Annotated in this window: 58 protein-coding genes and 1 pseudogene (1 of these 59 running past the window's edge); 38 read left to right on the top strand and 21 right to left on the bottom strand. The window is 27.5% G+C overall.

Annotation, left to right across the window (positions count from 1 at the left end; all coding sequences use genetic code 11):
• The 4 genes from AVBRAN12640_RS01680 to AVBRAN12640_RS01665 all read right to left on the bottom strand — a co-directional run.
• Window positions 1-414 carry the 5' portion of a hypothetical protein gene (locus AVBRAN12640_RS01680; RefSeq protein WP_214118799.1) on the bottom strand. It extends 15 nt beyond the left edge of the window, so 414 of the gene's 429 nt are visible here — the first part of the coding sequence; the start codon lies at window positions 412-414; its stop codon lies beyond the left edge, outside the window.
• Window positions 414-629 carry a flagellar biosynthesis anti-sigma factor FlgM gene (locus tag AVBRAN12640_RS01675; RefSeq protein WP_214118801.1) on the bottom strand — a complete coding sequence of 72 codons (216 nt, stop codon included), beginning with the start codon at window positions 627-629 and terminating at the stop codon, window positions 414-416. The genes AVBRAN12640_RS01680 and AVBRAN12640_RS01675 overlap by 1 nt, the downstream gene beginning before the upstream one ends.
• A gap of 54 nt (window positions 630-683) precedes the next feature.
• Window positions 684-944: a rod-binding protein gene (locus AVBRAN12640_RS01670; RefSeq protein WP_239803721.1), complete on the bottom strand. Its 261-nt coding sequence runs from the start codon at window positions 942-944 to the stop codon at window positions 684-686.
• 149 nt (window positions 945-1,093) lie between these two features.
• Window positions 1,094-2,128 carry a flagellar basal body P-ring protein FlgI gene (locus tag AVBRAN12640_RS01665; RefSeq protein ID WP_214118805.1) on the bottom strand — a complete coding sequence of 345 codons (1,035 nt, stop codon included), beginning with the start codon at window positions 2,126-2,128 and terminating at the stop codon, window positions 1,094-1,096.
• A 130-nt stretch (window positions 2,129-2,258) separates the two neighbouring features.
• Here AVBRAN12640_RS01665 and AVBRAN12640_RS01660 point away from each other — a divergent pair, with 130 nt between their 5' ends.
• From AVBRAN12640_RS01660 to AVBRAN12640_RS01630, 7 genes are all read left to right on the top strand, one after another.
• Window positions 2,259-2,942, top strand: a complete 684-nt coding sequence (locus tag AVBRAN12640_RS01660) for a F0F1 ATP synthase subunit A (RefSeq protein ID WP_336608589.1) — start codon at window positions 2,259-2,261, stop codon at window positions 2,940-2,942.
• Window positions 2,942-4,360 (top strand): Asp-tRNA(Asn)/Glu-tRNA(Gln) amidotransferase subunit GatB, encoded by a 1,419-nt coding sequence (gene gatB / locus AVBRAN12640_RS01655; protein WP_336608588.1) that lies wholly within the window; start codon window positions 2,942-2,944, stop codon window positions 4,358-4,360. The genes AVBRAN12640_RS01660 and gatB overlap by 1 nt, the downstream gene beginning before the upstream one ends.
• A complete protein-coding gene (locus tag AVBRAN12640_RS01650) occupies window positions 4,357-5,235 on the top strand; it encodes an NAD(P)H-dependent glycerol-3-phosphate dehydrogenase (RefSeq protein ID WP_336608587.1) in 879 nt (292 codons plus the stop codon). Before gatB ends, AVBRAN12640_RS01650 begins: the two co-directional genes overlap by 4 nt.
• Window positions 5,232-6,221 carry a glycoside hydrolase family 3 N-terminal domain-containing protein gene (locus tag AVBRAN12640_RS01645; protein ID WP_336608586.1) on the top strand — a complete coding sequence of 330 codons (990 nt, stop codon included), beginning with the start codon at window positions 5,232-5,234 and terminating at the stop codon, window positions 6,219-6,221. Before AVBRAN12640_RS01650 ends, AVBRAN12640_RS01645 begins: the two co-directional genes overlap by 4 nt.
• A complete protein-coding gene (locus AVBRAN12640_RS01640; RefSeq protein WP_336608585.1) occupies window positions 6,218-6,991 on the top strand; it encodes a TIGR02757 family protein in 774 nt (257 codons plus the stop codon). Before AVBRAN12640_RS01645 ends, AVBRAN12640_RS01640 begins: the two co-directional genes overlap by 4 nt.
• Complete coding sequence (locus AVBRAN12640_RS01635) at window positions 6,978-7,736, top strand: sulfite exporter TauE/SafE family protein (protein ID WP_214118816.1); 759 nt, start codon at window positions 6,978-6,980, stop codon at window positions 7,734-7,736. Before AVBRAN12640_RS01640 ends, AVBRAN12640_RS01635 begins: the two co-directional genes overlap by 14 nt.
• A 98-nt stretch (window positions 7,737-7,834) precedes the next feature.
• Window positions 7,835-8,587 carry a TSUP family transporter gene (locus AVBRAN12640_RS01630; RefSeq protein WP_214150532.1) on the top strand — a complete coding sequence of 251 codons (753 nt, stop codon included), beginning with the start codon at window positions 7,835-7,837 and terminating at the stop codon, window positions 8,585-8,587.
• On the opposite strand, the gene AVBRAN12640_RS01625 is transcribed toward AVBRAN12640_RS01630, so the two are convergent.
• Window positions 8,573-9,097, bottom strand: coding sequence for a GNAT family N-acetyltransferase (locus AVBRAN12640_RS01625; RefSeq protein WP_336607048.1), 525 nt, complete (start codon window positions 9,095-9,097; stop codon window positions 8,573-8,575). The two genes, AVBRAN12640_RS01630 and AVBRAN12640_RS01625, sit on opposite strands and share 15 nt — an antisense overlap.
• A 55-nt stretch (window positions 9,098-9,152) precedes the next feature.
• On the opposite strand from AVBRAN12640_RS01625, the gene AVBRAN12640_RS01620 reads away from it, so the two are divergent.
• Window positions 9,153-9,860, top strand: coding sequence for a YebC/PmpR family DNA-binding transcriptional regulator (locus AVBRAN12640_RS01620; RefSeq protein WP_214118822.1), 708 nt, complete (start codon window positions 9,153-9,155; stop codon window positions 9,858-9,860).
• A 9-nt stretch (window positions 9,861-9,869) separates the two neighbouring features.
• Window positions 9,870-10,337 (top strand): peptidylprolyl isomerase, encoded by a 468-nt coding sequence (locus tag AVBRAN12640_RS01615; protein WP_239803586.1) that lies wholly within the window; start codon window positions 9,870-9,872, stop codon window positions 10,335-10,337.
• Window positions 10,338-10,394: 57 nt separating this feature from the next.
• Here the strand turns inward: AVBRAN12640_RS01615 and AVBRAN12640_RS01610 are convergent, their stop codons facing one another.
• Complete coding sequence (locus AVBRAN12640_RS01610) at window positions 10,395-10,544, bottom strand: hypothetical protein (RefSeq protein WP_214118826.1); 150 nt, start codon at window positions 10,542-10,544, stop codon at window positions 10,395-10,397.
• A gap of 2 nt (window positions 10,545-10,546) precedes the next feature.
• Window positions 10,547-10,792, bottom strand: a complete 246-nt coding sequence (locus AVBRAN12640_RS01605) for an XRE family transcriptional regulator (protein ID WP_214118828.1) — start codon at window positions 10,790-10,792, stop codon at window positions 10,547-10,549.
• 248 nt (window positions 10,793-11,040) lie between these two features.
• Between AVBRAN12640_RS01605 and AVBRAN12640_RS01600 the strand changes: the two genes are divergently transcribed.
• The 3 genes from AVBRAN12640_RS01600 to dnaK are packed head-to-tail and all read left to right on the top strand — an operon-like array spanning window position 11,041 to window position 14,264.
• Window positions 11,041-11,826, top strand: a complete 786-nt coding sequence (locus tag AVBRAN12640_RS01600; RefSeq protein WP_214120281.1) for a hypothetical protein — start codon at window positions 11,041-11,043, stop codon at window positions 11,824-11,826.
• Entirely contained in the window at window positions 11,823-12,386 is a 564-nt protein-coding gene (locus AVBRAN12640_RS01595; protein ID WP_214118832.1) for a nucleotide exchange factor GrpE, read from the top strand. Before AVBRAN12640_RS01600 ends, AVBRAN12640_RS01595 begins: the two co-directional genes overlap by 4 nt.
• 12 nt (window positions 12,387-12,398) lie before the next feature.
• Window positions 12,399-14,264: a molecular chaperone DnaK gene (gene dnaK / locus AVBRAN12640_RS01590; protein ID WP_214118833.1), complete on the top strand. Its 1,866-nt coding sequence runs from the start codon at window positions 12,399-12,401 to the stop codon at window positions 14,262-14,264.
• Window positions 14,265-14,782: 518 nt separating this feature from the next.
• Here the strand turns inward: dnaK and AVBRAN12640_RS01585 are convergent.
• The 3 genes from AVBRAN12640_RS01585 to gltX are packed head-to-tail and all read right to left on the bottom strand — an operon-like array spanning window position 14,783 to window position 18,031.
• On the bottom strand, window positions 14,783-16,396 hold the full coding sequence (locus AVBRAN12640_RS01585; RefSeq protein WP_336608584.1) for a lytic transglycosylase domain-containing protein: 1,614 nt from the start codon (window positions 16,394-16,396) through the stop codon (window positions 14,783-14,785).
• Window positions 16,393-16,707 carry a YggT family protein gene (locus AVBRAN12640_RS01580; RefSeq protein ID WP_214118983.1) on the bottom strand — a complete coding sequence of 105 codons (315 nt, stop codon included), beginning with the start codon at window positions 16,705-16,707 and terminating at the stop codon, window positions 16,393-16,395. Before AVBRAN12640_RS01580 ends, AVBRAN12640_RS01585 begins: the two co-directional genes overlap by 4 nt.
• Window positions 16,694-18,031, bottom strand: a complete 1,338-nt coding sequence (gene gltX / locus AVBRAN12640_RS01575) for a glutamate--tRNA ligase (protein ID WP_336608583.1) — start codon at window positions 18,029-18,031, stop codon at window positions 16,694-16,696. The genes AVBRAN12640_RS01580 and gltX overlap by 14 nt, the downstream gene beginning before the upstream one ends.
• A 59-nt stretch (window positions 18,032-18,090) precedes the next feature.
• On the opposite strand from gltX, the gene AVBRAN12640_RS01570 reads away from it, so the two are divergent.
• From AVBRAN12640_RS01570 to AVBRAN12640_RS01555, 4 genes are read left to right on the top strand one after another with little or no spacing between them, the layout of a single operon-like run.
• Complete coding sequence (locus AVBRAN12640_RS01570) at window positions 18,091-18,738, top strand: Crp/Fnr family transcriptional regulator (protein WP_214118979.1); 648 nt, start codon at window positions 18,091-18,093, stop codon at window positions 18,736-18,738.
• 2 nt (window positions 18,739-18,740) lie between these two features.
• Entirely contained in the window at window positions 18,741-19,832 is a 1,092-nt protein-coding gene (locus AVBRAN12640_RS01565; RefSeq protein ID WP_336608582.1) for a metallophosphoesterase, read from the top strand.
• An 8-nt stretch (window positions 19,833-19,840) separates the two neighbouring features.
• Complete coding sequence (locus AVBRAN12640_RS01560) at window positions 19,841-20,605, top strand: phosphatidylserine decarboxylase (RefSeq protein WP_336608581.1); 765 nt, start codon at window positions 19,841-19,843, stop codon at window positions 20,603-20,605.
• The gene (locus tag AVBRAN12640_RS01555; RefSeq protein ID WP_214118975.1) at window positions 20,598-21,071 is read left to right on the top strand and encodes a YbaK/EbsC family protein; all 474 of its coding nucleotides are present in this window, start codon (window positions 20,598-20,600) and stop codon (window positions 21,069-21,071) included. Before AVBRAN12640_RS01560 ends, AVBRAN12640_RS01555 begins: the two co-directional genes overlap by 8 nt.
• Here AVBRAN12640_RS01555 and AVBRAN12640_RS01550 read toward each other — a convergent pair.
• Window positions 21,057-22,070, bottom strand: coding sequence for a hypothetical protein (locus AVBRAN12640_RS01550; protein WP_214150279.1), 1,014 nt, complete (start codon window positions 22,068-22,070; stop codon window positions 21,057-21,059). The genes AVBRAN12640_RS01555 and AVBRAN12640_RS01550 overlap by 15 nt on opposite strands.
• A gap of 166 nt (window positions 22,071-22,236) precedes the next feature.
• Between AVBRAN12640_RS01550 and AVBRAN12640_RS01545 the strand changes: the two genes are divergently transcribed.
• The 3 genes from AVBRAN12640_RS01545 to AVBRAN12640_RS01535 are packed head-to-tail and all read left to right on the top strand — an operon-like array spanning window position 22,237 to window position 23,987.
• Window positions 22,237-22,557 carry a hypothetical protein gene (locus tag AVBRAN12640_RS01545; protein ID WP_214118493.1) on the top strand — a complete coding sequence of 107 codons (321 nt, stop codon included), beginning with the start codon at window positions 22,237-22,239 and terminating at the stop codon, window positions 22,555-22,557.
• A gap of 10 nt (window positions 22,558-22,567) precedes the next feature.
• Window positions 22,568-23,716, top strand: coding sequence for a hypothetical protein (locus AVBRAN12640_RS01540; RefSeq protein WP_336607040.1), 1,149 nt, complete (start codon window positions 22,568-22,570; stop codon window positions 23,714-23,716).
• The gene (locus AVBRAN12640_RS01535) at window positions 23,697-23,987 is read left to right on the top strand and encodes a metal-sulfur cluster assembly factor (RefSeq protein ID WP_336608580.1); all 291 of its coding nucleotides are present in this window, start codon (window positions 23,697-23,699) and stop codon (window positions 23,985-23,987) included. Before AVBRAN12640_RS01540 ends, AVBRAN12640_RS01535 begins: the two co-directional genes overlap by 20 nt.
• Window positions 23,988-24,022: 35 nt before the next feature.
• Here the strand turns inward: AVBRAN12640_RS01535 and AVBRAN12640_RS01530 are convergent, their stop codons facing one another.
• Both AVBRAN12640_RS01530 and AVBRAN12640_RS01525 read right to left on the bottom strand, forming a co-directional pair.
• Window positions 24,023-24,853 carry an ATP-binding protein gene (locus AVBRAN12640_RS01530; protein WP_336608579.1) on the bottom strand — a complete coding sequence of 277 codons (831 nt, stop codon included), beginning with the start codon at window positions 24,851-24,853 and terminating at the stop codon, window positions 24,023-24,025.
• Window positions 24,854-24,915: 62 nt separating this feature from the next.
• On the bottom strand, window positions 24,916-25,779 hold the full coding sequence (locus tag AVBRAN12640_RS01525) for a helix-turn-helix domain-containing protein (protein WP_336608578.1): 864 nt from the start codon (window positions 25,777-25,779) through the stop codon (window positions 24,916-24,918).
• Window positions 25,780-26,007: 228 nt separating this feature from the next.
• On the opposite strand from AVBRAN12640_RS01525, the gene AVBRAN12640_RS01520 reads away from it, so the two are divergent.
• From AVBRAN12640_RS01520 to AVBRAN12640_RS01490, 7 genes and pseudogenes are all read left to right on the top strand, one after another.
• Window positions 26,008-26,904, top strand: a complete 897-nt coding sequence (locus AVBRAN12640_RS01520) for a dihydrodipicolinate synthase family protein (RefSeq protein WP_336608577.1) — start codon at window positions 26,008-26,010, stop codon at window positions 26,902-26,904.
• Window positions 26,901-27,158, top strand: a pseudogene (locus AVBRAN12640_RS01515) (UxaA family hydrolase); the annotation flags it as partial. The gene AVBRAN12640_RS01520 and the pseudogene AVBRAN12640_RS01515, both read left to right, overlap by 4 nt.
• A 99-nt stretch (window positions 27,159-27,257) precedes the next feature.
• Complete coding sequence (locus AVBRAN12640_RS01510) at window positions 27,258-28,418, top strand: UxaA family hydrolase (RefSeq protein WP_336607079.1); 1,161 nt, start codon at window positions 27,258-27,260, stop codon at window positions 28,416-28,418.
• A 26-nt stretch (window positions 28,419-28,444) separates the two neighbouring features.
• Window positions 28,445-29,233 carry an SDR family oxidoreductase gene (locus AVBRAN12640_RS01505; RefSeq protein WP_336608576.1) on the top strand — a complete coding sequence of 263 codons (789 nt, stop codon included), beginning with the start codon at window positions 28,445-28,447 and terminating at the stop codon, window positions 29,231-29,233.
• A gap of 9 nt (window positions 29,234-29,242) precedes the next feature.
• Complete coding sequence (gene fucP / locus AVBRAN12640_RS01500; RefSeq protein WP_336608575.1) at window positions 29,243-30,490, top strand: L-fucose:H+ symporter permease; 1,248 nt, start codon at window positions 29,243-29,245, stop codon at window positions 30,488-30,490.
• Window positions 30,487-31,221, top strand: a complete 735-nt coding sequence (locus AVBRAN12640_RS01495) for an amidohydrolase family protein (RefSeq protein WP_214120163.1) — start codon at window positions 30,487-30,489, stop codon at window positions 31,219-31,221. The genes fucP and AVBRAN12640_RS01495 overlap by 4 nt, the downstream gene beginning before the upstream one ends.
• A 1-nt stretch (window position 31,222) precedes the next feature.
• Window positions 31,223-31,540 (top strand): L-rhamnose mutarotase, encoded by a 318-nt coding sequence (locus AVBRAN12640_RS01490; RefSeq protein WP_214118470.1) that lies wholly within the window; start codon window positions 31,223-31,225, stop codon window positions 31,538-31,540.
• A 62-nt stretch (window positions 31,541-31,602) separates the two neighbouring features.
• On the opposite strand, the gene AVBRAN12640_RS01485 is transcribed toward AVBRAN12640_RS01490, so the two are convergent.
• Together AVBRAN12640_RS01485 and AVBRAN12640_RS01480 are read right to left on the bottom strand one after the other, a co-directional pair.
• Complete coding sequence (locus AVBRAN12640_RS01485; protein WP_214120164.1) at window positions 31,603-32,355, bottom strand: amidohydrolase family protein; 753 nt, start codon at window positions 32,353-32,355, stop codon at window positions 31,603-31,605.
• Window positions 32,356-32,364: 9 nt separating this feature from the next.
• Entirely contained in the window at window positions 32,365-33,654 is a 1,290-nt protein-coding gene (locus tag AVBRAN12640_RS01480) for an SLC13 family permease (protein WP_267523824.1), read from the bottom strand.
• A 105-nt stretch (window positions 33,655-33,759) separates the two neighbouring features.
• Here AVBRAN12640_RS01480 and AVBRAN12640_RS01475 point away from each other — a divergent pair, with 105 nt between their 5' ends.
• From AVBRAN12640_RS01475 to AVBRAN12640_RS01460, 4 genes are all read left to right on the top strand, one after another.
• Complete coding sequence (locus AVBRAN12640_RS01475; protein ID WP_214120166.1) at window positions 33,760-36,498, top strand: FAD-binding and (Fe-S)-binding domain-containing protein; 2,739 nt, start codon at window positions 33,760-33,762, stop codon at window positions 36,496-36,498.
• A 144-nt stretch (window positions 36,499-36,642) separates the two neighbouring features.
• A complete protein-coding gene (locus tag AVBRAN12640_RS01470; RefSeq protein ID WP_336608574.1) occupies window positions 36,643-38,013 on the top strand; it encodes a dihydroorotase in 1,371 nt (456 codons plus the stop codon).
• Window position 38,014: 1 nt separating this feature from the next.
• A complete protein-coding gene (locus AVBRAN12640_RS01465) occupies window positions 38,015-39,220 on the top strand; it encodes a hydantoinase/carbamoylase family amidase (protein WP_214118460.1) in 1,206 nt (401 codons plus the stop codon).
• A complete protein-coding gene (locus tag AVBRAN12640_RS01460) occupies window positions 39,210-40,475 on the top strand; it encodes an MFS transporter (protein ID WP_336608573.1) in 1,266 nt (421 codons plus the stop codon). The genes AVBRAN12640_RS01465 and AVBRAN12640_RS01460 overlap by 11 nt, the downstream gene beginning before the upstream one ends.
• Before the next feature lie 43 nt (window positions 40,476-40,518).
• Here AVBRAN12640_RS01460 and citF read toward each other — a convergent pair whose 3' ends face one another.
• From citF to AVBRAN12640_RS01430, 6 genes are all read right to left on the bottom strand, one after another.
• Entirely contained in the window at window positions 40,519-42,027 is a 1,509-nt protein-coding gene (gene citF, locus AVBRAN12640_RS01455) for a citrate lyase subunit alpha (RefSeq protein ID WP_336608572.1), read from the bottom strand.
• Window positions 42,024-42,839: an HpcH/HpaI aldolase/citrate lyase family protein gene (locus tag AVBRAN12640_RS01450; RefSeq protein ID WP_336608571.1), complete on the bottom strand. Its 816-nt coding sequence runs from the start codon at window positions 42,837-42,839 to the stop codon at window positions 42,024-42,026. Before AVBRAN12640_RS01450 ends, citF begins: the two co-directional genes overlap by 4 nt.
• A complete protein-coding gene (locus AVBRAN12640_RS01445; protein WP_214118452.1) occupies window positions 42,836-43,081 on the bottom strand; it encodes a hypothetical protein in 246 nt (81 codons plus the stop codon). Before AVBRAN12640_RS01445 ends, AVBRAN12640_RS01450 begins: the two co-directional genes overlap by 4 nt.
• A gap of 1 nt (window position 43,082) precedes the next feature.
• Entirely contained in the window at window positions 43,083-44,354 is a 1,272-nt protein-coding gene (locus tag AVBRAN12640_RS01440; protein ID WP_336608570.1) for a 2-hydroxycarboxylate transporter family protein, read from the bottom strand.
• A gap of 103 nt (window positions 44,355-44,457) precedes the next feature.
• Window positions 44,458-45,108: a response regulator gene (locus AVBRAN12640_RS01435; protein ID WP_336608569.1), complete on the bottom strand. Its 651-nt coding sequence runs from the start codon at window positions 45,106-45,108 to the stop codon at window positions 44,458-44,460.
• On the bottom strand, window positions 45,101-46,639 hold the full coding sequence (locus AVBRAN12640_RS01430) for a sensor histidine kinase (protein WP_336608568.1): 1,539 nt from the start codon (window positions 46,637-46,639) through the stop codon (window positions 45,101-45,103). The genes AVBRAN12640_RS01435 and AVBRAN12640_RS01430 overlap by 8 nt, the downstream gene beginning before the upstream one ends.
• 61 nt (window positions 46,640-46,700) lie before the next feature.
• On the opposite strand from AVBRAN12640_RS01430, the gene AVBRAN12640_RS01425 reads away from it, so the two are divergent.
• From AVBRAN12640_RS01425 to AVBRAN12640_RS01390, 8 genes are all read left to right on the top strand, one after another.
• Window positions 46,701-48,002: a triphosphoribosyl-dephospho-CoA synthase gene (locus tag AVBRAN12640_RS01425; RefSeq protein ID WP_336608567.1), complete on the top strand. Its 1,302-nt coding sequence runs from the start codon at window positions 46,701-46,703 to the stop codon at window positions 48,000-48,002.
• A 132-nt stretch (window positions 48,003-48,134) separates the two neighbouring features.
• Window positions 48,135-49,934: a TolC family protein gene (locus AVBRAN12640_RS01420; RefSeq protein WP_336608566.1), complete on the top strand. Its 1,800-nt coding sequence runs from the start codon at window positions 48,135-48,137 to the stop codon at window positions 49,932-49,934.
• A gap of 3 nt (window positions 49,935-49,937) precedes the next feature.
• Window positions 49,938-50,603 carry a transglutaminase-like cysteine peptidase gene (locus tag AVBRAN12640_RS01415; protein WP_214120625.1) on the top strand — a complete coding sequence of 222 codons (666 nt, stop codon included), beginning with the start codon at window positions 49,938-49,940 and terminating at the stop codon, window positions 50,601-50,603.
• Window positions 50,600-52,492 (top strand): bifunctional diguanylate cyclase/phosphodiesterase, encoded by a 1,893-nt coding sequence (locus AVBRAN12640_RS01410; RefSeq protein WP_214118432.1) that lies wholly within the window; start codon window positions 50,600-50,602, stop codon window positions 52,490-52,492. Before AVBRAN12640_RS01415 ends, AVBRAN12640_RS01410 begins: the two co-directional genes overlap by 4 nt.
• Entirely contained in the window at window positions 52,489-54,624 is a 2,136-nt protein-coding gene (locus AVBRAN12640_RS01405; protein ID WP_336608565.1) for a type I secretion system permease/ATPase, read from the top strand. Before AVBRAN12640_RS01410 ends, AVBRAN12640_RS01405 begins: the two co-directional genes overlap by 4 nt.
• Window positions 54,621-55,913 (top strand): HlyD family type I secretion periplasmic adaptor subunit, encoded by a 1,293-nt coding sequence (locus AVBRAN12640_RS01400; protein ID WP_214118428.1) that lies wholly within the window; start codon window positions 54,621-54,623, stop codon window positions 55,911-55,913. Before AVBRAN12640_RS01405 ends, AVBRAN12640_RS01400 begins: the two co-directional genes overlap by 4 nt.
• Window positions 55,913-56,500, top strand: a complete 588-nt coding sequence (locus AVBRAN12640_RS01395) for a response regulator transcription factor (RefSeq protein ID WP_214118426.1) — start codon at window positions 55,913-55,915, stop codon at window positions 56,498-56,500. The genes AVBRAN12640_RS01400 and AVBRAN12640_RS01395 overlap by 1 nt, the downstream gene beginning before the upstream one ends.
• Window positions 56,501-56,654: 154 nt before the next feature.
• Window positions 56,655-57,671, top strand: a 1,017-nt coding sequence (locus tag AVBRAN12640_RS01390; RefSeq protein WP_336612946.1) for a cache domain-containing protein, incomplete at its 3' end; no start/stop codon positions are given.

The following is a 57,671-nucleotide window of genomic DNA, read 5'->3' as shown; positions in this document are numbered from 1 at the left end:
TAGTGTTGTTGTGCTTTTAAATTCTTGTTTGTATCCGTTAGTTTCTATGCTATCTTTTAACATTTCTTCAAGTAAAGAATCATAAAATTCTTTAACACTTAGCACATATTTTGCATATTCTTTGTTTTTTGCTAATAAGTAATTTAAATTAAATTTTAATTGTTGTAATAAATCGCTTGATTTTTCACTTAATAAATCTGATAAATTACCATTATTTTTAGTAGCTAATTCAAGTAAGGCATTATCTAAAGCTTGCTTTTCTTTTAAAAAAGCATTAAGTGCTTCTACTTTTTCCTTATTTTGAGTATCAAGTCTGTCTTTTCTAGCTTCTTTGATATCACTTATTCCTTGTTCTGTTATGCTAATAATTTTTAATAAAAGATTATTAGCAGTAGCTAGTCTTTTTTCTATCATTAGCATAACTCATTTGCAATTGCATTTGCGGTAGATTTTAAATCAATTTTATAAGTTCCATTTGCAATTTGCTCAGCTATAGCAGCTGCTTTTGGGCTCAAAGAACTTTTGGTTTCTTTAACTTCAGTTTTATCAACATTTTCACTTTTTGTAGCTTTTGGCTTCATAATATCTTGGCTTGAATATACCATAGATGAACTAAGTGAGTTTAACATTTTTCAACCTTTTTATAATATTTGCATACTATATCGGAATTAGTTTAAAAAACTTTATAGCCTTTCTTTTAAAAAATTAAATAGCATTTCAGAAAATCCAAGCCCACCACTTAAAGCCTTACTCATAGCATCATTATACATTGAGCCATAAATATCATCTCCAGCGTCTTTTCCAAATAGTGGATTTTCTAATTTAAGACTAATATCAAGGACACTTTTTATCATAAATGCTTCAAAAGCATCTGTTTGTTCTTTTAACAATTTTTCATCTACTTTTGCAGTATTTGGCTGGTTTATTAAATTAGAATTTAAAATTTCATGAGATTTTTTATTTTCTATTTTATTAATTTCTTTTTCTAATAAATTAGAAAAATTATTTTTACTATCTTCACTTAATTTTATTAAGGTATTTGTATTTGGTAGAGTATTTTTATATGTATTTTCATAAATTTTTGATATATCCATTATAAAATCTCCAATTCAGCATTAATTGCCCCAGCTTGTTTTAAATTTTTAATAATCGTTATTACATCAGCAGGGCTTGCACCTAGTTTATTTAAGGCTCTAGTGATATTTGCTAAAGTTATTTTATCGTTAGTAATTCTTAAAATATTTGAGCTAGTATCAATTACACTACCATCTTTTAAATCAACTTCATTGTCTTTTAGTTCATAAGGTCTTTTAGGTTCAATTTTAATTGTTATATTTCCATGAGATATTAAAACAGGACTAACTTCTACATCAATTCCACTTATTATCGTTCCTGTTTTTTCATTTATTATGATTTTACTATTTGCGTTTATTTCTCCAGCATCTAGCGATAATACTTTTGCTATAAAATCAACTGCACTTTCTTCTTCTGGTCTTTCTATTATTATTGTTTTACCATCTGTAGCTTTTGCTATATCTAAATCATAAGCTTTATTTATTGCATTTTTTATTTTACTAGCTAGTGCAAAATCATTTTGCTTTAGACTTAGAGTAATTCTTTCTTGATTGTTAAAATCAAAATTAACTTCTCTTTCTATACTAGCCCCATTTGTTATTTTTGCATTTGTCATACTAGCACCTTTGCCACTACTATCTATACTAAGCGCTCCTTGAGCTAATGCGTAAATATTCCCATCAACACCTTTTAAAGCACTTAATAAAAGTGTTCCACCTTTTAAACTTTTAGCATCACCTAATGAAGCTACATTTACATCAATTTTATCCCCACTTTTTGCAAAGGCAGGTAATTTTGCACTAATCATAACTGCTGCGGTATTTTTACTTTTAATATCATCAGGGCTTATTTTGATATTCATAGAGCCTAGCATATTTGCAATTGATTGAATAGTAAATTCGCTACTAGAACCATCTCCACTACCATTTAGACCAACAACCAAACCATATCCGATTAATTCATTATCCCTAACTCCAACAATATTTGCTATATCTTTTATTTGTGAAGCCATTAAGGAATTTAATATAAATATCAAAAATATCATAAATCTCATTATTTTTCCTTATTTTAAATATGTTTAAATTAAGCAAATCATATTCCATATTTTTTACAAAAACATTAACCAAATACTAAATTAGCTTTTGTAAAATCAGCAGATTACTTTCAAATTTTAAGGATAATAAATGCACAATTTATTTTTATTTAGTGATTTTATAGCTGATGACAATAAAGCGATTACTTATTTAATTCATTTCGTTTTAGTTATTGCAATTATTTTGGTTTTAGCAAAATTAGCAACTTCTAAAATGCAATTAGTTCCAAAAGGTATTCAAAATATTATGGAAATGTTTTTAGATGGTGTTTTATCTATGGGTAAAGATACTTTAGGCTCAAAGGAAGCAGCTTTAAAATATGTTCCTTTAATCGCTACTCTTGGATTAGTTGTTTTTGTAAGCAATATAATAGGTATAATTCCTGGATTTGAAGCTCCTAGTGCTAGTTTAAATTTAACACTTCCTTTAGCAATAATTGTTTTTATATACTATCATTACGAAGGCATAAAAACTCAAGGATTTTGTAAGTATTTCAAGCATTTTTTTGGTCCTGTTAAAGTGATTGCTCCACTTATGTTTGTTGTTGAAGTGATATCACATTTTTCTCGTATAGTTTCTTTATCTTTCCGTCTTTTTGGAAATATTAAAGGAGATGATTTATTTTTAGGTGTTATTTTGGCTTTAGTTCCAATCGTAGCTCCGCTTCCACCATATTTTCTTTTAACATTTATGGCATTTTTACAATCGTTTGTATTTATGATTTTAACTTATGTATATATAGCTAGTGCTATTGCAATTGATGAGGAGCATTAATGGAATTTGAAGTAGTTATTGGTTTAGAAGTTCATACTCAGCTTAATACAAAAACTAAGATTTTTTGTTCTTGTGCGACAAGTTTTGGTGAAGTTGCTAATACTAATGTTTGCCCTGTGTGTTTGGCATTGCCTGGAGCTTTACCTGTATTAAATAAAGAAGCTTTACAAAAGGCTATATATTTTGGTAAAGCAATTAATGCAAAAATTAATGAAGTAAGTATTTTTAATAGAAAAAACTATTTTTATCCTGATTTACCTAAAGCTTATCAAATATCACAATTTGATGTGGCAATAGTTGAAGGTGGAAAATTAGAAATTGAAGGTGAGTTTGGTAAAAAAATAGTAGGAATTACTAGAGCTCACCTTGAAGAAGATGCAGGTAAAAATATTCACGAAAACGATAATTCTTTAGTAGATTTAAATCGTGCAGGAACTCCACTACTTGAGATTGTAAGTGAGCCAGATATTAGAAGCGCTGATGAAGCTGTAGCTTATCTTAAAAAACTTCATTCTATTATAAGATTTTTAGATATTAGTGATGCTAATATGCAAGAAGGCTCTTTTAGATGTGATGTTAATATATCTATCAGACCTAAAGGCGATAATAAATTTTATACAAGAGTAGAAATTAAGAATTTAAATAGTTTTAAATTCATTCAAAAAGCAATAGAGTATGAGAAAGAACGCCAAATAGCTGCTTGGATGGATGGTAAGTATGATAGTGAAGTAGTTCAAGAAACAAGATTATTTGATACTACAAGACTTGTTACAAAACCTATGAGAAGCAAAGAAGAAGCTGCTGAATATAGATATTTTGCAGACCCTGATTTATTACCTGTATTTGCTAGTGCTGATATGATTAATGTTGCAATTCCTGAACTTGCAGATGAGAAAATATCTCGTTATGTTAGCGAGTATGGGCTAAAAGAAGATGATGCTAAGGTTTTAGTAAGCTCACTAGAAATGGCTATGTTTTTTGAATATTTAATAAAATCAGGTTGTTCTCCAAAACTTAGTACAACTTGGTTAAGTGTAGAATTAATGGGTTTATTGAAAGGTGAATTAAATATAACAAATTCTCCTGTGGGAAAAGAAAAACTATCAGATTTAATCAAAGCTATTGAAAATAGTGAAATATCAAATAAAGCAGGCAAAGATGTTTTAGCTTATTTGTTTGAAAACGATATAAGTGTAAGCGATGCGATTGAAAAACTAGGATTAAAACAAGTTAGTGATGATGGTGCTATTAATGCAATAATAGATGAAATATTATCTAAAAATGCAGATAAAGTAGCTGAATATAAGTCAGGTAAAGATAAATTGTTTGGATTTTTTGTAGGGCAGACTATGAAAGAAGGCAAAGGAGCTTTTAATCCAAATAAAGTAAATGAGCTTTTAAAGGCTAAGCTTGGATGATTAGCGTAATTGGTTCTGGTAAGTGGGGTAGTGCAATAGCTCATGCTATCTCACTTAATAACAAAGTAAATATTTGTTCTTTTAGTAAAAAATCAGGTGAATATATTGATATAAACGAAGCTAAAAAAAGTAAATATTTAATATTTGCATTAAGTGCTCAAGGAACCTATGATTATCTTAGAGCTAACTTTAGTAATTTAAATGATAATTATGTATTAATCGCTTCAAAAGGTATTTATCAAGACTTGTTTTTACACGATGTATTTTCTAAGTTTTTTCCAATAGAAAATATTAGTGTTTTAACTGGCCCATCTTTTGCAACAGAAGTTAGTAAAAATTTACCAACAGCACTTGTAATTAGTGGTATTAATGATAAGTTAAATCAAGAATTTGCTAATTTTTTTCCTAGTTTTATAAAGACATACACCGATAATGATGTCGTTGGTGCTGAGATTTGTGGCGCATATAAAAATATTATTGCTATTGCTAGTGGAATTTGTGATGGATTAGAATTAGGTAATAATGCAAGAGCTGCTCTTATTTCTCGTGGTCTTATAGAAATTACTAGATTTGGTAAGTTTTTTGGTGCTAAAGATAATACTTTTCTAGGTTTAAGTGGGGCAGGTGATTTATTTTTAACTGCTAGCTCAACATTATCAAGAAATTACAGAGTGGGATTAATGCTTGCAAAGGGCTATAATCAAGATGAAATTAAGCAAGAATTAAATGAAGTTGCTGAAGGAATTGATACCACTAAATCAGTTTGTAAAATTGCAAAAACACATAATATATATTGTCCTATTGCTAATGAAATTTTATTAATTTTAAATGGCAAGAATGTAAAAACTAGCTTACAAGATTTATTAAAAAAATGAAAAAATTTTTAATTATATTATTTGTAAATATTGTATTGTATTCTCAAAATTTATCAAATATAAGCACCCAAAGACTAGCTGGTCAGATGATTATGATAGGTTTTAATGGAAAAGATATTAAAGAATACAATATAAGAAAATTAGGTCAAGAAGCTAGTCTTGGAAAAGTTGGTGGTATAGTTTTTAGGGCAAATAATTTCACAGATATTGAACAAGCAAAAAAATTAGTGAGTAGATTTAAAAATATAGCAATTGTAAATCCATTATTTTTAGGTATTGATTATAAAGATTTAGATAAAAATTATGATTTTTTATATTGTAAAGAACCTGATTTTATTAATCAGAATTTAAATATTAATGATGCTAGATTAAATTATCTAAAATCAGCTTTAAATTTAAAAGAATTAGGACTTAATTTAAATTTAACATTAGGGGTAAATACTAGTATAACTAATGATTTATTAGATAAACTTAGTATCTATGCTAGAGAATACTCTGATGCTTTTAGGCAAAGTAATATTTTAATAGCAGCTAAAACTTTTCCTGGAGATATGAATAATTCTTCAAGTTTTGTTAAAGATTATAGATTAAGTTTTTTAAAGCCATTTTATGATTTTACACAAACTAATAAAGTTGATATGATAATGGTTTCAAATAAAATTTATCCTATACTAGACAAAAAACCAGCAAATATGTCTAAGAAAATCATTAATATATTAAAAAATGATTTATCATTTAATGGGGTAATAGTAAGTGATGATATCTTAGGTGGTGATTTAGATGGCGTAGATTTTAAAGATAGGATAATTGATAGTATAAATGCTGGAGTTGATATATTGTATTTTGGATTATCTAGGATAAAGTATGGAGATACAGCAAGTTATGTTGTTGATATTATAAGTCAAGCAGTAGATGATGGCAAAATAAGTAGAAGTAGATTAGAAGAATCTTATATAAAAATTACTTCTTTAAAAGAGAGAATATGATAAAAAAATTATTAGATGAACAAAGTGGTATTAAAAATACAATTGATAATTTATATTCACACCCTGACCCATTGCAAGTAGTATATGATAATATTAATAGCAAAGATATAGAATTTATTGCTTTAATATGCGCTTTATTTGCGTATGGAAATGCTGGTGCTATAGTAAAATTTTTAAAAAAACTTGATTTTACTTTATTTAATAAAAGTGATGAAGAAATAAGGCAAATAAATCACAAATATAGATTTCAAAACGAAAGAGATGTAGCAGAAATTTTTATTAGTCTAAAAAGATTTAAAGAAAAATCAAGTATAAAAGATTTTAGTCATAAAATTTATAAAACAAGCAAAAATAATAAAATATTAGAAGTTATTCAAGCTTTAATTACTGAGATTTATTCATTGAATGATTATAGAAGTGATGGGTATGAATTCTTTTTTAGTAAAGTTAATAATACAAGTGCGTATAAAAGATATTGTATGTATTATCGCTGGATGGTAAGAAATGATAATTTAGATTTAGGTTTGTTTAATGAAATTAGTCCTGCTGATTTACTAATGCCACTTGATACACATACGCATAAAATGGGGCTTATGTTAGGACTTATTAAAAGAAAACAAGCTGATCAAAAATGTATGCTAGAGCTTAGTAGGGCTTTAAAAAATTTTTGCAATGAAGACCCTTTAAAATACGATTTTGCTTTATATAGAATATCTCAGACTAATGATGAAAATTCTTTACAAGAATTAATTAAAAATGCCAGAAATTAGTATTATCCAAGAAATTGTAGTTTTAATATCGGCATTATTTGCTGGCTTTATTGATGCAATTTGCGGCGGTGGAGGGCTTATTATAATACCTATGCTAATTGCTTTTGGTTTAGGAGAACAATTAGCCATTAGCACTCATAAATTTCAAGCAATGTTTGCGATGTGTTGTTCGTTTTCAACTCTTTTTAAATATATAGAATTTAAAAAAGTATTTATAGGAATGATTTTTAGCATAATAGGTGGTATTTTAGGTGCTAGGGTTCTTTTAATAATTAATCCTGAACCATTAAAACCCATTATATTATTTACTCTTTTATTGATTTTTATATATTCTATTTTCAATTCAAAACTAGGTAGTATTAAAGCTAAGCAAATAATGAGTGAAAAATTATTCTATCCGTTTTTTGGCTTATTGATAGGATTTTATGATGGATTTTTAGGGCCTGCTACAGGTTCATTTTGGATATTTGCTAGCATTAGTTTAATAGGTCAAGATATTAAACAAGCAAGTATTAATGCTAAGGCTTTGTGTATGGCAAGCGGTATGATTTCTCTTATAATATTTATGATAGATTTTAAGATTTATTATTCACTTGGTCTAAAAATGGCTATGTGTGGTATATTTGGAGCATTTTTAGGTGCTAAATTTGTTTTAAAATACAAAAGTGATTCTATCAAAAAAATATTTTTAGTTATTGTTTTTATAACTTTACTTAAACTAACTTATGAATATTATTTAAAATAATTTTTTATTACAAATTATAAAATTTATTTATATAAAAGACTTTTTATAAACTTATTTAGTCTTGTATAATTTAACTAAAATTATTATATAATTTCTTTATGGAATTTAGTTTATTAGAATATTTTATAGGTTTTTTAGCTTCTTTTATTGGTGGTTTTATTGATGCTATCGTGGGTGGTGGCGGACTTGTTACATTGCCTGTGATTTTAGGACTTGGAGTGCCACCATCTTTAGCTATTGCAACTAGTAAGTTACAAGCTAGTATGGCTGCAGTTTCTGCTGTATTTAGTTTAAGAAAAGAAATAAAATTTAAAGAATTAAGACTTGGAATTTTAATAACAGCAATTTTTTCAATTCTTGGAAGTTATGTTTTGCTTTTAATATCTAATGAAGCTATTATGCCACTTATTTTAGTTATTTTAATATTAGTATTTATTTATACTATTTTTAAGCCAAATCTAGGGAATATAAACAAAAAAGCTATTTTAAGCACTACTTTATTTTTAATAATTTTTGGTGTTATTTTGGGATTTTATGATGGTTTTATAGGACCAGGAACTGGCTCATTTTGGATATTAGCATTTACTTCTTTATTAGGATTTAATCTAAAGCAAGCATCAATAAATACTAAATTATTAAACACTACAAGCAATGTTTGTTCTTTATGTTTCTTTTTGTGCTTTTATGATGTTTTAATTAAACTTGGTCTTATTATGGGAGTAGGTGGGATAATAGGTGCTTATTTAGGTGGTAAATGCCTTCTAAAAATTAATATAAATATAATTAGATGGGTTTTTATAATTATTGTTTTTTGCACTATTTGTAAATTAATATATTCAAATTTCTTTTAGCATTTTAAAATAGTTTTCAAATTCTTTACACTCATTTATTACTTTAAAACCATATCTTTCGTATATTTGTGAAGATTTGGTTATTAGTGTAATTTTTTTATAACCTTTATTTTTTGCTATATTAATTGCATATTCAAGCATTTCTTTTAATATTCCCATTTTTCTATAGCTAGGAATTATCGCTACACTATCTATATAAAATTCGTCTTTATCGCATTCTTTTATAATCTCATAATTTGAGTTTATATTTTTTAAATATTGCTTTAAAGCGTCATCATTATATTCTCTATCGCCATAAGCACAACAAATTGAAATAATTTGATTGTCTTTTTCATATACAAATAAATTATCAAGACAAAATCTAGTTTTTTCCTTGCCAAAAAATTCATAAAATTTTTCTATTTTTTTATGATAGTCTTTCTCGTTAAAAAAGTTTTCACTAAACTCAGCCATAGCTAAGTCTAAAATCTCGCAAGCCTTATAATCACTCATTCTAGCAGGTCTAATCATTAGTTATCCTTGTTTTTGTAAAATCTTAACCAAATTTTAATTATAAGAGGTGAATATGGGAAGAGCGTTTGAATACAGACGTGCAGCAAAAGAAGCTCGTTGGGATAAGATGAGTAAGATATTTCCAAAATTAGCAAAAGCTATTGAAGTTGCAGCAAAAGAAGGTGGAATTGACCCTGAAATGAACGCAAAACTTCGTTCAGCAATAGCAACAGCAAAAGCTCAAAATATGCCAAAAGATAATATTGACGCGGCATTAAAAAGAGCAGCGGGTAAAGATGGAAACGATATTAAAAGCCTTCATTATGAAGCTAAAGCTAATTACGGAGTGCAAATTATAGTTGAAGTTGCTACTGATAATACCAATAGAACCGCAGCTAATATAAAAGCTATTTTTAATAAAAACGGAGCTACTCCACTTGTAAATGGTAGTTTAGAATTTTTATTTTCAAGAAAAAGTGTTTTTGTATGTAAAAAACCTAATATGGATTTAGAAGAATTAGAATTAAGCCTAATTGATTTTGGCTTAGAAGAATTAGAAGATGAAGAAGAAAATGTAAGAATTATCGGAGCTTATGATAGCTTTAAAGAGCTTAGCACAGGAATTGATGAGCTTAAATTAGAGCTTGTTAGTGGAAGACTTGAATATGTTCCAAACAATCCAATAAGTCTTAGTGAAGAGCAAATCACTGAACTTGAAAAATTATTAGATAAGCTTGAAGAAGATGATGATGTTCAAGCAGTTTATACAAATATAGAATAAGGAAAAATTATGTTAAAAGTATATGACAATTTTGCAGATTTAGAAAATATTAATGAAGCTATTATTAAGACTAATAAAGGTGATATGAAATTAACTTTATTTAAAGATAGCCCGCAAGCTACTTTAAATTTCGTTCATTTAGCAAAAAATGGATTTTATAATGGTCTAAAATTTCATAGAGTAATTCCTAATTTCGTTATTCAAGGTGGTTGTCCTTTAGGCACAGGCACAGGTGGTCCTGGTTGGAATATTAAATGTGAATGCAAAAATCAAGAGCATAAGCATTTAAGAGGGACTTTATCTATGGCTCACGCTGGTCGTGATACTGGTGGCTCTCAATTTTTTGTTTGTCATTCAGCACAACCACACTTAGATGGAGTTCATACGATTTTTGGTCAAGTTAATAACGAAGATGGCTTAAAGATTCTTGATAGTATCCGCCAAGGCGATATTATTGAAAGTATTGAAATAAAATAATTTAAAATATCTAAGATATGATTCAAATTCTTTAATTTAGGTTAAAGAATTTGAAAATTAATTAAATTGATGATTATATTGCTTTTTACGAGGATATAAAAGTTTTTTGCAGATATTTTTTAAATATCTTTTTATTATATTTTTTTTACTTGTTCTAATACTATTAAATATCATATCAAGTTCTATTCTTTCCTTTTCGGTAATCACTTTTAATCCTTTAATTGTTTTCTTATACGAGACATTAAAAATAATAACTCATCATCATCTAATTCACAAAGCATTGTAAATACAGCTTTTACTGCTTGTGGTTTAGAATTACCTAAACGCCAGTCTTGATAAGTTCGCATAGGTAATCCTAAACGCTGCGACATTGCTTGCAAAGAAATTTTCTTACCATTTTCTTTACTCTCTATCGCATTATGTAATAAATTAAATATATCGTTCGTCTCAATCATTTTTAAATTATACGATTTTAAAAATTAAACTTCGCTAAAACGGAGTTTATATTTGTAAAAAAATATAAAAAATACAAAATATCCTTAAATTAATACATTAAAAAATAAAATATATACGAAATAATGTATAAAATATATGGTTAAATAATTTTACTAAATTAAGTTGAGTGTATTAGACTAAATAGTTACTTGATAGTTAACAACTCAAGTGATATAATTCGCTTATCAATTTTAAGGTATGAGTGATAATGAGTAAAAAAACTGATTTTATACTAGAGCAAATGATTAAAGCTTATTTAAGCGAGCAAAATCCAATTGGCTCTATGTTATTGCAAGATAGTTTGAATGTTCCTGCAAGCACTATAAGAGTTTATTTTAAACAACTTGATAGTGATGGTTATATTTCAAAACTTCACGCAAGCGGTGGAAGAATTCCTACTCAAAAAGCTATGAAATATTATTGGAAGCAATTTTTTAATTATGAATTAAATTCTAAATTAGAATTAAACTCAACTTTAAATTTATTAAGAGTTGCTAACGAGAATGATTTGTTTTTCCTTATTGTTGATAACAAAAAAATATTTTTAAATGATATTTTAAACATTGAAAATAGATTTATTATTTTAGATTTTATAGAAAATAGGGTTTTGATTGATTTTAACGATGAATTAAATATACTTTTTAATCAGTTAAAAGGATATGAGATAAATGATATTAAGACAATTTTATATAGATTAAATTTAATAAATACTTTAAGTGATATTGAAAATTCTTTTAAAAATAAAATTAAATTTATATGTGGAGAAAAAATTTTTGCAAATATTGTAAAACTTTCTTCATTTAGTTCTATTATGAATTTAAAGTTACTTGATTATTTTACTAATAACTTGATTTATGATGAGCTATTTTTACCTGATTTTATGGGAGTTAAATTAGATTGTAATTATATGCAAAATAAAAGTTCTTTAATAATTGCAGGTAGTATTTTTACAGACTATGAAAATGTTTTAAATCAATTAAGGGAGGCGATATGAGCGAAAAAGCCACGCAAGAAGAAAATGTAGTAAATAACGAAGAAGTTTGCGAATGCAATGAAAATTGTGAATGCGAACAAAATGAGTTAAGTAATGAAGAAATTGCTTTAAGAGCAGAGCTTGATAAGGCAAATGAAGAATTTGCAAAATTAAAAGACGCTTATCTTAGAGCTAATGCAGATTTTGAAAATTATAAAAAACGCTTAGAAAAAGATAAGCAAAGTGCTGTTTTATATGCACAAGAAGGATTACTTAAGGATTTAATACCTGTTTTAGACGCATTAGAAAATGCTAGTAATTTTGAAGCAGATGATGAGTTTTCAAAACAACTTAAACAAGGTATTGATAATACTTTAAGTTTATTTAAAAATATCCTAGCAAAACACGGAATCAAAGAAATCGTAGCTAATGAAGGTGATGAATTTGACCCTAGTTATCACGAAGCTATGATGCATGTTGAAGCAGAGCTTGAACCAAATTGTGTTGCAGCTATGTTTCAAAAGGGTTATATGATAAATGACAGAATAATTAGAGCTTGTAAAGTAAGCGTATCAAAATAAAAGGAGAAAATTATGGGAAAAGCAATAGGTATAGATTTAGGAACAACAAATTCATGTGTAGCAATTTATGAGCGTGGAGAAAAAAAAGTAATTCCAAATAAAGAAGGAAAAAACACAACTCCTTCAATTGTAGCATTTACAGATAAAGGCGAAGTTTTAGTAGGTGATAGTGCAAAACGCCAAGCAGTAGCAAACCCTGAAAAAACAATTTATTCAATTAAAAGAATTATGGGTCTTATGATGAATGAAGACAATGCTAAAGAAGCGGCAAAACATTTACCTTATAAAATAGTAGATAGAAATGGTGCTTGTGCGATAGAAATTGCAGGTAAAACTTACACTCCACAAGAAATTTCTTCAAAAGTTTTAATGAAACTTAAAGAAGATGCTGAAAGCTATTTAGGAACATCTGTAACTGATGCAGTAATTACCGTTCCAGCATACTTTAACGATGCACAAAGAAAAGCTACTAAAGAAGCAGGTCAAATCGCAGGATTAAATGTATTAAGAATTATAAACGAACCAACCGCAGCAGCTCTAGCTTATGGTCTTGATAAAGTAAGTGCTGAAAAAATTGCAGTATATGACCTAGGTGGTGGGACATTTGACGTTACAATCTTAGAAACTGGTGATGGTGTTGTAGAAGTTTTAGCAACTGGTGGTAATGCGTTTTTAGGTGGAGATGATTTTGATAATAAATTAATTGATTTCTTAGCAACTGAGTTTAAAAATGAGCAAGGAATTGATTTAAGAAATGACAAAATGGCTTTACAAAGATTAAAAGAAGCAGCAGAAAACGCTAAAAAAGAGCTTTCAAGCACAAATCAAACTGAAGTGAATTTACCATTCATTACAGCTGATGCAACAGGTCCAAAACACCTTGTAAAAACAATTACAAAAGCTCAATTTGAAGGAATGATTGACTCACTTGTGGCTGAAACTATCACAAAAATCAATGAAGTTATAAGTGAAGCAGGAATTAGCAAAAACGAGATTAAAGAAGTAGTAATGGTTGGAGGTTCAACTCGTGTGCCTTTAGTTCAAGAAGAAGTTAAAAAAGTATTTGGAAAAGAACTAAATAAAAGCGTAAATCCTGATGAAGTTGTTGCAATGGGTGCAGCTACTCAAGCAGGAATTATTCAAGGTGATGTAAAAGATGTGCTTTTACTTGATGTTACTCCACTTAGTCTTGGAATTGAAACTTTAGGCGGAGTTATGAGTAAAATCATAGAAAAAGGTGCAACAATTCCTACTAAAAAAAGCCAAACATTCTCAACTGCAGAAGATAATCAAAGTGCAGTTACTATTAATGTTTTACAAGGTGAGCGTGAGTTTAGCCGTGATAATAAATCTCTTGGTAATTTTAACCTTGAAGGTATCCCAGCAGCTCCAAGAGGTGTGCCGCAAATTGAAGTTACATTTGATATTGACGCAAATGGTATTTTAACGGTAAGTGCATTAGATAAAGCAAGTGGTAAAGCTCAAAATATCACAATCACAGGTTCAAGCGGATTAAGTGATGAAGAGATTAAAAATATGATAAACGAAGCTGAGAAAAACAAAGAAGCTGATAAATTAAGAAGAGAAGTAGTAGATGCGAAAAATCAAGCTCAAAGCCTAGTTCATCAAGTTCAAAAAAGCCTAAATGATTTAGGAGATAAAGTTGAACCTGCAATTAAACAAGAGATTGAAGGTGCAATAAATGAGCTAAATGATGTAGTAAATAACGAAAATGCAACAAAAGCTCAAATAGATGAGAAAATGAAAAAACTAAGCGACGCAAGTCATAAATTAGCTGAAAATCTTTACAAAAAAGATGATAGCAAAGACGCTAAAAAAAGCGAAAAAGATGATGCAGTAGATGCAGAAGTAGAATAATAATTTATTAAAAAACTAGTCTTACAAGGATTTATCCTTAATTTTAGGAATTTCAATTTGAAATTCCTAATTTATCTTAATTCAAAAAATCTTTTAATATTTATTTTTAGTGATGGTAAAATTTAGTAAATATTATATTTTTATACAAAAATAGATTACAAGTTCTGAATTAATTTTGTAAATTACAACTAAGTATGAAAAGTATATAAAATAAGAGTTCTTATATTTTATAAAATAATTTTTAAGAATTTAAATAAGTCATATAGTTTTTAAATAAGCATATATAAAAATTAAGTATTTTTAAAAACATTTGATAGCGATTTTAAACCCAAAATATAATTTATTTTTTATTACTGCAATATTTAAAGCATATATCAATTATTATAAAGTAAGTTATTAAAATCATGTGAATTGTTTTTTTGATATAGTTTTTATACTAGTATTTAAGCTTTAAATGGTTTTTTAGTTCTTATAATTTAGTGCAAAAGCTAATGATAATATAGGTAAAAATACCTATATTATTGATTTTTATCTATTTGTTTTATTAAATCACTCATTTTTACATTTTGACCTAATATTTTTAGGTAGATATAATAGTTTGCTAAAACTTTTTTACCATACAATCTACTTTCTAAATAAGGCACAAGTTCCATTGATAAGAATGGTTCGTATGATTTTAGTTTAGAATTTGGATTAAACATATAATCTTTTTTTAGCATTCTTTGAGTAAATCCTAAGCCCCCGTTATAAGCATAAGCTATAAATATAGGATGCTTAACTCCTTTTTTAAGAGTATTTAAATGAGCGTTTGCGAATTTATAAGCTATTTTTGGGTCAAACATTTGAGTAACATCAAAATCATTATCATTAAAATCAACTTTAGCAGTATGTCTTGCTACAAAAGGCATAAATTGCATCATACCTAAAGCATAAGAAGTGCTTACAGAAGCTGGTAAAAATCTGCTTTCTTGTTTAGCAATAGCTAAAATTAGTGCTTTTTGCTCTACGCTATAATTGGCTAATTCTTCAGGAAATGGTATTGGATAAATATTATCTTTAAAATTACTTAATTTATCGCTAATTACTAGATATTGTCCTTGAGTATTTTTGGTATTAAAATATTCTTGCATTTCGCTAAGCTTTTGAGTATCAGCGTTTTTAATGTCATTCATAAATCTAGCTTGAACTAAAGCATTATTTATAGGATAATCTATGCTTTTTGTAGGATTTGGTGTGATGATGGTCGGTAATGGTGTGTTTGTTAGCTCTTTTGCTAAAATACTATAAATATTTAAATCATCACTATTTGCTAAAGTATCTAAATGTCTAGTTTTATTACTAGCTAAATAAGCAAAAAATAAAGCATTATCCTTTGGTCTTTTATATTTATAAGTTTTATTAGCTCTTAAAAAGTATTTTTCTGCTAAGGCATTTTTATTAAACATAAGCGCATTTAAACCTAATGCAAATGCTAAATCTTCTTTAGCGTCTTCTTTATCAAGACTTGCTAATTTTTCTCTTATTTTTGGATATTTATCATCTACTATAGCTGAGTTTAAAAATTTATAAGCATTAGGGTGCTCCATCATACTAGCACGAGTAAGTGGCCCTGGAGAAAAATCATCTAGCTTATATCCATCATAATAAAGCTTCATTAAGGTTTTTCCATCACCTTTTTTAATGCTTTCTGCCACAGGGTTTTTGTTAGCTAATATGCTTAATTGTGAGCTTAGATTTTTATCTTTTTGTTTATAAACATTTGCTAGTTTTATTAGGTTTTCTTTGCTTAACTTTTTTGCAAAATTTATTTCTTTTAGTCTAAATACCTGACATTTTTCATCTGCGTTCATTATAGAATTGATTGAATAATTATAGCAAGAATCAGCAGGTAATGTTTTTGGCTCTTCTTTAATATCTTTGCTTAGTTTTTCATATTCTTTTTTCATAACTCCAGCAAAACGGAAAATATGTGTTTTAAATTCTTTTAAATCTTCTTTTTTTATCTCATTATTTTTTAATAAATTATATAAAAAAAAGTCCTTAGCAAGTGAGTTTGGCTCATTTTTTAATTCTTCATAAGTATATGAAAATAAAGCTTGAGCAATTAATAATATACTAATTAATTTTTTCATAATAATCCTTTTACGATTTTTACTAATTCAAATAATCCGATTTGTAATAAATGTATTCCTACAAAAACAGCAATAGGGGCAAGACTTACCATACCTATATTTAAAAATCTAGGCGGTATTATCATATATACTAAATCAAAGGCAGGTCTTACTAATTTATATACAATATTGTATATTTTATATCCGATAGGGCTTGTAAAAGCTTGTGGAAAAAACGAAAACAAACAATAGGCAATAACTAAATAAGAATAAATATTTAGTCCTCTTATTATTAATACAAGTAGTAAAACTACAATATCAGCAAAGCTCATCTTTTACCTTTAAAAACTCGCTCATACAAGGTTGCATAATCTCATAAATTTGTGCTAATTCAGGGCCGTGAGCTGAACCGCTAAGCAATAATCTTAAGCTCATAAATAATTGTTTGCCTTTTAAATTAGCGTTGTGATTTAGTTTAAATTCTTCGTATTTGCTAGGTATGTTTGATTTTTCTAATTCAGCTTTTAATAATTTCGCACTCTCACTAAAATCTAAATTGTTAGCAAAAACTATATTAAATGGTAGAAAATATCCACTAAGTTTAGCTCTAATTTCATTTAAAGTGCTTGCTTCTTCTAAGTGAAGTTTTGCTAATTTTGCTAATACTTTTACATTGCTAAACTTAGCTAAAAACTCATCTTTAAACAATAATCTAGCTAGAATTTCATCATCTAAAATCTTAATATGCTCTCTATTTATAAATCTTAATTTTGCCATACTAAATCTAGCCGGAGATTTAGAAATATTGCTTATTTCAAACCAAGAAATTGCATCATTCATAGTAAAAATTTCATCAGGGGTTTTATTGCCTAAAGCTAGTAAATAATTAGCTATCGCATCAGGCAAAAAGCCTTCGTTTAAAAGCCATTTTACGCTTGAATGCTCTTGTCTTTTACTCATTTTTTGACCGCTTTCTTCGTCTAAAATGATAGGTAAATGTGCATATTGCATACTTTCATTAAAGCCTAAAGACGCCTTTATATGTTCTTGTTTTGGAGTATTGCTTACATGGTCTTCTCCACGGATAATAAAGCTAACTCCTTCGCACATATCATCCATAGAGCATGCAAAATTATATGTAGGTGTCCCATCAGCTCTTAAAATCACAAAACTATCAACATCATTTGGCTCAAATGATAAAACGCCTTTTATTTCATCTTTGAAAGTGATTGTGTTTTTAGGCTTTTTAAGTCTTATTACGAATGGTTTATTTAAATCTTGTTTTAAATTCTCGCAAGTTCCATCGTATCTATAAGCTCTTTTTTCGTTTTTTGCTAATTCTTTTTTCTCTTCTAATTCAGCTTCGGTGCAATAGCATTTAAAAGCAGAACCATTTTCTAATAATTTTGCTGCTAATTTTTGATGAGTTGCTAGATGAGTGCTTTGCACATAGTATTCGTCCCAATTAATCCCAAATAAATTTAAAATACTCTTAATCTCTTCTTCTTTGCCTTGAATATTTCTAGCTGTGTCTGTGTCTTCTATCCTTAAAATAAACTTTTTATTATATTTTTTCGCACATACATAATTAATAACGGCAGTCCTTAAATTCCCTATATGCATATCGCCTGTAGGTGATGGGGCAAATCTAAACATTTGTAATTCCTTGATATGATTTTTCATAATTCTATTTTAAGAAAGTAAAAAGAGTGCCAATGAAAGAAGTATTAAAAAAAATTTCTTTTTTTAAAGATTTTAGCGAAAATGAGCTTGAAGAATTAGCAAAAATTTGTATTCTTAAAAGCTACGAAAAAGGCGAAATGCTATTTATGGAAGGTGAAAGTAGTAAGTATTTGCACTTATTAATTAAAGGAAATATTAAGGTTTATAAAACCAACCAAAAAGGAGCTGAAATTTTTATGCATAAATTAACTCCGATTTCTTTTGTAGCCGAATTAGCTAATTTTGAAAATATCCCTTTTCCTGCGAGTGCTAGTTTTTTAAATAGTGGGGAAGTGATTAAGATTGATTTTGAAGAGCTTAAAAATAAGTTTTTAACTAAGGTTGATTTTGTTCTAGCTTTATTAAGTGGAATTTCAAAAAAGTTAATTTATTTATCAGAATTCGTTCATAATGAAATGATTTTAAGTGCTGAAGCAAAGTTAGCTAAATTAGTTTGCGAACAAAGCGAAGTATTTAAGAGCATAAAACATATCCAATTAGCTTCATTTATAAATCTAGCTCCAGAGACTTTTTCTAGAATTTTGGCTAAGTTTAAAAATGATGGAATTATTAGTTTTGATGATGATAAAAACTTAATAATTCATGATGAAAAATATTTAAAATCACTTTACGAGAATTAATTATGAGCTTACACCATTTATTATTTGCTATTGCATTTTGCGTTGCTGTTTTTATTGCAAATGCTTATATTTATAGACAATTATTTAGAGTAATTTTCCCTAGATTTAAAGGATTTTTTTTATTAGTTTGCATAGTTTTATTCATATCTAATGTTGTGTTTTTGTTCTCTATGAGAGCTAATTTTTTGCCTGATTTTCTTTATACTACTTTATCAATTCTTTTGGGTTTTTCTTTCTTCTTCTTTTTAATCGCTTTAATTTATGATATTGTTAAATTTATAGCCTTTAAAAGCGTAAAGAATATAGACACAAATAGAAGAAAAACTTTAAAATTGATTTGTGATTTAGGCGTTTTATTTGTTGCATTTGGGTGTTTTTTACAAGGTATATTTAAGGCAATTAAAATTCCACCTATTAAATATGTAGATTTAAATGCTAATTTAGGAATAAAAATCGCAATGATAAGTGATGTGCATTTAGGCAAGAATTTGCACAAAGATTTTTTAGAAAAATTAATCGCAAAAATCAACGAACAAGAAGTTGATTATGTAGTAATTGTTGGGGATTTAATAGATACTAATATAGATGATATTGATTATTTGGATTTATTAAATACCTTTAATAGGCCTTGCTTTTATGTAACGGGCAATCACGAATACTACCACGACGCTACAAAAATCCTAGCAAAATTAAAGCAAACTAATATAAAAGTATTAGAAAATGAAAGCATAGATTTAGGCAAAATAGTGCTTAGTGGCATAAATGATTTAAAGGGTGCAAAATATGGAATGCCAATGGATTTAGCCCCAATTTATAAAAATTTTAATGATACTAAATACAATATTTTATTAGCTCATCAACCTGTTGTAGCTAAGGAATTTGATTTGAGTAGATTTGATTTAGTTTTATCAGGACATACTCACGCAGGGCAGATTTTCCCATTTAGTATTTTTGTTTTAATGCAGCAAGGATTTTTGCACGGACTTTATGAAATCGGTAAAAAAACTAAATTATATGTTAGTAGTGGTGCTGGATTTTGGGGTCCATCTATACGCTTTTTAGCACCTAGTGAAATAGTAATAATTAGACTTTAAGGAATATAATGAGAAAAATAATTTCAAGAATTTTTGGTAAATTAGTAAGCATAAAATATCCAAAATTTATGCAAAATTATATAAACAAAACTTATGTAAAGCATTTTAATATACCTTTAGATGAGTTTAAAGACTATAAAGAATACGATAGTTTATTAGCTCTTTTTACTAGAAGATTAATAAAGCCAAGAGAATTTGAAAGCGGCTTTATAAGTCCTTGTGATGGCACTATTTTAAGTTATGCAAAAAGCTCAAATTTAAAGGCATTTAGTATAAAAGGTAAAGATTATGATATTAAAGAGCTTTTAGGTTTTACTCCTAAAAATGAGCTTGATTTTTTAAATATTTATCTTAGCCCAAGGGATTATCACAATTATCATAGTCCTTGTAATATGCAGGTTTTAAATCTAAAATATTTTTGTGCGGAGCTTTTTAGCGTTAATTTAAAAGCACTTAGTAAGCATGATAATTTGTATTCAAGAAATGAGCGTGTGGTTTTAACTTGCAAAAAAGATAATGGAGATATTTTTTATATGGTTTTTGTAGGGGCTGTAAATGTTGGCAAGATGGAATTTGATTTTGATACAAGCGTGCAAACTAATATGAAAAATGCAAGTGATTATGAGAAAAACTATGATAATGTAAGCTTAAAAAAAGGCGAAATGCTAGGAAGATTTTTGATGGGTTCTACTATTTTAATCTTAGGCGATGATTTAAAACTTGAATGCCAAGTTGGTGCGATTAAATTCGGACAGAGAATAGCAAATGATTAAAAAGACTAATGCAGCAAGGTTTTTAGATACTTTAAAAATAGATTATGAATTATTAAGCTATGAAGTAGATGATGATTTATCAGCAATTAGCGTAGCAAAAAAGACAGGAATTGATATTAAATATATTTACAAAACCATAGTTTGCGAGGGTAAAAATGCCTTGTATGTTGCTTGTATTCAAGGGGATTTAGAAATAGATTTAAAATCTTTTGCAAAGGCGGTAGGAGAAAAATCCTTAAGCCTTTTAAAACTTGATAAATTAAAGGATAAAACAGGATATATTAGGGGCGGTTGTTCGCCTTTTGGTATGAAAAAAGATTATGTTAGATTTATTGACGAAAGAGCTTTAGAGCTTGAGTATTTTGTGCTTAGTGCTGGGCTTCGTGGTCTTCAGCTAAAAATAAATGCAAAATATATTCAAAAGCTTTTTAATATTGCTAGTATAAGCAATTCATCTATCATTTAATTCTCCTTTTTTATACATTGGTTGAAATTTATTAACAATAACATTAAGCATTCTGTATCTTATTTCCTTATCTTCTGGGCAATATTTATGTAAAGCATGTAAATAATTAACAGAACCTTTATATATACTCCTTATAAATAACTTACTTTCGTCTGTAAATAAAATAGCTTTTTTAAAGTATTCATTAATTTTTATTGTGTCTGTAGCATTACAAATATAATCAGGTAAAGGTATATTAGTAACATCTATTTTTGAAGTTCCATCGTAGTAATTGTTTTCACTATAATATTTAAATGCCGAAGTGCTTAAAAGATCTATCATGACATCTAAATATAGTGCGTAATTCAATTTTTTCTCTGCTTGATATGTATAGTATTTATTAAAAGCTATATTTAAAAGCTCATAAATTTCACTTGCTTTATCATAATCTTTTATATAATATTCATAAGCTCTATTTGATGTATAATTTGTATATAGCATAACCAAACCAAGCATATTAGATAGTCTATATTCTGTCATAATATCCACATCATAATAAATATTGCCATAAGGCACTCTTTTTATCATTTCATAGATTTCTTGATAATCATCGTAGCTTAGCTTGTCTAACATACTATAATCTTGTGTTTTATTAGTTAAACCATACATGCGTTTATAATACAAAACCCACCACATAATATCTTCAATACTATCATCTGGCAAGAGCTTTTTACCTTCATCATAATAATTTTTAGCTATATTTAAAAAAGGTCTTACAATAAAGCTATCATATTTAAAAAATATATTTAATGTATTTGCAATATCAATAAATAAATATCCGGTTAAAAATTTTTCACTTGCTTCTGGGTTTTTACTATATTTTTGTGGATTAAATTCTAATAAATATAAACTCATAATTAAAATATATAAAAGTGGAATTATTATAAAAACAATAAATAAAGCTTTGTATAAAATCTTTTTAAAATTAAATTTAAAATTAATTATTTGATTTATATTCATATTTAACCTTGTAAAAATAAGGTTTATTATAGCAAATATATATTTAGGAATTTGATTTAAAAATTTATTTAAGTATTTAATTTTTCTTTTTTTGAACTTCAAATTGACTTAAGTCAAAGTCAAAATTTTTAAACTTTTTTAGAATAGTGAGAAAAAAGGAGAAAAAATGTTTGATTTTAAATCTTGGAAAAAAGTTAGTTTAGCAAATGCTACGGTTGAGTTTTATGAGAATGATGAATATTTAGCGTTTGATAGTAGTCAGTGTATGCCACCTGAACCTATGATAAATGCTAGAGTTGGCTTAAATAATTTAAAGCCTAATCAAAAATTAATTATGCTAAATCATAAAAATCCTTTAGGCTTACTTCCTAGCGTGAAGCCATATTATGATATTCAAACTACACAAAAAGATGGACTTTTTTGGCTAGTATTTACTAAAATTAAAGAGCATAGCAATTTTGATGAAGCTTGTAAAGACCATCCATAAGGGCTAAATTATGTTAAACGCATTCGCACCACCATTTAAAGTGGTGGCTATTTATTTTATATTTGCATTTTGCTATTTATTAGCTTTTATGTTTTTATTTTCTTATTCAAATTATGATTTTGAGAGTTATCAATTTAAAGCGTTTTTACATTGTTTTTTTGCTGGATTTGCTTTAAATATAATAATAGGTAGCCTTTATCAATTAAGCTCGGTAATTTATGAAAAAGCATTCTTTAGTATAAAAGGTGTATTTTTTGTGAGTTTTATTTGCAATATCTCTTTAGCCTTTATTATGTATTCGTTTTTAAATTATGATTTGGAATTACTAAAATATAGCGTATTTGCTATGATTTTAAGTGTTTTTTATTTTATTGTGCTGTTTTTAATATCATTTTTTGATTTTAATAATATTGCTAAAAGTGCTTTATTTTGTGGGGTTGTTTTTTTAGCATTAGGCTTAGTTTGTGCTGGTTTAATTGTGCTTATTTTAAACGGGCTTATATATTTAGACTATGAACTAATTCTTCATCTTCATATATATTTTATGTTAGGTTTTATTTTGTTTATTTGTATAGGTGCTGCTAGTGTATTATTGCCAATGTTTGCACTAACTCATAAGCATAAAAATTATTTATTATGGCTTAGTTTAGTGGCGTATTTTTTAGCATTTTTTCATAAAAGTATAGCGATTTTTTCCCTAGCTTGTTTTGTATTTTGGTGTTTATATATACTTAAAATACGAACAAGAAAGGCTAAAGATTATTGGAATTTAAATATTGTTTTTGCTTGTATTGGCTCGTTTTTAGCGATGAGAGAATTTTATGTTTTAGACTATGCTTTAGCTATTAAATTATTAATTTTTGCAACGATTTTACCTTTTATAATCGCACATATTTATAAGATTTTGCCATTTTTAATATGGTTTCATTTTATTTCAAAATTAATCGGAAAAATAAAAGTCCCTTTATTAGATGATATGGTGATTAAAAAAGCAGCTTTTTTTACTATGCTAATTAATATATGCTTAGTAATTTCTCTTTATTTTAGTTCATCAATTTATTTATATATAGCGTTAAATATAGGTCTTTTAATTAATGTAATCAATTTTTTTACTTATATAAATTACAAAGGAGCAAAGAATGAAAAAGCAAGTAATTAATGCAATTTCAAATGTAATTGACCCTGAAGTGGGTTTTGATATTTTAGCTTTAGGGCTTATTTATGATATACAAATTGATAATTCATATTGTAAAATCACTATGACCTTATCTACTAAGTCTTGTCCTATGCACGATTTACTGATAACTTGGGTAAAAGACTCTGTTTTAAGTGTAGATGGAATAGATAGTGTTGATATTGATTTAGTGTTTGAACCTGCTTGGAGTATAGAAATGGCTAGCGATGAGGTCAAAAATGCTTTAAGTTTTTGATTTACTATGAGAGATTTTCTCATAGTAAATTCTAATTATAGTTTGATTTTTAATAAAGAATTATTAGCCATTTCAGGCACTAAAAGTGTGTTTGTAGAGTTATCATAAAACATATCAGCAGGTCCTTTAAGTGCTTTTAAATCTAGTTTTTCTAATTTATTTTGATTAAGTTTATAAATATAACCATTTAGCTCTTTACCCCAGCTAGATACTAAAATATCATCATTAATTTTAACAATTCCATCAAATTGCTCTAAATTATCACTTAGTTTTTCTATATTTTTACTAGCTAAATCAATTTTTAAAATAGCTCCGCCATCTTTTTCACTAGGATCATACCCTACAACATATAAAGAATTTTTATCAATCAATAAGCCATTAGGACCACCATAATTTTTGTCAATATTCATAAAAGTTTTATAGTTTTTATCTTTTAAATTGATTTCAAAAATCGTATAAGTGCCAGTATCACTTACTAAAAGAGTATTATTATCTAAGCTCTCAATTGCATTTAAAAATACCGAGCCTTTAATTTCTAGCTTAAATACTTCTTTTTTGCTTGTTATATCAAAGCCGTATAAAGTATCAATATCTACAACATAAAGTGTATTGTTAATAATCTTCATACCTTTTGGAGCATTTAAATTCTTTACAAATACATTGATTTTATCATCAGCTTTTGAGATTATATTTATATAACCATCTAAATCCTTGTTTAAAGGCTCAATTTTTTGACCTACATTTGAGACAAATACATAATCTTTATTTGCCACAACACTCTCAGGCGAAGCAAAAGCATTGATTTCTTTAACTTCCATTGCATTCATACTAGCAAGTAATGCTATACTTAAAATATATTTTTTCATCTTTTCTCCTTAAATAATTTTTGAAAAATTATAAGGAAAAAAGAATTTTATTTCTAATAGTTTTAATGTAAAAAATATAAGTTTTTTGATTTTTGAAATTGTTTTGGGGTTTTATTATATCTTTTTTTATAGCGTGAAATAAACCAAGCAGGGGAGTTAAATCCTACTTCTAAACATATTTCTGTAATGTTTTTATTTGAAAATTCTAATAAGAATTTTGCCTTTTCAAATTTTTTATTATCAAGCCATTCTTTAGGGCTAATTCCAAAACTTTGTTTGAAGTTTTTGCTAAAAGTAGTTAAGGACATATTAGATATTTTTGCCATATCATTTACGCTTTGAAAATCTTGCTCACAATATGAAAATATCTGATATAAAGATAGTTTAAAATTAGTAATTATGGTCTTTAAAAATGATAAAAAACTTTGATTATTCTTACTATAAAGTAGGGCTAAAAATAATTCTTCAAATTTTAATTTTAAAATATCTTCATTGGTTTTATAACTAAAACAAGGTAAAAATGATGTAAAAATTGAGCTTAATAATTCATTAGAATTTAGCTTAAAAATATGCTCATTGGTTGTAAAATTGCTATTTAAAAGGGCTTTATATTTATAAATTAGCTCTATTAAAATACTTTCTTTAAAACAAATTATAATTGAATTATAATAGTTATTTTCTACGCAGTCTTTTATCAGATATGAGCCTTTTGTAAAAAACAAAATCTCGTTTTTATTAATTGTAAAATCTTGCTTTTTAGTATGTATCATTTTATATCCATCATTTATAAAAACAAGAGCATAATCATCAAATAATACTTCATAATAATCATCATTTTTTCTAGTTTCATATAAACATAAATTAAGATAGTTAGAACTTATAACATTTTTGCTGATTTTATTTAATTCATTAGGTAAATATATCATTTTTTGCCTTTAGTTTTAAAATTTATATATTTTACAAAAGAAAAATTTAATAAAAATTCTTTCGTATATACAAAATATAAATTTTAATTTACAAAAAGTAACACTTTTTCAAAAAAATTAATTTTATTTAATTTATTTTTCATAATTTTTATCATTTTTTGCATATTCTTTCTTAAATACAAAAAATAAAATTTAATTTTTTTGTATATACAAAATTAAGGAGAAATTATGGGAATTTTAAAAGGAACTTTACCAGCTTTATATACACCATATAAAGATGATGGAAGTATTAACGAAGTTGAGTTTTTAAAGATGTGCGAATGGGGCATTGAAAAAGGACTTAATGGTTTGTTTTGTAATGGTAGTGCGGGAGATTCTCAAGCAATGCCATATGAAATGAAAGTAAAAATGCTAGAGCTTTCAATTAAAGCTACAAATAATAAAGTGCCTGTTATTTGTGGGATAGGAAGTTGTATTTATAAAGAGAGCTTAGACCTTGCAAACGAAGCTTATATAAAAGGAGCTAATGCGCTTTTACTTATGATGCCATATTATTATAAGTTTAATGATGATACGCTTTATACTTATGTAAAAGACTTACAAGCAAAAGTAAAACTCCCACTTTATATTTACAATATTCCACTTTTTGCACCTGCAATGAGCTTAAATCTAATTGAAAAATTAAGCAAATTACCAAATATTGTAGGTATTAAAGATAGTAGCGGAGATGCTTTGTTGCTAAATCATATTTTAGATGTTGTGCCAAGTGATTTTGATGTATTTGTGGGTCGTGAAGAGCATTATTTTGGAGCTTTAATGATGGGTGCAAAAGGTTCAATGACAAGTGCAGGATGTGTTTTCCCTGACGTTATGAGTGCGATTTATAAAGCATATAATGAGAAAAATTATGAAAGAGCAATCAAGCTTCAAAAAGCCTTGCTACCAGCTATTAGATTTGGAATGAGCTTATCATTTCCTATGGGCTTTGCGCTTTTACTGAAAGCTCGTGGTTTTGCTTTTGCAAACAAAAGCATTCACCCACTAAGCGAAGAGACCTTAAAAGCACTTGATGAAAAATTCGAATATGCAAAAGAATTAGTTAAAAATATAGAAAGTGTGTTATGAAAAATAGATTTTTAAAAGTTAGTGAAATTGACAATGTTGCAACTGCAATAAGTGATTTAAATAAAGGCGAAGTTTTTAATGAAGTTACCTTATTAAATGATATTAAAAGCGGACATAAATTCGCTTTAACTGATATTAAAAAAGGTGATTTTATCATTAAATACGGCGAAGTAATAGGAGCAGCAAGTATTGATATAAAAAAAGGCGAGTGGGTTCATACAACCAACACCGAAGGCGTTCGTGGTAGGGGAGATAGCTGTGATAGTTCAAAATTAGAAAATGCTTTAAGATTAAGTCAAGAAAGTGCAAATAAGAAAAATCTAAATGCACAAGATTCAAAACACGAAAAAGTAATTTTGAAAGGCTATAGAAGAGAAGATGGCAAGTTTGGCTTAAGAAATAAGGTCTTAATAATTCCTAGCGTTGTATGTGCTAATAAGGTCGTAGAAAACATTGCTAAAGCGTGTCCTGAAGCTGTATATGTAACTCATCAGCACGGATGTAGTCAGCTTGATTTTGATGCAGAGCAAACAAGAATGCTAATGGCTGGAAATTGTGCAAATCCTAATGTATATGCAGCACTTGTAGTTGGGCTTGGTTGTGAGACTATTAGTTCAAATTCTGTTAAAGAATTAGCAAAAAGTTTAGCTCCTTATAAAGATATAAGAGCAATTAGTATTCAAGAGCTAGGTGGTATTACAAATACAACAAATGAAGGCATAAAAATAGTTAAAGATATGCTTGAAAATGCTAGTAAATGTGAATTAAGTGAAGGTGATTTTAGCGATATTATCTTAGGTACTGAATGCGGCGGAAGTGATGCTTATAGTGGGCTTAGTGCAAATCCATCTTTAGGAAGTTTAAGTGATTATGTAGTAGAGAATGGTGGAGCTGTAATTTTAGCTGAAACAACCGAGCTAATAGGAGCTGAAAATATCTTAGCAAGGCGTGCAATTAATGCTGAAGTTGAGAAAAAGATATATGAAAAAATCTATGGCTTTGAAGAAAATGTAAAAAATAGTGGCTCAGATATTCGTGGTGCAAATCCAAGTCCAGGAAATATAGCAGGTGGGCTAACTACTATTGAAGAAAAAAGCCTTGGTTGTGTTTATAAAGCAGGGACAAGCAAAGTTGTAGATGTGATTGATTATGCAATGCCAGTTACTAAAAAAGGTCTTACATTTATGGATACTCCAGGAAATGATATAGAGCAGCTTAGTGCTATGGTTGCGGGTGGAGCTAATTTAGTTGTATTTACTACAGGTCGTGGAACTCCAACAGGAAGCCCTGTAACTCCAACGATTAAGCTAAGCACAAATAATTTTTGTGCGAAAAATATGGCTGATGTGATTGATTTAAACGCAGGCGAAATCGTAGATGGCAATAAGAGTAAAGAAGATATTAGAGATGAATTAATAGAGCTAATTGTAAAAATTAGTGAAGGCAAATTAACAAAAGCAGAAATCAATAAACAAAATGATTTTAGCGTTTGGCGACTAGCAACAACTTGCTAAATAAAAATTAAAACAAAGGAGAAATTATGGATTTAGGATTAAAAGGAAAAGTTGTAGTTGTTACAGGTGGTGGAAAAGGTATTGGTGGTGGCATTAGTATGTGTTTAGCTAATGAAGGTGCAATTCCTGTTATCGTATCTCGCTCTAAGCTTGATAGTGATTTTGAAAGCAAAATTAAAGCACTTTGCCCAAATTACGGCTTTTATCAATTAGATTTATCAAAATGGCAAGATATTAGTGCAGTTGTAGAGCAAATTGTGGCTAAATATGGCTCAATTTACGCACTTGTTAATAATGCAGGTATGAATGATAATCTTCATATTGAAAGTGCTACAACTGAAGAGCTTATTAAAAGTTATGAGAGCAATTTATTTCATTATTATGAAATGACAAAGTGCTGCCTTCCACATATTAAAAAAGAGCAAGGAAGTATCTTAAATATCTCAAGTAAAACAGGTATCACAGGTCAAGGAAGAACAACAGCATACGCAAGTGCAAAGGGCGCTCAAATAGCTATGACAAGAGAGTGGGCTTGCGCTTTTGCACCTGATAATGTTAGAGTAAATTGTATTTGCCCTGCTGAAGTTTGGACCCCGCTTTATGAAAAATGGATTAAAAACTTCTCTGACCCTGAAAAACAATATCAAGAAATTGCAAAATTTATTCCACTAGGTCATCGCTTTACAACTTGCGAAGAGATAGCTGATACTGCGGTATTTACAATAAGCCCAAGAGCATCTCACACAACAGGGCAGATTTTAACTCCAGATGGTGGTTATATGCATCTTGATCGTGCATTAAACTGGGAAAATTAAGGAGAGAAAATGAATAAAAATGTAAAAATTGCAATTATTTTAGTAACTTCATTGTTTTTCTTATGGGGTGTTAGCTATGGACTTGTTGATGTTATGAATAAAAACTTTCAAAATCATCTAGGCATTACTCAACAAAATAGTGGCTACTTGCAAATGGCTTATTTTGGGGCGTATTTTGTGATGGCACTTCCTGCTGGCTGGATTGCTTCAAGATTTTCTTATAAGGTTGGGATTATTACAGGATTAGCACTTTATGCAATTGGTTGTTTACTAATAATTCCTGCAACTAATATGGCTAGTTTTTCTATGTTTTTATTTGCGTTTTTCGTTCTTGCGTGCGGGCTTGGTGCGCTTGAGACTAATGCAAATCCTTATATGACAAAGCTAGGAGATGAGAAAAACGCTTCATTTAGAATTAATGCAGCTCAAAGCTTTAATGGTTTTGGACAATTTGTTGGACCTATTATTGGCGGAAGTTTATTCTTATCAATCACTCATAGTGGCGAAAATGCAACTGATACAGAAAAAGAACAAGCATTACTTGAAAATATGTTTAATGTGCAAATGGTTTATGTAGGAATTGCTTTAGTAGTGTTTTTAATCTTACTTGCATTTGTGTTTAATAAAATTCCAGAAGGTAGCGAAGTAAGTGAAGAAGTAGAGTATAAAGACAACTCAAAATCAATCGATGTATTTAAACATAGACATTTTAACTTAGGCGTATTAGCTCAATTTTTATATGTTGCAGCTCAAGTTGGAGCGGGGGCGTTTTTTATAAATTACGCAGTAGAACATACAGCAAGTTTAGGAGAAAAAGCTTTAAGCGATGAAAAATCAGCATATTTTTTCTCAGCTGCACTTGTTGCGTTTATGATAGGAAGAATTGTTACAACTCCACTTATGAAAAAATTTAAAGGCGAGAGTATTTTGGGGCTTTATTCATTAATAAATGTTGCATTGTGCTTTTATTTATATATTGCTGATGGAATGATTAGTGTTTATGCTTTAATTTTAGTATTTTTCTTTATGAGTATTAGTTTTCCTACTATTTTTGCCGTTGCTACAAAGGATTTGCCATTAAATCAAGTAAAACTTGGTGGCTCAATCTTAGTAATGAGTATTTGTGGTGGTGCAATAATGCCTACAATTATGGGTTCAATAAATGATAGTTATGGCACAGGTGCGGGATTTTTAGCTTTAGCTCCTTGCTTTTTATATGTAGCATTATATAGCTTTTTATGGACTAAAAAGTCATGAAAATAATTGATACGCATTTTCATATATGGGATAAAAATGATATTAGTTGGGTGCAAAACGCCCCAACTAGATTGCAAAGAGATTTTTCTTTTGATGAATATTTAGATGAGTTTAGCAAAAGTGATTTTTTAGGTGGGGTTTATGTAGAAATAAATGCTAATAATCCTAGCCAAGAGAGTGCAAAAATGCTTAGCTTTAAACATAAAAAATTACTTGCTTTATGCCTTGCTACGATAGGTGGTGCTAGTTTTAGAGAAGTTTTACATACAAAGCCAAGTGGGTATTGCTTAGGCAGTGAGTTTAAAAAGACTATTAATCTAGTAAATGCAAATGATTTAATGTTTGAAGTTTGTATAAACGAAGATGAGCTAAGTAATTTTAGTAAAATTGCAAAGGAATTTAAATCAGGAATTATCTTTAATCATTTTGCAAATATTAAGGATTTTAGTGGCGAAGATAGTTTAAGGCAAATTGCTAAAAAAGAAAATATTTATATGAAATTATCTTGTCAAGATGATTTTATTTTAGGCAAGGATTATTCAAAATTACTTGATATGGCATTTAATATTTTTGGAGAAAGTAGAATTTGTTTTGGCTCAAACTATCCTGTAAGTGAGTTAAAACCAAATGAATGGATTAGAATAATTGAAAATCATTTTAAAAGTGATGATTTAAAAGAAAAGATTTTTTATTTAAATGCAAAAGAAATTTATAAAATAAAGGAGATTTAAAATGCAAAGATTTGGGCAAATTATAAAAGTTATTCCGGAAAAATTAGCTGAATATGAAAGACTTCACGCAAACCCTATGGAAGGTGTAAATGAGATGATAAAGGCTTGCAATATTCGTAATTATTCAATTTATAATTTTGGCGAATATCTATTCGCTTATTTTGAGTATGTAGGGAGTGATTACGAAGCTGATATGGCAAAAATGGCAGCAGATGAGAATACTCGTAAGTGGTGGGCTTGCACAGACCCTTGCCAAATATCACTTGGCTATGCAGGTCAAAAATGGCTTAATATGAAAGAAGTTTATCATTTAGATTAGACTTTTCATATTAAGTTTAAAATAATTCTTATTTAACTAAATTAAATAAGAATTAAAAATATTTATATAAAGAAAAGTTCTTTAGCATTATCTTGTAATATAATTTTAGCTTTATCATTAGTAACTTTTAAAAAATCATCTAAAGCTTTTTGATAATTTATTTTGCTTTCGTAATTTGTATGCGGCCAATCACTCCCATAAACAAAGCGTTTTATATCAAAAATATCGCTTAATTTATCAAATACATCTTTACTAAACGCTAAATCTTCATCTAATCTATAAAAACCACTTACTTTAAAGTTAATATCTAAATTTTTATAATTATTAAACTCATCTAATAATTTAAAAGTATCTTTATTAGGTCTTGCAAGATGATCAATCATAATTTTTACATTATATTTGGCTAAATCATCAATGATAAATAATAATTTATCTAATTCTTTATGTAATTCTATGTGAAGATTAAATTCTTTAATATACTCTAAAGCTTCTTTATAATCATCAAAATTAGGCTTATCTTTTCCTATTAGATTAAGCCTTAATCCACAGACATTTTTTTCTTTTAAATCACTAATATTATTAGGGTCAATTACCACAATTCCCCTTAAATTAGAATGCTCTTTTAAAGCCTGTAATAAATATGAATTATCAAAACCTAAAAAACTAGGCTGAACTAAAACTCCATAAGAAAAATTAAATTCCTTTAAATTAGCCAAATATTGTTCGCAACTTGCATCATAATTTGGCACATATCTAACTACATTAGCCGAACTTATATTTGCTCTAAAAATGTGAGCGTGAGTATCTATATACATAAGCTTTCCTTAAAAAATATTCATAACAATAATTCCAGCAATTAATGCTGCTATAAAACCTATAGGAATTGCTCTTACAAGTAAGCCTTTAAATAAACTATCCTTATGCTCGTTTGCAATCGCTCCTAAAACCAATGAACCTCCAGAGCTAAATGGAGAAATAGCACTAGCTTGTGCTCCAATTACTATGCAAGTAAATAACACAACTTCACTAAAACCACTTGCATTGCTTAATGTAGGCACAAGTGGGAAAAGTGCAGGAGTAACCACTCCTAAAGTGCTAGAAAATAGCGACATAATAGCTGCAATTATCATCATCATAATAGGGACAATTATTTTTGGCACATTGCTTTCTACAAAGCCTGATAATTGATTAATCACACCTGCTTTAGTAGCAATGCTAACAAGTATCCCAACTCCGCAAATCATAATCAAAGTCCCCCAAGGAATAAGTGCTATAACTTGCTTTTCATCTCCTAATTTTAAAAGCAATGATATAGCTACAAAAACAATAGCTATTAATCCTATATCTATTTTAGAATTTATAAAAGTTATAGTTTTTTCATTGGGAAATGCTATGTGTAATAAAGGAAATGCTAATACAAAAACCATCATAAGCGCCATTAAAATTAGTGTGGTTTTTTGTTTATCATTAAAAGTAATTTTTTCGCTTAATAATTCTATTTTTATATTAGATTTTTTTGCTTTAAATACAAAAAGACTGATTACAAAAATAGGCAAAATAAAAGTAAATAAAAATATCACAAAAGCATTAGAAAATGCAATATCAGGATTTATACTTGATTTTTCCATAAGAGAGCGAAATATTATTCCACTTTGAGAAGTTGGGAAATTTGCCCCGCCTAAAGCACCATAATTAATAGCCATAGCTCCACCAACTCTATCAAGACCTGTTTTTTCACAGAGTAAAAAAGTAATTGGAGCCATAAAGGCTAAAACACTATAAAATCCAGCACCCATTGCAGCAATTAAAGCCGATACTAAAAATATAGCATAAGGCAAAAAATACGGATAATTTTCAAATTTTTTAATCAAAAATGCAGCTAGTTTTTCTAATGTCCCATTAACACTTGCGAAATTATAAAATAACGAAACCGCAAAAATAACAAAAAATATAGAAACAGGCCAATAAGAAATAATTTCTTTAGGCTTTAAATCCATAAAAAACGCACCAATAATATAGGCAAATATAATTGCAAAAAATCCTATATTTAAACGAGTTTTATAGCCAATTAGAATTGATAAAATAATGGCTAAGATAATAAAACTTGTAAGCATATTAATCCTTTAATTAAAAATCTTTTTTTAAATTCTTTTTTAAATTCCAAATAATTTATGTAAAATAACATTAATTTGATTAACGAAGAAAAAAGGAGAAATAATATGAATAATTATGAATTATTTTATAATGAAGCTAAGAATATGTTTAAAGATAGGATATTTAATGACTATCTTAGATGTTTTGCTTATGGAATTGATGCGTCTTGTTATAAATATGTCCCTAAGATAGTAGTAATAGCAAGAAATGAGAGCGAAATACAAGAAATAATTAGACTAGCAAATAAATATAAAACTCCATTAAACTTTAGAGCAGCAGGAACTAGCTTAAGTGGTCAAAGCTCAACGGATAGTGTTTTAGTAGTAATTAAGTTTGCATTCAAAAAAATCGCTATAAATGATGATGCTAGCGAGATTAGTTTAGGTTGTGGTGTTGTTGGAGTTAATGCTAATTTATCATTAGCTAAATTAAGTAAAAAAATTGGCCCAGACCCTGCTACGATTAATTCAGCTTTAATTGGTGGTATTGTTGCTAACAACTCAAGTGGTATGTGCTGTGGAACTAAGGATAATTCTTATAAAACTTTAAATAGTATTAGAGTGATATTAAATGATGGAACTATTCTAGATACTAAAGATAAAGCAAATGTGGAAGAATTTAAAAGAACTCACGCTAATTTAATTAATGAAATTAGAGCTATTAAAGAAGAGATTAAAAATGATAGCGAATTATATGAATTAATTAAACGCAAATTTAAAATCAAAAACACAACAGGCTATGCTATAAATTCTTTCATTGATTATGATGATGAAATAGATATTTTAGCTCATTTATTTGTAGGTAGCGAAGGGACTTTAGGTTTTGTTAGTGAAGCAAGACTTAAAACTATTGATGATTTACCTTATAAAGCCTGTGCTTTATTATTTTTTAATGATATTAGCGACGCTGCAAATACTATTAGTGAATTTGCAAAATATGATTTTATAAATTCAGCTGAAATTATGGATTATGCTAGTTTAAAAGCTGCTAGTAGTTATGATGAATTAAAAGATTTATTAAGTGATATAAAAGACAATAATACCTGTGTATTAATTCAAACTGAAAGCGATAATGAAGAAGTTTTAAATGCAAATATAGTTAAAATTAAAGAGCTTTCAAGCAAAACTTTTAAATCATATTATTCTAAAGAAAAAAGCGAATATGATTTATGGTGGAAGATTAGAAAAGCACTTTTACCAATAGCAGCTAGTAAAAGACCTGTTGGAGCTACTGTTATTACTGAAGATGTGTGTTTTGAGATAAAAGATTTAGCAAATGGTATTAGTGCTATTCAAGATTTATTTAAAGAATTTAATTTTGAAGGTATTATTTTTGGTCACGCATTAGCTGGAAATATTCACTTTATCATTACTCCTAATTTAAATGATAAAACCGAATTTGAAAATTTTGCAAAATTAGTAGAAAAAATGTCAAGTGTAGTAGCTAGTTTTGGTGGAAGTATCAAAGCAGAGCATGGCACAGGAAGAATGGTTGCACCTTTTGTTGAGATTGAGTGGGGTAAAAAAGCTTATGCTATAAACTGCAAGATAAAAGATATTCTTGATAAAGATAATATATTTAATCCTGATGTAATTATTACAAAAGATAAAGATATTTATAAGAAAAATATCAAAAACCAAAGCCCTGTTGATGAAGCTTTAAATTTATGTATGGAATGTGGATTTTGCGAGAGATTTTGTCCATCAAATGAAATCAGCCTAAGCCCTAGACAAAGAATTGCAGTGCTTAAAGAGATGAAGAGTTTAGAAGAATTAAACGACGAAGATAGCAAGAAAAAATTAAAAGATATGAAAAAGCTTTATAATTTTTATGTAGATACTACCTGTGCTGCTTGTGGGGTTTGTTCTATGGTATGTCCTTTAGGTATTAATTTTGCTGATTTTAGCTTAAAATATAGAAAAGCAAATCAAGGAGCTATTTCAAGAATTATCGGTAATTTTGCTTATAATCACCACGAAACTACTTTAGCTCTAGCAAAAACTTCTTTAAAAATTGCTAATAAATTTGATAATTACAAATTAAATAATTTACTAGCTACATTTAATTTACCACAAAGTAGAAATTACTTGCCTAGAGCAAATGATTATAAGTATTCAACAAATACTCAAGAAGAAAATGTTATATATTTTACAAGTTGTTTAAATAAAGCATTTAAGCCTAATGCAAAAATGAGTGATAAAAGAAGCATTCAAGAAGTATTTGAAAGTCTATGTAAAAAGGCAGGAATTGGAATAATCTACGCTCCAAATGATTTATGCTGCGGAAAGGCTTATGAGAATTATGAAAATATTCAAATTGCTAATGAAGCAAAATTAAATGAGTATTTATCTAATCAAAATTGCAGCGTTGTGATTGATCATTCTGCTTGTTCGGCTAAGGTAGTTAAAAATCATAAAGGTAAAGTTTATGATTTGAGCGAATATTTATACAAAGTAATTGCTCCAAGATTAAAAATCACAAAAGTAAATGAGCCAATAGGCTTATATATTATGTGTGCTGCTAGAAAAATGCATATAGAAGATAGCATAATGAGTTTAGCTAAATTATGTGCTGATGAAATAGTAATTGATAATGATACATACTGCTGTGGATTTGCTGGATATAAAGGCTTTTTAACTCCTAAGCTAAATATAAGTGCTACAAATAATTTTAAGAAATTTTATTCAAGCACTAATGTTAAAAGAGGCTTTAGTTCATCTAGTACTTGCGAAGTAGGACTTAGCGATGCTACTAATATGTCTTGGCAACATATTGCTTATTTATTAGACGAATGCAGTAATTAATCATTGAAAGAATTTGAAAATTAATTTTCAAATTCTTTAAGCTTGTGTTACTAAAAGTAATACAAGCTTTAATATTTTTCTTTTTTTCTATCTTTTTATCAATATATCTAGTATCCTAAAAACATAAGTTAATAAAGGAGTAAAATGAAAACTTATGTTTCTAAATTAGTATTAAAAGATACTATAGGTATTGGTGTTTTAGTTGTTAAAGAAGAGCTCTTTAGTAGAGTAGAATTATTTTTAGAAAAAGATTATCAAAAGAGCATAAAAGAATTAGCAAATATTTATGGTTTTAGTGAAGACGCAATTGATTTAAGAGATAAGATTATTTTTCCATCGGCTATTGATTCTCAAGTACATTCTCGTTCTCAAGCAAATAATGAGGATTTTGAACTAGCAAGCAAACAAGCAAGTGCAGGTGGTATTAGTGTAATGGTAGAAATGCCTTATGATGCAGGATTACTTATATCAAACGCAAATAATTTTAATAAAAAATTAAAAGATGGCTTAGAAAATTCTTATGTTGATTTTGCTCTTTATGCGACCATAAATCCAGAAGATGGTATAAAAAATATTGAAGAATTAATAAAATTAGGTGCTTGTGGCTTTAAATTATCTTTATTTGGAACAGACCCTGTTAGATTTCCTAGAATACCACCATATTTAATGTATGAAGTTATGCTTGAATGTGCAAAATATGATGTAATGGTAGGAGTGCATAATGAAGACCATGAAAGCGTTATTTATCTAACTGAAAAAATAAAACAAGAAAGAACAGACTATAAAGCACATAATTTATCTCGCCCTGAGTGGGTTGAAAATATAGCTGTAAATACTATATATGAATTAGGAGCTAGTGCAAGAGCAAAAGCTCATGTTGTTCATGCTTCTAATAAAAGAGCTTTAGAAATTGCTAATAATTATAAAAAAGATGGCTACAAAGCTAGTGTTGAATGCTGTTTGCATTATTTAATTTGCTCTGAAGAAGATGAGGTTAGAAGATTCAATGGTATTGCTAAAATCAACCCACCAATAAGAGATTTAGCCAACAAAGAAGCTATATGGGAATGTTTAAAAAATGGCTTAGTTGATGTAGTTTCAACAGACCATGTAAGATGGAGTAAAGATAGAAAGAGCAATGAGAATATATTTTTAAATTCTAGTGGAGCTGCAGGTCTTGAAGTGTTATTGCCTTTATTTTTAAGTGAATGTAAAAAAAGAAATGTAGATTTAAGTTTAGCTTCTAAATTACTATCAACTAATCCAGCGAAATTGTTTAAATTGCCAAATAAAGGAGAATTAAAAGCTGGAAATGATGCTGATTTTGTTATTTTAAGTGAAGATACTTATAAGTATTATGCAAAAGATGGTTTTAGTAATCTTGATTATAGTTTGTATGAAGGCTATGAAATGCTTTATAAAATAAATGAACACTATGTTAGGGGTAATAAAGTATTTGATGGTAAAAATGTATATAAATTTAATGCAAAATTTATAAATCCTAACGAGAATTGATATGAAAATACTTGCAGATGATATTAAATTTCATATAAATAATTTAGCAAAAATTACAGAAACAAATCGTCCTTTTACTAGATTGGTATTTACTAATACTTATGAAGAAGGTAGAAAATATATTAAAAATCATTTTTTAAATTTAGGACTTAATGTTATATATGATGATTTTGCCAATATGTTAGCTATTAAAAAGGGCAAAAGTAATGAATGTATTATAATAGGTTCTCATAGCGATACCGTTGCTAGTGGTGGTAGATTTGATGGAGTTTTAGGTGTTGTATCTGCTATGGTAATTGCTACAGCTTTAAAAGATATACAATTAGATAAAACTTTAATTTTTTGTGATTATTTAGGAGAAGAGCCTAATTATTTTGGTTTATCTTGCGTAGGTTCTAGGGGAATGTCTGGTAATTTGAGTAAAGAACAACTTGATATTAAAGTTAATGATACTAAATTATCAGATATGATAATCAAATCAGGTGGTAATAAATCATTTAGAACTTTTAACGAATTAGGAATAGGTAAGCTTATTGAAAGTTATGAATTGCATATTGAACAAGGAAATATGTTAGAGAGTTTAAATACTAAGATTGGTATTGTAAATAAAATTGTAGGTATTTCAAGATTTAATGTGGAATTTAAAGGTTTAAGCAATCACGCAGGAACAACAGCTATGCATTTAAGAAAAGATGCTTTATTAAATTCTTCAAAATTTATCGTATGGTTAAATGATAAAGCTATTGAGTATTCTAAACAAGCTTATACGGTAGCAACAGTTGGGGCGTGTAGTGTAATGCCTAATGCTGCTAATGTTATTTCTAATAGTGTAAAAATAAGTATAGATTTAAGAAGTGAAGATGATTTAATAAGAATAAATTTTATTAAAGAAATTGAAGAAAAGCTAAAAGATTTAGACGCTAATTATAAATTAGTATCAGATTCTAATGCTACTCCTGCTGATGATTTAATTATTAAGAATTTAAAACAAACAGCAGATGAGCTACAAGTAAGTAATATTATTATGCCAAGTGGGGCAGGGCATGATAGTGCTTTTATGGCTAAGATAGCTTCTATGGGTATGATTTTTATACCTAGCAAAAATGGTTTATCTCATCATCCTGATGAAGAAAGCTCATTTGAAGATGCAGCTATTGGCACTCAAATTATTTTAAATAACATATTAAGGAGTGGTTATGAAAAATAGAACAAGAACCGTTATAGCAGCTTCTATGGGTAATGCTTTAGAATGGTATGATTTTTCTTTATTCGCATTTTTTGCAGTATATATTAGTGCTAATTTTTTTCCAAAAGAAGCAGACCCAATTACTAATATGATTAATACTTTTTTATTATTTGGGGTTGGTTTTATAGCAAGACCTATTGGTGCTATATTATGTGGTTATATAGGTGATAAATATGGTAGGAAAAAGTCTTTATTGCTAACTATTTCAACAATGGCTATAGGAATAATTATTATAGTATTAACTCCAAAATTTCAAGATATAGGATATTTAGCTCCTATTATGCTTTTAGTAGCAAGATTATTTCAAGGATTTAGTGCAGGTGGAGAAATCGGTGGAGCAACTAGTTATTTATTAGAAAATGCTGATAAAAAGCAAAGATTATTATATGCTTCATTTTTGCAATCAACCATTGGAATTGCTAATATATTATCTGCATTAGCTGGAGTTATTATTACTACTATATTTACTACTCAAGATATTTATGATGGTGCTTGGAAATATGCTTTTGCTTTCGGGCTTTTGATTATTCCTGTTGGCGTATATATTCGTAATAAATCTAATGAAAGTGCAGTTTTTATTGAGCAACAAAAAGAGAACAAAAACAAAGCACCTTTAAAAGATTTATTAAAAGATTATAAAGGTAGAATTTTTACAGGTATGCTCTTTAGCACATTATGGACTGCTGGAGTTTATAGTTTAATTATTTTTATGCCTACTTTTTATCATAAATTCTTAGGCTATGATATGCAATTAGGCTATACTGCTAGTTTTTTAGGAAATATATTTTTGACATTAGGGTGTTTTTTTGCAGTGTTTATAGCACATAAAATTGGTCTTATAAAATCTCTTATGATTTCTATTGGGCTTTTATCTTTTATTCCATTTTTGGCTTTATATGTTTTATTAGGTAGTAGTAATGCTTTTTTATTATTTGCTATTCATATAATTTTATGTTTATTAATTAGCTTTTTTGTTGGATTAGCACCTGCTATTATGAGTTTATTATTTCCTGCTCATGTAAGAAGTAGTGGTTTGAGTATTTCTTATAATTTAGTTGCAATATTTTTTGCAGGATTTACTCCGGCAATTATTACATATTTAGCAAAATTTAGCTTATTTGCTCCTGCTGCTTGGACTTTATTGTCTTGTATTTTAGCTTTTTGGGGAGTTGTAAGAATGAAAAAATTAGGTCTTGATAATTGGCAAGAGTTTTAATTAAAAAGAATTTGAAAATTAATTTTCAAATTCTTTAATTGTTTTAGACTTGTCTTATTACATCAATTACACTGCCATCGCGATATTCAACGACGGCTACTATTTTTTTATTTGATTTTTCATACTCACAAACTCCGCAAATATCATTTGCAATACTAGCTAAGTCTTTTATATCAAGTATTTTTAGCCTTGAGTTTTTTAAGGTTTTTGCCAAAATTTTATCATTTAGTGCAATTCCGTATTCACAAACAAGTGCATTAATGCTTTCTCCTGGAGTTGTAATTGAGTTTATTTTTTCTTTAACGATAGCTTTTCTAGTCCTAATTAAATTAGTAGTAATTATTGCTAGTTTTGCTCCTGCAGCAGCGTCGCTATGCCCACCACTTCCGCCCATAATATATCCATTTGAACTAGTCATTACATTGGTATTAAAATTAGTATCAACTTCAGTTGCTCCTAAAACAACGCAATCAAGTCTATTTACTATAGGAGAGCTTGTGTGAATGTTTGCATACAAACTTGAGCTAACTTCGTAATGATTAGGATTAGTTTGCAATGATTTTAAAGCTTCTAAATCAAAACCTTGAACATCAAAAATATTATTAAAATACCCTTCATTATATAAACTAACTAAATATGCAGTTATTCCGCCCATAATAAATGAGCCTTTGATATTTTTTTCTTTCATAATTTCTTTTACATAATGAGCACTTGCAAGGCTTATCCCACCAGCTCCTGTTTGAAATGAAAAACCATCTTTTAAAAGCCCACTTTCATCTATTAAATTAGCCGTTGTTTTAGCAATTTTTAGCTGAATTGGGTCTTTTGTAATATCAGTTGTGCCTGATTTAATACCATTTGGATCACCTATCTCATCAACCATTAAAACATAATCAATCTTATCTTGAGTAATACTAGGATTGCTTAATGGATAAGGATATATAGTATCACTTACTGCAACGCTAACTTTAGCAAAATCTGCATCAGGCATAGCATAACCGATTGAGCCAAAGGCATTTTTACCCATTGTTCCATTGATATTCCCTGCATTATCGGTTGCACTTGCTGCAATAAATGCTACATCAATTTCTAAATCCCCTGCATAAATTGCTCTAGCACGACCGCCGTGGGTTCTAAAAATAGCTACTTTTTTAAATTCTCCACGAGAAATAGCATTTGCGACTTTTCCTGTGCAATAGTTTGTATCTATTTGAGTTATTATTCCTTTTTTTGCATATTCTACTAAAAAATCATGAGTTGGAAAAATTGCACTAATTGCTAGTTTTAAATCATTTATGCCTAGCTCTTCACAAGCTTGTAAGATAATTCCTACTACTTTATCCCCATTTCTTAGATGATGATGAAATGATATTGTATCTCCACTTTTTAAGCCTGTTTTTTTGATTAATTCTTTTACATTTGTATAGACTTTATTATCAGTTGGGTTTGATAATTTTATATGCTTTTTAAGTGATTTTTCTTTAGGTTTTAAACTAAATGCTCCGTTAAAAGCAATTACTTCTCCATAATCTTTAATATAATCAATATTCATAGAATTTCCTTTAAAATCTTTTTAGCACGACTAACAATAGGTGCATCAATCATTTTGCCATTTAGTGAAATTACTCCACTTTTTTTAAGTTCGGCTTCTTTTATAGCGTTTAGGACTTGATTAGCCCAGATTATTTCTTTTTCACTAGGTTTAAAGCAATTATGAATAATATCAATATGTCTTGGGCTAATTACTAATTTGCCATCAAATCCTAGATTTTTAATATAAGTTGTATCGGCTATTAATCCATTTTCATCATTTATATTTGTATATGGAGTATCTATTGCATCTATTTTTGCAGCCTTACATACATTTAATAAATAATTTCTAGCAAAATCAATCTCAACTCCACTCTCGCTTCTTTTTGCACCAATTTCGCTCGTATAATCTTCTGCACCAAAGCAAATAGCACTAACGCCATTTAAAAATGCTAATTCTTTAGCATTCAATAAGCCAAGTGGAGTTTCTATTAAAAGTAAAATTTCAATTTTTGGATTTAAATTCTTTGTGTATTTGATAAGTTCTTTAATCTCTTCTACATTTTCAGCTTTTGGGATTAATATGCTATTAATTTTAGTTTTTGATAGTGCTAAAATATCGTTTTTTGCATTCTCTAAATTAATCCTAACTATTTTTTCACATTCATAATTTAGTATAGTTAAGGCATTGCAAACTAGATTTAAGGCACTATCTTTTTGCATAGGACTTACTGCATCTTCTAAGTCAAATATAATAGCATCAGCTCCAAATAATCCTGCGTTTTGAATATTTCCTGCATTATTTCCTGGTATAAATAGCAATGTTCTTCTCATTTTTCTAACCTTTCTAATGCTGTTTTTAGCCTTGCTAAGATACAAAAATCTAAAGCACCTTTATCATTTATCTCTATTAAAACATTTGTATTTTTATGTTCTTTACAATAATTTTGAATTAAGTTCTTAATATGTTTTGCATAAGGATTTTCTTCTTCATTTATAAATACGATTTGAAATTCCTTATGTTTTTGAATATTAATTAAACAATCATTTGATTCAATAGTTCCAACGCTAATCATCTTAAACTCCAAATTGTGCAAATAAAAATGTAGCAGCTATAACCGTGCAAGCCCCACCAATTCTAGTTGAAATCTGTGCAAATGGCATAAGCTCCATTCTATTACAAGAGCCTAGAATTGCAACATCTCCTGTGCCACCAAGTCCTGAATGACAAACCATAACGCAAGAGCATTCAATCTCAAACATATTTAAAAACTTTGCACAAAAATACCCAGTAAGTGCCATAGTAGTAACTACGCTAAAGCAAATTATTATAAAAGCAATATTAATTGCAGCAATTACATCTTTCCAAGGTGTCCAAATAACTCCAACACCTACTAAAAGAGCCCAAGTTAGGTTTTTGCTTACAAATTGATATATGAAATTAGCTCCGTATTCTAGGCTTTTTGGCATTATGTTTAAAACTTTTGTAATAGTAGCCATAATAATCATGATAATTGGAGCAGGAATTGAAATTATCATATTTAATAATTTTCCTATTAAAAAATAGCATACCGCAACGAGCAAACCAGCACCCATTAATTTAATATCAAAAGGCAAGGTATCGTTATTTAAAGAATTGATATTTTCTTCTTTAGTTTTTACTAAAAGCCCGTTTCCACTTAAATGTGGCTTTTTTAGAGCTAGATTTTTTAAATATCCTGCATAAGCAATTGCAAATAAGTTTCCAAGCATTGCAGCAGGTGCTAGAAGTGCTATTATATTTGATGAATTGGCATTGCCTAAAATTTCTGAATAAGCAACACTTAGTGGGATAATTCCCTCTCCAACTCCGCCACTTAAGATAGGAATTGCTATATAAAATACAGCGTGAGCTCCACCAATGCTAGTAACTGAACCTATTAAATATGCCACTATAATAGCTAAAAAAGTTCCTATAAATAAAGGTATAAACATTTTTAAAAACCCTGCAATTAAAATTGCTCGTTTCATACTTAATATACTTCCAACTACTAAAACGCTTATATAAAGATATAAGAAATTAGATTGTTTTATAAAAAATGTTATAGCATCTATTGAGTTTTGATTTAATAAACCATAATAAACCATACAAGATGGAACAAAAATGCTTAATATAGCTGGTCCGCCAATATTTTTTAAAATAGGCACTTTCATACCAATTTCGCCAAGCAGTATTCCTAAAATCATAGTAATAGCAAGTCCGCCTACCATATCTTTAGGAAGTTTTCCAAAATAGCAAGTGAAAAATACAATAAGTGCAAATACACAAAATGCGTATAAATTTACACCACCTATTTGTCTTTCTTTCATAAAAACTCCTTTAAAAATAATTTGAGTTTTCATTTTAAGAAGAATTAAGATTTTGTAAATTTAAGTAATTTAAAAAAGCTTTTAAATAATTAAAATAAGTAAATTAGTTTAATTTATAATATATTTGTGGTCTTCCTTTGGCTTTATATTCTAGTTTTGAAGTAATGTAATTAATTTGTTCTAAATAAGTTAGATATTTTCTAAGAGATATTTTAGAAATATTTGTTAGTTTTTCTAATTCATTGACATTAAACCAAGTATTAAATTCTTTTATTTTATCTTTTATAAGAGCTAAAGAATTTTTATCAATTCCTTTTGGTAATTCATCAATTTGTTTATAAAGAGCTTTATCAATATTTTCTTGATTGATTTTGCTATTTAATAGATTTCTTCTTAACTTATATTGATTTAGTGAGCTTTCAAGCCTATTTTGTTTAAATGGTTTTAGAATATAATCAATTACTCCTAGATTTAAGCTTTTTTGTAAGCTTAAGCTATCATTTCTAGCAGAAATTACAATAATATCAATCTTACTAAACTCACTTTTAATTCTTCTAATAAGCTCAATTCCATCAGTATTTGGCAAGGTTAAATCAAGTAATATCAAATCTATTTCATTACTTAGCAAATAATTTATAGCATCATCTACTCTAGTAAAACAAGCTAGTAATTTAAACTCACTTACTGATAAAAGAATGTTTTTATTAATATCTTGCACCATCAAATCATCTTCAACTATTATTGTCTTAATCATTATTAATCCTTAAAATTACACTAAAAGAGCTTCCATTTTTTAATTTACTAACACTTATTGTTCCATCATAATTAGCAACAATTTTAGCACATAAATAAAGTCCATATCCTCTAAATTCACCCTTAGTAGAATAGCCTTTAGTAAATAAGTTTTCTTTATTTTGAATGCCGCAGCCATTGTCTTTGCATTGAATTTTTAGGTAGTTTTTATTATTTTTTATAAATATTTCTATATTTTTATTTTCTGTATTGCTTAATGCGTCTATTGAATTATTTATTAAATTTGAAAGAATGCTAATAATATCATTTTGTAAATTACTATCATTTAAATTATCTAAAAATGATTTTTTATTAAGATTTATATTGATTTTTAATTCTTTTGCAAAGGCGAATTTGCTTTCGCAAAAAGCTAGGATTACTTTATCATTGATATTGCATAATAATTTATTTAAATTCTCTTTATTTTTTAAAATCAATTCATCACAATAATTTTTTGCTTCATTTATATTATTATTTTCTAATAAGGCATTTATTATGTGAAGTTTGTTTGAGAATTCGTGATGATTTGCTCTTAGGGCTTCGGCGTATTTTTTGACATCTATTAGCTCATTTGCTAATTTTTTAACTTCTTTTATATCTTTAAAAGACGCTACAACTCCTGCTATATTATTATCTATAAAGTATGGAATTCTATTTGTTAAAATTGTGATTTCGTTTAATATTTGCTCTTGATTTAATTCAGCTATTTTTGTATTTAATACTTTTTGCATATTTGAATGTGGGATAATATTGGCATTTTTTCCTATTAAATCATTATCTACTAAGGCTAGTTTAAAAATATCTTTAGCTTTATCATTTATTAAAGTAATGGTGTTTTTATCATCTACTGCAATTATCCCATCATTTAAGGATTGCAAGATAGCGTTTTGTCTTGCAACTAAACTAGCTATTTGTTTTGGTTCATAACCTAATAATATGTTTTTTATATTTTTATTTAGTATTTTTGCTAGTATTAAAATGATTATTATAAAAATAATTATCAAAATAAAATTATATTTATTTTCTTCTAAAATTATTTGATTTAGATAATCTACGAATACTCCAACTATTACAGCACCTATAATTTGATTATCTTTATAAATTGGGCTAAAGCTTCTAATTGAGCGTTTTAAAGAACCTTTTGCTATTGAGATATAATGTCCTTGTCCGTTTAAGACTTGCTTAGCGTCCCCGCCTTCTACTAAAGTGCCTATTAAATCTTTATTAGGGTGGGTTAGTCGCTTTTGATTTTTATCTATTATTACTATGAAATCAAGATTTAATTCTTTACTTAATGTGTTTATATCTTCATTTAAATTAGGATTATTTATATTAATATTTTTTGCTAGAGTTTTTGATATTGCTTCTATTTTATGAGTAATTTCGTTTTCAATTAATTTTTTGCTTTGTATAAAAATAAAAACAGAAGTAATGCTTAAAACTATAAAAGAAATTAAAAAAAATGTTAAAGTAATTTTTGTAAATAATCTCATTTAAAATTCCTAATAGTTTTTTAGATACATTATATTAAAATCATTTAAGGAATTTGAAATTATGCAAAAAGATTTGCTTCAGCTAGTTTTAGAACAAAAAGAAAAGAGATTTAATGCAAGACTTGAATACGAAAATATTTATAAAACTCCTGTAATTTGCTTTAGCCTAAATCTTCCTTATATGTATAAAATATCTAATATTAGTGAAGTTAAAGAATTGTTTTTATTCGGAATTAACGAAGCGCTTAGTTTAGGAAATATCATAAATTATAGTGTTAATTTAGATGAATTATTTTGCTTATTTGCGATTGATGATGAAGCTTTAAATATAAAAAAACTCACTATATCTTTAGAAAATAAATATAATTTTTCAAGATTATTTGATTTTGATGTGTATTTTAATAACGAGACAATTAAGTTAAGAAATGCAGGTAGGAAGTGCTTTTTATGTGATGAATTAGCCATAGTTTGTCAAAGAAATAACACTCATACAAAATCTAGCATATATAAAAAACTTGATGAATTATTTGATGATTTTTATGTGCATATTTGCATAAATAAAAGTATTAAAAATAATTTTAGCAAAGCTGCTTTAAAGGCATTATTGTATGAAGTTAGCTTATCTCCTAAAATTGGCTTGGTTGATAGATTTAGTTCAAATTCTCATAATGATATGAACTTTTATACCTTTTTAGATAGCGTAAGTGAATTAAGAGAATATTTTGATAGCTTTTATACTTTAGCAAAATTATCAAAAAGAAATGATTTTATTAGGCTTAAAAAGATAGGTCAAATAGCAGAAAAATCTATGTTTAATGCCACAAATAATATAAATACTCATAAAGGTGCTTTATTTTTGTTTGCGATTATGATTTTTGCTTGTAGTAAAAGTGAAGATGAATTATCGCTTGAAAATATCTCAAAAATTACAAAAGATCTATGCGTAAATCTATGTCAAAATGAGTTAAACAATAATCTTAATTCAATCGGTGGGATTTGCTTTCAAAGATTTGGGATTAAGGGGATAAGAGATGAGGTTGAGAAAGGATTTATAAATACTTTTAAGGCTTTTAAATTCTATCAAGCTTTTGAGATTAAAAATGATATAAGTTTGTTAAAGACTTTATTTTATATCGTATATTTAATAGATGATACGAGTTTAATAAAAAGATTAAATTATAATTATGATAATTATTTACAAGTAAAAAATACTTGCTTAAAACTTAGTAAATATGATGATAGTAAAATAATAAAAATTATTAATAAATTAAATAATTTATACTCAAGTAAAAGCATTAGTTTTGGTGGAAGTGCTGATGTTTTATCATTAATAATATTTTTAAATTTTATAAAAATAAAATAATTTTTTAATAATTACTTAAAAATTATATAAGATTAAAATTTTTTATAAAAAAAAGTAAAAAATCTATGGAAATATTAAGTTTAATTAATTAAAGTAATACCTTTAATTTATTTTTAAACTTAAGGAACAATGATGAAAAAAACATTAATCACATCTATTATTGCGGCTAGTTGCTTGCACGCAGCTGAATATAATATATTCATAGCCAGCTTTAAAAAAGACGATTATGCTACATTAAACAAAATAAAATCAAATATTGAAAAAGTTGTTAATAGTAGCAAATACGCTAATGAATTGGTGGTAAAAGCAAGAGCTAGTGACCCACAAAGTGTAAACAATAGCACATATCACACCGTAGTTGTTGAAACTGCTGATATGTCTAAATCAAAAGTAACAGAGATTAGAAACTATCTTCGCTCAAATTCTATCTATAAAGACGCTTATTTTACGACTAGAAAACCAAATGAACCTAAATTTTCTAAGGTTGATAGTGAAGTAGATACTAATTTAAACAATGACGAATTAACTAGCGAACCAGCTGTTGTAGATAATAATTCATCTGTTTCAAGTATGTTAGATAGTTTAGATGAAAAAAATGATAATGGTTTAAATATTCCTGCATTTAACAATGTTGAAGACGCTAATTCAATTACTTTAAATAAAATGATTGCTAGTGTTCTTGATACAAACCCAAGTGTAAATACTTATAAACAAGAATATTTAAAATCTTTAAAAGACTTAGATATAGCAAGTGCTGAATATTATCCAATGTTAAATGTATATGCAAATGGTGGATATGTTAATAAAAAGAAAAAAGTTAATGTACAACCTGAACAAAAAGGAACAGGCACAACTCACGATGCTTCAATAGTTTTAACAGAAAACTTATTTAATGGTGGAAAAGATATGAATGGCAAGGCTCAACAAAGCCACATTACAAATTCTACAGCTTATAAAGTAATTCAAAATTCAAATGAAATCGTATATGATAGCACTAAAGCATATTTAGATATGATAAAAACTAAACTATTACTTGAAATAGCACAAAAAAATGTAAAAGCTCACGAAGATATTTATGCTCTAATCAAAGATAGAACAAGTTCAGGTTTTGCAAGAGCTAGTGAAGAAAGACAAGCAGGAAGCCGTTTAGCACTTGCTAAAAATAACTTATTATCAGCAGAAAACGATTTTAAAGATGCTGAATCAAGATTTACAAGATTATTTGGTAAAAATGTAGATATTAATTCTCTTGTAATGCCAGAATTTACTTATGCAATTCCTAGTTCAGTTGAAGGCTTAAATGAAATTAGTAAAAAATGTAATCCAAGTGTGAGAATTCAAGCTGAAAATATCAATGTGCTTGAATATGAAACAAAGGTTAAAAAAGGAAATTATTTACCTAAATTAGACTTAGAATTAAGTGCAAACTATGCAAAAGATAAAATCTTTAGAGATTTACAAGCAGATACTAAAGATACTTCAGCAGGTGCTTATTTAAGATTTTCATACAACCTATTTAATAAAGGTCAAGATAAGCTAAATGTTGAAAAAAGTAAAATCGGAGCATTAGCAAGTCAAATGGATTATAATGCTACTTTAAGAGAATTAGAAGAAAGCAATTCATACGCATTTAATTCATATAAAATTAGTAATGATAAATTAAATTATTTAAATGATTATGTTGAATATGCTAAATCTACACTTTTAACTTATGAAGATGAATTTAAAATTGGTAAAAGAGATTTAATCAATGTATTAGATGCTCAAAGCGAATATTTTTCAGCTGCTAAAGAATTAATTAATACAAAGAGCAATATTTTATTAACCCAATACAAAATGCTTGATAATATGGGTGTAATTTCTGAAGGTTTTGTTAATGGTTATGCAAAACAATACATTAATAAAGCTTGCTCAATCTCTGATATTAAGTAATTGATGTATAGTAGAATTTTTAAAAGAGTGATTTTATTCACTCTTTTTATCGGTATTAGTTTATCTAGTTCTTCATTCATTAAACCACAAACTTATGTTAGAATGGAGAAGACTTACGGACAAGTTAGTGTTAAAAGACTTGAAAAACTAGATAAGTTAATGCAAGATATACAAAATACAAATGATGCAAATAAATTAGTAAAAGTTAATGAATTTTTTAATGACCCAAGTATTATAAAATGGCAAGATGATATGATAACTTGGGGTAAGACTGATTATTGGGCTAATAGATTTGAATCGCTTGGAAAGGGTTTTGGAGATTGCGAAGATTTCGTAATTGCAAAATATCTTACTTTACTTGATTTAGGAGTTAGTGAAGAAAAATTATTTTTTACATACGTATATGCTAATTTAAATGGTAAATGGATTTCTCATATGGTTTTAGCATATTATGAAAAACCTAACGATATTCCTTTTATTTTAGATAGTAATACAAATTCAATTAAAAGAGCAAACAAAAGAGTTGATTTAAAGCCTGTGTTATCGTTTAATGCTAAAGACTTATTTTTAGCACAACAAGCATCAAGCGGTAAATTATCGGCAAAATCTTCAAAATATACAAAAGATTGGTCTAGTTATTTAGAGAATTTAAAAAAGGGTGATTTATGACTTTATTTAAGCAAATTTTATTAGGTGCTATAGTTTTTATATTAATTATAATAGCTATTGTTGGTGTTAAAAACTATCAAACTACAAATGATTTTATAAACGAGCAATTAAGTGCAAATGCAAAGCATACAGCAACTTCGCTAGGATTATCAATTGCTACTTTAGATAATGTTGATAAAGATAGTGTTGAGCTTATGATTAATGCTATTTTTGATAGTGGATATTATCAAGAAATTAAATTCACTGACGCAAATGATGAGATAGTTTATGATAAAAGTAAAGAAAAAGTATTTTATGGAGTTAGTGATTTATTTGTAAAACTTGTAAATATTAGCACTCCTGTTGAGAGTTTTGAGATTAGACAATGGAATAAAATAGGCACTATTTATGTGCAAATTAGCCCTGCATTTGCTTACGAGCAACTTTATACAACCCTTAAAGAATTGTTTATTAATTTAGTGATTATTTTTATAGTTTCTATGATTTTAATTTATTTTTCACTAAAAGCGATTTTAGCACCACTAAATAAGGTTAGAAAACAAGCAGAAGCTATACTTGAACACGAGTTTATAATACAAAATAAACTACCATTTACCCAAGAAGTCAGAAAAATGGTAATGGCGATGAACTCAATGGTAGGTAAGGTTAAAGATATATTTGATAAAGAGAGCGAAACGCTAGATAAATATAATGATTTGCTTTATAAAGATGAAAGAACTAAGCTATTTAATAGAAGATATTTTATAAATAAATTTGAATCAATTAAAAGTAGGGAAGAGTATTCAAATGGATATTGCTTTTTATTAAGCATTAAAGAAACTTATAATCTAAAAAAGATTTTAGGTTTTAATAAATCTATGGAATTTTTAGGAAGATTATCAGATATTTTAAGAGATAATGATAAGGTTTTTGATAGTGAATGTGTATTTTCAATTAATGAAAATGATTTCGCTGTTTTAGGCGAGAATTCTTTAGGTTTTGAAGAAAACTGCGTAAATTATCTAAATAAAATAAAAGATTTATTTAAAGAATTTGGACTTGATGATAGTGAGTTTTTAATAAGCAGTTCTTTAAGTTCTTATGAAGGAAAAAAGCTAAATGAAATTCTTGCTGAACTAGACTTATTGTTAATTAAAAATAAGACTAATTATTCTTTAAACAAATCAAATAATTCTGATAATATTATCTTAGGTAAAGAGCAATTTAGAACATTTATTTATAACGCTATGAATAATAATGATTTTTGTTTTGCTAGCCAAGAAGTTTTAGATACTGATAATAATGTATATCATAAAGAATTATATTTGAGATTAAAATATAAAAATGAATTAAAAAATGCTTCTTATTTTATGCCTATTGTAAATGAGCTTAATTTATCAAAAGAATTAGATATTTATGTATTAAGTAAGGCTTTAAGTGAAGAATTTAAATCAGGAATTTCTGTAAATATTTCAAATGATTTAATAAAAGCAGAAAATTATCAAAAATTAGAAAAAATATTCAAAACTAGAAAAAATGAAAAAGTTTATTTAGAACTTGCTATGAGTAAGGAATTAAATATTAGAAATCTTATTGAGTTTTCAAGATTTGCTAAGACTTATGATATAGCTTTAGGGCTTGACCATTTTACTTTAAACAAAGAAAACTTAAGTATTTTAAATGAATTAAATATTTCTTATATTAAAGTTCAGGCAAGAACATTGCTTGATTTATTAGAAGATGTTAATGCTAGTGGGGCTAAAAATGCTTTAGAAATTATCTTAAATTCAAAAGGAATAAAAATAATTGCAATAGGTATAGAAGATGAAGAAACTTATAACAAAATAAAAGAATTAAATATTAATTTAGTTCAAGGAAATTACACAAGTAAAGTTAAGGAAGAAATATGATAAATACAAAAACAGATGAATTGCTAGATTGTCTAGTTATTCTTACTAAGCTTTATAACAATCCTTATAGTGCCGAAGCACTTACAGCTGGGTTGCCTTATGATAAAAATTTAGGCGGTATAGAGCTATTTTCAAAAAATAATAAAAAATCTCTTTTTAGTAGAGCTGCAAAAAGAGCTGGTTTTGCTAGCACATTAGTGAAAAAAGATTTAAAAGATATTCCTAATTTAGTATTGCCTTGTATTTTAATGCTAAAAGACCAAAAAGCATGTATTTTACAAAGTTTTCAAGATAATGATAAATTAAGTATTATTTTTCCAGGATTTGATGGTGCAGCTACATTGGTTAGTAAAGCAGAAATTGAAGAAGAATATTTAGGCTATGCTTTTTATTTAAAAAGAGAATTTGTTATTAAAAATGAAATAAATAATCTTAAAAATAACCCTAATGAGCATTGGTTTTGGGATACGCTTAAAAAATCAAAATCAATTTATGTAGATGTTTTACTAGCTTCATTTATTATAAACTTATTTGTTTTAGCAGGTCCGCTTTTTACAATGAATGTTTATGATAGGGTTGTGCCTAATAATGCAATTGAGACTTTATGGGTTTTAGCTTTAGGAGTATTTGTTGTTTATACAATTGATATGATTATTAAATTAGTTAGAGCTTATTTTTTAGAAACAGCTTCAAAAAAGAGCGATATTATTATGAGCTCATTAATTTATGAAAGAGTGTTGGATATTAAATTAAGTTCTAGACCTGCTAGTGTTGGTTCTTTTGCGCAAAATCTAAAAGAATTTGATACGCTTAAAAGTTTTTTTGCAAATGCTAGTATTGCTGCTATTGTGGATTTGCCATTTTGTATAATATTTTTAGCAACAATTTATTTTCTAGCAGGGCATTTAGTAGTAGTTCCTGTTATTGTTATGATACTTATTTTAATTTATACATTTAGTATTAGAAAACCTTTACAGACTTCAATAGAAAGCACATATCAAGCAAGTGCATTTAAAAATGGTGTTTTAATTGAGAGTTTAAATACACTTGAGACAATTAAGACTTTAGGTGCAGCATCTTCTTCTCAATGGATATACGAAGAAGCAACAGGAGAAATTGCTAATAAAAGTATAAAAAATAAATTATTATCTAGTTCTATTCCTATGGTTACAGGGTTTTTAGTTCAATTTAACACTATTGCTATTGTTGTATTGGGTGTTTATATGATTAAGGATATGGAGCTTAGTATGGGTGGTCTTGTTGCTAGTGTGATTTTAAGTTCTCGTGCAATATCTCCTATGGGTCAGGTAGCTTCTCTTATATCAAATTACGAGCAGACTAAAACAGCTTATAAGAGCCTTAATGATATTATGAATATGCCAGTAGAGCGTGAAAATGGCAAAAAATTCGTAAGAAGAAATAATTTCTTAGGTGGTATTGAGTTTAAAAATGTTTCATTTGCTTATCCAGAAGCTAAAAAAGAATCTTTAAGTGATGTTAGCTTTAAAATTAATGCTGGAGAAAAAGTTGCAATTATTGGTAAAAATGGTAGTGGAAAAACAACTATAGAAAAATTAATTATGGGACTTTATGAGCCAAGTAAAGGCAGTATTCATGTAGATGGTATTGATATTGAGCAAATTGACCCAGTGGATTTAAGAGAGCATATTGGCTATGTTTCTCAAGATATTATGCTATTTAAAGGCACTTTAAGAGAAAATATAGTTTATAAAGCACCTTATGCAAGTGATGAAGAAATTATAAAAGCTGCAAATATTTCTTGTGTTAGTGAATTTGTAAATTCTCACCCACTTGGATTTGATATGCCTGTTTATGAGCGTGGAGAAGGTATAAGTGGGGGTCAAAGACAAGCTATTGCAATATCAAGAGCGTTTATAACAAATACACCTATTATGCTATTAGATGAGCCAACAAATCAAATAGATACTCAAACAGAAGCAAAAGTTATAAATAATTTAAAAGAAGCTTGCAAAGATAAAACATTAATAGTAATTACTCATAAACAATCACTTCTTAATCTAGTTGATAGAATAATTGTAATTGATAATGCTAAGGTAGTTTTAGATGGAAGTAAAGAAGAAGTTTTAGCAAAGTTAGGAGCTAGTAAATGAAAAACTATACAAAAGATGATTTAGATTTTATGAATAGCTTATCACAAGCTGTATTATCAAAAAGCTCTCAAAAAACAAAAACTATGCTTTATATAATTATTACTTGTGTAATTGGTTTGATTGCTTGGATGAGTGTAGCAGAAATTGATGAGATTACAAGGGGGCAGGGCAAGGTAGTGCCTAGCGGTCAAAACCAAGTAGTTCAAAACCTAGAAGGTGGTATAGTTCAAGAATTATTAGTAAGAGAAGGCGATGTTGTAAAAAAAGGTCAAGTATTACTTAAGATTGATAATAAAAGTTTTGAGAGTTCTTTAGGCGAGAGTGAAGTAAAAATTAGTGAGCTTTTGGCTAAAAAAATTAGGCTTTTTGCTCAAGCAAATAGTAAAGAATTTGATATTAGTATTTTAAGCGAAGATGAAGTAAATAAAATTTTCCCACAGACTTTAAAAAACGAACAAAGTTTATATGAGAGTAATATAGAGCAATTAAAAGAAAAAATTTCTCAAAAAGAAAGCGAAATAAAGGAACTAAAATCAAAAATCAACCATTTAAGCACGAGTTATAATTTAGTATCTAAACAAAATGATTTGACTTATAGTCTTTATAAAAAAGGTAGTGTGAGTGAAGTTGAATATTTACAAATTAGCAGACAATTAAATGATATTAGGGGTGAATTATCTCAAGCAAGATTATCGCTACCTAAATTAGAAGCTACATTAAATGAAATAAGATTAGGTTTTATTAATGATTCTAAAAAAGAACTAAATGAAACAAATGCTGAAATTGCTAGAATTAATAAAAGTCAAATAGGTCTTGATGATAGGGTTGATAGAACCTTAGTAAAAAGCCCTGTAAATGGTATAGTTTCAAAGCTTAATGTTCATACTGTTTCAGGAGTAATCAAGCCAGGTGAAAATATAGCTGAAATAGTTCCACTTGATGATAGATTGATTGCTGAAGTTAAGGTTAAACCTGCTGATGTGGCATTTTTAAGAGAAGGTTTAAGAGCTATTATTAAGGTAAGTGCTTATGATTTTAGTATTTATGGCGGACTTGAAGGACAAGTTATGCAAATTAGTGCCGATACAGAAACCAATGATAAAGGAGAGAGTTTTTATTTAGTAAAAATCGTAACAGAAAAAAATCATCTAGGAACAGATGAGCACCCACTAAATATCAAAGTGGGTATGATAGTAAATGCTGATATTGTTACTGGTAAAAAGACTATATTAGATTATTTATTAAAACCAATATTTAAAACCAAACAAAATGCTTTAAGGGAAAGATAATGCAAATAATTATAAATGTAGAAGATAAAGAGCTAAGAACTTATTTAGAAGAAATATTGAATGATTTTAATGTATATTCAACAAATTATTTAGATGTAATAATAGCTAAATACAAAGATGCTAATGTTATAATTTGCGATAATATTGATAGTATAAAAGAATTATCAAAATATAATTTTAAATGTCTAGCTATATCAAAAAATCCAAATTTTATAGAATCTCAAGCGTTTTTAAATGGCAATGCTAAAGGGTATGCAAACGCAAGAATGCAAAAAATTCACTTTATAGATGCAATTAATTGTATTAGTAATGGCGGTATATGGTTATTGCCTGATATTATTAGTAATATGATAAGTCTTATTAATCAAAGCTATAAACAAGATAATAATGATTTATATGAATTATTAACTGATAGAGAAAAAGTAGTTGCAAATTATATAAAAGATGGATTAAACAACGCACAAATTGCTAATATTTTGCAACTTAGCGAAAGAACTATAAAGGCTATAACTTCAACTATTTATCAAAAAGTAGGGGTTAAGAATAGAATTCAATTCGTAATGGCTTTAAAAAATATTGATAAATAAATATAAAGTCCTATTTTAAATTCTTGTTTAAAATAGGATTAAAATTGTATTCTTTTAGTTAATATTTTTAATTAATAATTATTATTACTTAAGTTTTATTTAACTTTGTTTATTTATACTACGCCTTTTTAAATTATTACAAAAAAGGATTTAAATGAAACTATCACAAAAAATTTCCATATATCTTACCGCAGTTTTAATAATTGCATCAGTAATTTTAACTTCATACGAATTAAATAGAGTTAAAACTATTATTAATTCAAATTACAATGAATTAAATAGAAATGATATAACTTTAAAGAATTTGTATATAAATTCTTATATAGATGTAAAATTAAATAATATTAAAAAAATTGCTAAAAAATTTGAAGAAGCAAAAGATGTAAGCCCAAATTTTATTAAGCAAATAATAGAAGATGATAATAAGATTTTAGATTTTAAAGGTTTATTTGTAGGTTTAACAAATGGCGATGTTTATAAGGCTGAATCTGATTTAACTTTTAGATTAATCCCTAATTTTGATGGTAGAACTAGAGCTTGGTATAAAGAAGCTTTAGAATTAAAACAAGCAAATTTATCTTCAGTATATCAAGATGTTTCAAGTAAAAAATCAGCCACAACTATTTTTGCACCTGTAGTAATTGATAATAAAATAGTAGCTGTTGTTGGTGGTAATATTTTAATTGATGATTTTAGCGATGAGATTACTAGAGCAAATTCTTTAAAAAATTCTAGCACTATAATTTTAGATAAAAATGATGAGATTATTTCAAGTTCTAATAAAGATGATTTAGGTAATCCTGAATGGAAAAAAGAATTTGTAAGTAAATTACAAAATTATTATAAAAATGATAATAGTGGTAATTTTATATTTAATAAAAATGATAAAGAATATATAGCTTATTGTTTAGAAGATAAATTAACAGGATATGATGTTTGCTCAATTATGCCAAAGGCAAATATTGATGATACTATTCACAATAGTATGATGAATTCAATTTATGAGTTTATAATATTTATTATTGTAGTTATAGGAATTTTATACTATTTAATCAAAAAATCTTTAAATCCTATGATTGCTATGCAAAATGGTTTAACTGAATTTTTTGAATTTTTAAATTATGAAAAAAATGATGCTAACAAAATCGCAATCACTTCTAAAGACGAATTT

Source organism: Campylobacter sp. RM12640 (assembly GCF_020137595.1).
Classification (GTDB): domain Bacteria; phylum Campylobacterota; class Campylobacteria; order Campylobacterales; family Campylobacteraceae; genus Campylobacter_E.
This window is presented reverse-complemented; position numbering and strand designations above follow the sequence as displayed.

Excerpts from the sequence above, each read along its gene's own strand:
- AVBRAN12640_RS01675 (WP_214118801.1), bottom strand. The coding sequence starts at position 629 with ATGTTAAACTCACTTAGTTCATCTATGGTATATTCAAGCCAAGATATT.
- AVBRAN12640_RS01665 (WP_214118805.1), bottom strand. The coding sequence starts at position 2,128 with ATGAGATTTATGATATTTTTGATATTTATATTAAATTCCTTAATGGCT.
- AVBRAN12640_RS01660 (WP_336608589.1), top strand. The coding sequence starts at position 2,259 with ATGCACAATTTATTTTTATTTAGTGATTTTATAGCTGATGACAATAAA.
- gatB (WP_336608588.1), top strand. The coding sequence starts at position 2,942 with ATGGAATTTGAAGTAGTTATTGGTTTAGAAGTTCATACTCAGCTTAAT.
- AVBRAN12640_RS01650 (WP_336608587.1), top strand. The coding sequence starts at position 4,357 with ATGATTAGCGTAATTGGTTCTGGTAAGTGGGGTAGTGCAATAGCTCAT.
- AVBRAN12640_RS01645 (WP_336608586.1), top strand. The coding sequence starts at position 5,232 with ATGAAAAAATTTTTAATTATATTATTTGTAAATATTGTATTGTATTCT.
- AVBRAN12640_RS01640 (WP_336608585.1), top strand. The coding sequence starts at position 6,218 with ATGATAAAAAAATTATTAGATGAACAAAGTGGTATTAAAAATACAATT.
- AVBRAN12640_RS01635 (WP_214118816.1), top strand. The coding sequence starts at position 6,978 with ATGCCAGAAATTAGTATTATCCAAGAAATTGTAGTTTTAATATCGGCA.
- AVBRAN12640_RS01630 (WP_214150532.1), top strand. The coding sequence starts at position 7,835 with ATGGAATTTAGTTTATTAGAATATTTTATAGGTTTTTTAGCTTCTTTT.
- AVBRAN12640_RS01625 (WP_336607048.1), bottom strand. The coding sequence starts at position 9,097 with ATGATTAGACCTGCTAGAATGAGTGATTATAAGGCTTGCGAGATTTTA.
- AVBRAN12640_RS01620 (WP_214118822.1), top strand. The coding sequence starts at position 9,153 with ATGGGAAGAGCGTTTGAATACAGACGTGCAGCAAAAGAAGCTCGTTGG.
- AVBRAN12640_RS01615 (WP_239803586.1), top strand. The coding sequence starts at position 9,870 with ATGTTAAAAGTATATGACAATTTTGCAGATTTAGAAAATATTAATGAA.
- AVBRAN12640_RS01605 (WP_214118828.1), bottom strand. The coding sequence starts at position 10,792 with ATGATTGAGACGAACGATATATTTAATTTATTACATAATGCGATAGAG.
- AVBRAN12640_RS01600 (WP_214120281.1), top strand. The coding sequence starts at position 11,041 with ATGAGTAAAAAAACTGATTTTATACTAGAGCAAATGATTAAAGCTTAT.
- AVBRAN12640_RS01595 (WP_214118832.1), top strand. The coding sequence starts at position 11,823 with ATGAGCGAAAAAGCCACGCAAGAAGAAAATGTAGTAAATAACGAAGAA.
- dnaK (WP_214118833.1), top strand. The coding sequence starts at position 12,399 with ATGGGAAAAGCAATAGGTATAGATTTAGGAACAACAAATTCATGTGTA.
- AVBRAN12640_RS01585 (WP_336608584.1), bottom strand. The coding sequence starts at position 16,396 with ATGAAAAAATTAATTAGTATATTATTAATTGCTCAAGCTTTATTTTCA.
- AVBRAN12640_RS01580 (WP_214118983.1), bottom strand. The coding sequence starts at position 16,707 with ATGAGCTTTGCTGATATTGTAGTTTTACTACTTGTATTAATAATAAGA.
- gltX (WP_336608583.1), bottom strand. The coding sequence starts at position 18,031 with ATGTTTAGATTTGCCCCATCACCTACAGGCGATATGCATATAGGGAAT.
- AVBRAN12640_RS01570 (WP_214118979.1), top strand. The coding sequence starts at position 18,091 with ATGAAAGAAGTATTAAAAAAAATTTCTTTTTTTAAAGATTTTAGCGAA.
- AVBRAN12640_RS01565 (WP_336608582.1), top strand. The coding sequence starts at position 18,741 with ATGAGCTTACACCATTTATTATTTGCTATTGCATTTTGCGTTGCTGTT.
- AVBRAN12640_RS01560 (WP_336608581.1), top strand. The coding sequence starts at position 19,841 with ATGAGAAAAATAATTTCAAGAATTTTTGGTAAATTAGTAAGCATAAAA.
- AVBRAN12640_RS01555 (WP_214118975.1), top strand. The coding sequence starts at position 20,598 with ATGATTAAAAAGACTAATGCAGCAAGGTTTTTAGATACTTTAAAAATA.
- AVBRAN12640_RS01550 (WP_214150279.1), bottom strand. The coding sequence starts at position 22,070 with ATGAATATAAATCAAATAATTAATTTTAAATTTAATTTTAAAAAGATT.
- AVBRAN12640_RS01545 (WP_214118493.1), top strand. The coding sequence starts at position 22,237 with ATGTTTGATTTTAAATCTTGGAAAAAAGTTAGTTTAGCAAATGCTACG.
- AVBRAN12640_RS01540 (WP_336607040.1), top strand. The coding sequence starts at position 22,568 with ATGTTAAACGCATTCGCACCACCATTTAAAGTGGTGGCTATTTATTTT.
- AVBRAN12640_RS01535 (WP_336608580.1), top strand. The coding sequence starts at position 23,697 with ATGAAAAAGCAAGTAATTAATGCAATTTCAAATGTAATTGACCCTGAA.
- AVBRAN12640_RS01530 (WP_336608579.1), bottom strand. The coding sequence starts at position 24,853 with ATGAAAAAATATATTTTAAGTATAGCATTACTTGCTAGTATGAATGCA.
- AVBRAN12640_RS01525 (WP_336608578.1), bottom strand. The coding sequence starts at position 25,779 with ATGATATATTTACCTAATGAATTAAATAAAATCAGCAAAAATGTTATA.
- AVBRAN12640_RS01520 (WP_336608577.1), top strand. The coding sequence starts at position 26,008 with ATGGGAATTTTAAAAGGAACTTTACCAGCTTTATATACACCATATAAA.
- AVBRAN12640_RS01505 (WP_336608576.1), top strand. The coding sequence starts at position 28,445 with ATGGATTTAGGATTAAAAGGAAAAGTTGTAGTTGTTACAGGTGGTGGA.
- fucP (WP_336608575.1), top strand. The coding sequence starts at position 29,243 with ATGAATAAAAATGTAAAAATTGCAATTATTTTAGTAACTTCATTGTTT.
- AVBRAN12640_RS01495 (WP_214120163.1), top strand. The coding sequence starts at position 30,487 with ATGAAAATAATTGATACGCATTTTCATATATGGGATAAAAATGATATT.
- AVBRAN12640_RS01490 (WP_214118470.1), top strand. The coding sequence starts at position 31,223 with ATGCAAAGATTTGGGCAAATTATAAAAGTTATTCCGGAAAAATTAGCT.
- AVBRAN12640_RS01485 (WP_214120164.1), bottom strand. The coding sequence starts at position 32,355 with ATGTATATAGATACTCACGCTCACATTTTTAGAGCAAATATAAGTTCG.
- AVBRAN12640_RS01480 (WP_267523824.1), bottom strand. The coding sequence starts at position 33,654 with ATGCTTACAAGTTTTATTATCTTAGCCATTATTTTATCAATTCTAATT.
- AVBRAN12640_RS01475 (WP_214120166.1), top strand. The coding sequence starts at position 33,760 with ATGAATAATTATGAATTATTTTATAATGAAGCTAAGAATATGTTTAAA.
- AVBRAN12640_RS01470 (WP_336608574.1), top strand. The coding sequence starts at position 36,643 with ATGAAAACTTATGTTTCTAAATTAGTATTAAAAGATACTATAGGTATT.
- AVBRAN12640_RS01465 (WP_214118460.1), top strand. The coding sequence starts at position 38,015 with ATGAAAATACTTGCAGATGATATTAAATTTCATATAAATAATTTAGCA.
- AVBRAN12640_RS01460 (WP_336608573.1), top strand. The coding sequence starts at position 39,210 with ATGAAAAATAGAACAAGAACCGTTATAGCAGCTTCTATGGGTAATGCT.
- citF (WP_336608572.1), bottom strand. The coding sequence starts at position 42,027 with ATGAATATTGATTATATTAAAGATTATGGAGAAGTAATTGCTTTTAAC.
- AVBRAN12640_RS01450 (WP_336608571.1), bottom strand. The coding sequence starts at position 42,839 with ATGAGAAGAACATTGCTATTTATACCAGGAAATAATGCAGGAAATATT.
- AVBRAN12640_RS01445 (WP_214118452.1), bottom strand. The coding sequence starts at position 43,081 with ATGATTAGCGTTGGAACTATTGAATCAAATGATTGTTTAATTAATATT.
- AVBRAN12640_RS01440 (WP_336608570.1), bottom strand. The coding sequence starts at position 44,354 with ATGAAAGAAAGACAAATAGGTGGTGTAAATTTATACGCATTTTGTGTA.
- AVBRAN12640_RS01435 (WP_336608569.1), bottom strand. The coding sequence starts at position 45,108 with ATGATTAAGACAATAATAGTTGAAGATGATTTGATGGTGCAAGATATT.
- AVBRAN12640_RS01430 (WP_336608568.1), bottom strand. The coding sequence starts at position 46,639 with ATGAGATTATTTACAAAAATTACTTTAACATTTTTTTTAATTTCTTTT.
- AVBRAN12640_RS01425 (WP_336608567.1), top strand. The coding sequence starts at position 46,701 with ATGCAAAAAGATTTGCTTCAGCTAGTTTTAGAACAAAAAGAAAAGAGA.
- AVBRAN12640_RS01420 (WP_336608566.1), top strand. The coding sequence starts at position 48,135 with ATGAAAAAAACATTAATCACATCTATTATTGCGGCTAGTTGCTTGCAC.
- AVBRAN12640_RS01415 (WP_214120625.1), top strand. The coding sequence starts at position 49,938 with ATGTATAGTAGAATTTTTAAAAGAGTGATTTTATTCACTCTTTTTATC.
- AVBRAN12640_RS01410 (WP_214118432.1), top strand. The coding sequence starts at position 50,600 with ATGACTTTATTTAAGCAAATTTTATTAGGTGCTATAGTTTTTATATTA.
- AVBRAN12640_RS01405 (WP_336608565.1), top strand. The coding sequence starts at position 52,489 with ATGATAAATACAAAAACAGATGAATTGCTAGATTGTCTAGTTATTCTT.
- AVBRAN12640_RS01400 (WP_214118428.1), top strand. The coding sequence starts at position 54,621 with ATGAAAAACTATACAAAAGATGATTTAGATTTTATGAATAGCTTATCA.
- AVBRAN12640_RS01395 (WP_214118426.1), top strand. The coding sequence starts at position 55,913 with ATGCAAATAATTATAAATGTAGAAGATAAAGAGCTAAGAACTTATTTA.